The 43926-nt window shown below is 67.4% G+C and carries 43 protein-coding genes and 1 pseudogene; 21 read left to right on the top strand and 23 right to left on the bottom strand.

Translation table 11 applies throughout. The annotated features are described in order from the left end of the window. The coding region (locus AC1DTF_RS19970) for an acyl-CoA synthetase (protein ID WP_477475320.1) at nucleotides 1–1364 on the top strand (1364 nt) is incomplete at its 5' end. Further along, nucleotides 1361–2482 (top strand): NAD(P)H-dependent flavin oxidoreductase, encoded by a 1122-nt coding sequence (locus tag AC1DTF_RS19975; protein WP_057167829.1) that lies wholly within the window; start codon nucleotides 1361–1363, stop codon nucleotides 2480–2482. The genes AC1DTF_RS19970 and AC1DTF_RS19975, both read left to right, overlap by 4 nt. Here the strand turns inward: AC1DTF_RS19975 and AC1DTF_RS19980 are convergent. Both AC1DTF_RS19980 and AC1DTF_RS19985 read right to left on the bottom strand, forming a co-directional pair. Next, the gene (locus tag AC1DTF_RS19980) at nucleotides 2479–2964 is read right to left on the bottom strand and encodes a DinB family protein (RefSeq protein WP_477475345.1); all 486 of its coding nucleotides are present in this window, start codon (nucleotides 2962–2964) and stop codon (nucleotides 2479–2481) included. The genes AC1DTF_RS19975 and AC1DTF_RS19980 overlap by 4 nt on opposite strands. Before the next feature lie 14 nt (nucleotides 2965–2978). Beyond that, on the bottom strand, nucleotides 2979–4577 hold the full coding sequence (locus AC1DTF_RS19985; RefSeq protein ID WP_477475321.1) for a succinic semialdehyde dehydrogenase: 1599 nt from the start codon (nucleotides 4575–4577) through the stop codon (nucleotides 2979–2981). A 49-nt stretch (nucleotides 4578–4626) separates the two neighbouring features. Between AC1DTF_RS19985 and AC1DTF_RS19990 the strand changes: the two genes are divergently transcribed. After that, nucleotides 4627–5181 (top strand): helix-turn-helix domain-containing protein, encoded by a 555-nt coding sequence (locus tag AC1DTF_RS19990; protein ID WP_057167827.1) that lies wholly within the window; start codon nucleotides 4627–4629, stop codon nucleotides 5179–5181. Here the strand turns inward: AC1DTF_RS19990 and AC1DTF_RS19995 are convergent. After that, nucleotides 5167–6141 (bottom strand): NAD-dependent epimerase/dehydratase family protein, encoded by a 975-nt coding sequence (locus AC1DTF_RS19995; protein ID WP_477475322.1) that lies wholly within the window; start codon nucleotides 6139–6141, stop codon nucleotides 5167–5169. The two genes, AC1DTF_RS19990 and AC1DTF_RS19995, sit on opposite strands and share 15 nt — an antisense overlap. A gap of 28 nt (nucleotides 6142–6169) precedes the next feature. Between AC1DTF_RS19995 and AC1DTF_RS20000 the strand changes: the two genes are divergently transcribed. The 3 genes and pseudogenes from AC1DTF_RS20000 (at nucleotide 6170) to AC1DTF_RS20010 (ending at nucleotide 8332) form a co-directional block, all read left to right on the top strand. Further along, a complete protein-coding gene (locus AC1DTF_RS20000) occupies nucleotides 6170–7339 on the top strand; it encodes an NADH:flavin oxidoreductase (RefSeq protein ID WP_477475346.1) in 1170 nt (389 codons plus the stop codon). Nucleotides 7340–7531: 192 nt separating this feature from the next. Continuing rightward, nucleotides 7532–7663, top strand: a pseudogene (locus tag AC1DTF_RS20005) (DUF2510 domain-containing protein); the annotation flags it as partial. Between the two features lie 204 nt (nucleotides 7664–7867). Then, on the top strand, nucleotides 7868–8332 hold the full coding sequence (locus AC1DTF_RS20010) for a hypothetical protein (RefSeq protein WP_477475347.1): 465 nt from the start codon (nucleotides 7868–7870) through the stop codon (nucleotides 8330–8332). A gap of 27 nt (nucleotides 8333–8359) precedes the next feature. Here AC1DTF_RS20010 and lpqN (AC1DTF_RS20015) read toward each other — a convergent pair whose 3' ends face one another. The 6 genes from lpqN (AC1DTF_RS20015) to AC1DTF_RS20040 form a co-directional block, all read right to left on the bottom strand. Beyond that, a complete protein-coding gene (gene lpqN, locus AC1DTF_RS20015) occupies nucleotides 8360–10033 on the bottom strand; it encodes an envelope biogenesis lipoprotein LpqN (protein ID WP_477475323.1) in 1674 nt (557 codons plus the stop codon). A 107-nt stretch (nucleotides 10034–10140) separates the two neighbouring features. Beyond that, nucleotides 10141–10869, bottom strand: coding sequence for an envelope biogenesis lipoprotein LpqN (lpqN, locus tag AC1DTF_RS20020; protein WP_477475324.1), 729 nt, complete (start codon nucleotides 10867–10869; stop codon nucleotides 10141–10143). Nucleotides 10870–11021: 152 nt separating this feature from the next. Then, entirely contained in the window at nucleotides 11022–11837 is an 816-nt protein-coding gene (locus tag AC1DTF_RS20025; RefSeq protein ID WP_477475325.1) for an SDR family NAD(P)-dependent oxidoreductase, read from the bottom strand. Beyond that, entirely contained in the window at nucleotides 11837–13348 is a 1512-nt protein-coding gene (gene fadD17 / locus AC1DTF_RS20030) for a long-chain-fatty-acid--CoA ligase FadD17 (protein ID WP_477475326.1), read from the bottom strand. The genes AC1DTF_RS20025 and fadD17 overlap by 1 nt, the downstream gene beginning before the upstream one ends. Nucleotides 13349–13351: 3 nt before the next feature. Then, a complete protein-coding gene (locus tag AC1DTF_RS20035; protein ID WP_477475327.1) occupies nucleotides 13352–14449 on the bottom strand; it encodes an acyl-CoA dehydrogenase family protein in 1098 nt (365 codons plus the stop codon). A gap of 9 nt (nucleotides 14450–14458) precedes the next feature. Next, nucleotides 14459–15643 (bottom strand): acyl-CoA dehydrogenase, encoded by a 1185-nt coding sequence (locus tag AC1DTF_RS20040; protein WP_477475328.1) that lies wholly within the window; start codon nucleotides 15641–15643, stop codon nucleotides 14459–14461. A 165-nt stretch (nucleotides 15644–15808) separates the two neighbouring features. Here AC1DTF_RS20040 and AC1DTF_RS20045 point away from each other — a divergent pair, with 165 nt between their 5' ends. The 12 genes from AC1DTF_RS20045 (at nucleotide 15809) to AC1DTF_RS20100 (ending at nucleotide 27722) form a co-directional block, all read left to right on the top strand. After that, complete coding sequence (locus tag AC1DTF_RS20045) at nucleotides 15809–16000, top strand: ferredoxin (RefSeq protein ID WP_057167820.1); 192 nt, start codon at nucleotides 15809–15811, stop codon at nucleotides 15998–16000. A gap of 22 nt (nucleotides 16001–16022) precedes the next feature. Beyond that, nucleotides 16023–16952, top strand: coding sequence for a 3-oxoacyl-ACP reductase (locus AC1DTF_RS20050; protein WP_235571205.1), 930 nt, complete (start codon nucleotides 16023–16025; stop codon nucleotides 16950–16952). A 273-nt stretch (nucleotides 16953–17225) separates the two neighbouring features. After that, a complete protein-coding gene (locus AC1DTF_RS20055; RefSeq protein ID WP_057167859.1) occupies nucleotides 17226–17990 on the top strand; it encodes an MlaE family ABC transporter permease in 765 nt (254 codons plus the stop codon). 7 nt (nucleotides 17991–17997) lie between these two features. Then, nucleotides 17998–18840 carry an MlaE family ABC transporter permease gene (locus tag AC1DTF_RS20060; RefSeq protein ID WP_057167818.1) on the top strand — a complete coding sequence of 281 codons (843 nt, stop codon included), beginning with the start codon at nucleotides 17998–18000 and terminating at the stop codon, nucleotides 18838–18840. Nucleotides 18841–18847: 7 nt separating this feature from the next. Then, nucleotides 18848–20050, top strand: a complete 1203-nt coding sequence (locus tag AC1DTF_RS20065) for an MCE family protein (RefSeq protein ID WP_477475329.1) — start codon at nucleotides 18848–18850, stop codon at nucleotides 20048–20050. 67 nt (nucleotides 20051–20117) lie between these two features. Then, a complete protein-coding gene (locus AC1DTF_RS20070) occupies nucleotides 20118–21152 on the top strand; it encodes an MCE family protein (RefSeq protein WP_057167816.1) in 1035 nt (344 codons plus the stop codon). Continuing rightward, nucleotides 21145–22203, top strand: a complete 1059-nt coding sequence (locus tag AC1DTF_RS20075; protein WP_057167815.1) for an MCE family protein — start codon at nucleotides 21145–21147, stop codon at nucleotides 22201–22203. Before AC1DTF_RS20070 ends, AC1DTF_RS20075 begins: the two co-directional genes overlap by 8 nt. After that, nucleotides 22200–23591, top strand: coding sequence for an MCE family protein (locus tag AC1DTF_RS20080; RefSeq protein ID WP_057167814.1), 1392 nt, complete (start codon nucleotides 22200–22202; stop codon nucleotides 23589–23591). The genes AC1DTF_RS20075 and AC1DTF_RS20080 overlap by 4 nt, the downstream gene beginning before the upstream one ends. 5 nt (nucleotides 23592–23596) lie before the next feature. After that, nucleotides 23597–24763, top strand: a complete 1167-nt coding sequence (locus tag AC1DTF_RS20085) for an MCE family protein (protein ID WP_162264231.1) — start codon at nucleotides 23597–23599, stop codon at nucleotides 24761–24763. Beyond that, nucleotides 24763–26544 carry an MCE family protein gene (locus AC1DTF_RS20090; RefSeq protein WP_057167812.1) on the top strand — a complete coding sequence of 594 codons (1782 nt, stop codon included), beginning with the start codon at nucleotides 24763–24765 and terminating at the stop codon, nucleotides 26542–26544. The genes AC1DTF_RS20085 and AC1DTF_RS20090 overlap by 1 nt, the downstream gene beginning before the upstream one ends. Continuing rightward, complete coding sequence (locus tag AC1DTF_RS20095) at nucleotides 26545–27237, top strand: mammalian cell entry protein (protein WP_477475330.1); 693 nt, start codon at nucleotides 26545–26547, stop codon at nucleotides 27235–27237. After that, nucleotides 27237–27722, top strand: coding sequence for a mammalian cell entry protein (locus tag AC1DTF_RS20100; RefSeq protein WP_057167810.1), 486 nt, complete (start codon nucleotides 27237–27239; stop codon nucleotides 27720–27722). Before AC1DTF_RS20095 ends, AC1DTF_RS20100 begins: the two co-directional genes overlap by 1 nt. Here the strand turns inward: AC1DTF_RS20100 and AC1DTF_RS20105 are convergent. Both AC1DTF_RS20105 and AC1DTF_RS20110 read right to left on the bottom strand, forming a co-directional pair. After that, on the bottom strand, nucleotides 27709–29178 hold the full coding sequence (locus AC1DTF_RS20105; protein ID WP_057167858.1) for an alpha,alpha-trehalose-phosphate synthase (UDP-forming): 1470 nt from the start codon (nucleotides 29176–29178) through the stop codon (nucleotides 27709–27711). The two genes, AC1DTF_RS20100 and AC1DTF_RS20105, sit on opposite strands and share 14 nt — an antisense overlap. Before the next feature lie 6 nt (nucleotides 29179–29184). Then, complete coding sequence (locus tag AC1DTF_RS20110; RefSeq protein ID WP_105361631.1) at nucleotides 29185–29349, bottom strand: hypothetical protein; 165 nt, start codon at nucleotides 29347–29349, stop codon at nucleotides 29185–29187. Nucleotides 29350–29408: 59 nt separating this feature from the next. On the opposite strand from AC1DTF_RS20110, the gene AC1DTF_RS20115 reads away from it, so the two are divergent. Continuing rightward, nucleotides 29409–30245, top strand: coding sequence for an SDR family oxidoreductase (locus AC1DTF_RS20115; protein WP_057167809.1), 837 nt, complete (start codon nucleotides 29409–29411; stop codon nucleotides 30243–30245). Here AC1DTF_RS20115 and AC1DTF_RS20120 read toward each other — a convergent pair. From AC1DTF_RS20120 to AC1DTF_RS20145, 6 genes are all read right to left on the bottom strand, one after another. Continuing rightward, a complete protein-coding gene (locus tag AC1DTF_RS20120; RefSeq protein ID WP_477475331.1) occupies nucleotides 30242–30580 on the bottom strand; it encodes a DUF732 domain-containing protein in 339 nt (112 codons plus the stop codon). The genes AC1DTF_RS20115 and AC1DTF_RS20120 overlap by 4 nt on opposite strands. 109 nt (nucleotides 30581–30689) lie before the next feature. After that, nucleotides 30690–31163 carry a (2Fe-2S)-binding protein gene (locus AC1DTF_RS20125; RefSeq protein WP_477475332.1) on the bottom strand — a complete coding sequence of 158 codons (474 nt, stop codon included), beginning with the start codon at nucleotides 31161–31163 and terminating at the stop codon, nucleotides 30690–30692. Continuing rightward, nucleotides 31156–32031, bottom strand: coding sequence for an FAD binding domain-containing protein (locus AC1DTF_RS20130; RefSeq protein WP_477475333.1), 876 nt, complete (start codon nucleotides 32029–32031; stop codon nucleotides 31156–31158). Before AC1DTF_RS20130 ends, AC1DTF_RS20125 begins: the two co-directional genes overlap by 8 nt. Next, complete coding sequence (locus AC1DTF_RS20135; protein ID WP_477475334.1) at nucleotides 32028–32714, bottom strand: SRPBCC family protein; 687 nt, start codon at nucleotides 32712–32714, stop codon at nucleotides 32028–32030. Before AC1DTF_RS20135 ends, AC1DTF_RS20130 begins: the two co-directional genes overlap by 4 nt. 3 nt (nucleotides 32715–32717) lie before the next feature. Further along, on the bottom strand, nucleotides 32718–35051 hold the full coding sequence (locus tag AC1DTF_RS20140) for a xanthine dehydrogenase family protein molybdopterin-binding subunit (RefSeq protein WP_477475335.1): 2334 nt from the start codon (nucleotides 35049–35051) through the stop codon (nucleotides 32718–32720). A gap of 111 nt (nucleotides 35052–35162) precedes the next feature. Continuing rightward, nucleotides 35163–36320: an XdhC family protein gene (locus tag AC1DTF_RS20145; RefSeq protein ID WP_477475336.1), complete on the bottom strand. Its 1158-nt coding sequence runs from the start codon at nucleotides 36318–36320 to the stop codon at nucleotides 35163–35165. Nucleotides 36321–36414: 94 nt separating this feature from the next. Here AC1DTF_RS20145 and AC1DTF_RS20150 point away from each other — a divergent pair, with 94 nt between their 5' ends. Both AC1DTF_RS20150 and AC1DTF_RS20155 read left to right on the top strand, forming a co-directional pair. Continuing rightward, entirely contained in the window at nucleotides 36415–36708 is a 294-nt protein-coding gene (locus AC1DTF_RS20150; RefSeq protein ID WP_477475337.1) for a hypothetical protein, read from the top strand. A 38-nt stretch (nucleotides 36709–36746) separates the two neighbouring features. Then, complete coding sequence (locus AC1DTF_RS20155) at nucleotides 36747–37613, top strand: DKNYY domain-containing protein (RefSeq protein ID WP_477475338.1); 867 nt, start codon at nucleotides 36747–36749, stop codon at nucleotides 37611–37613. On the opposite strand, the gene AC1DTF_RS20160 is transcribed toward AC1DTF_RS20155, so the two are convergent. The 6 genes from AC1DTF_RS20160 to phnC form a co-directional block, all read right to left on the bottom strand. Next, nucleotides 37610–38074 (bottom strand): hypothetical protein, encoded by a 465-nt coding sequence (locus AC1DTF_RS20160; RefSeq protein WP_477475339.1) that lies wholly within the window; start codon nucleotides 38072–38074, stop codon nucleotides 37610–37612. The two genes, AC1DTF_RS20155 and AC1DTF_RS20160, sit on opposite strands and share 4 nt — an antisense overlap. Nucleotides 38075–38076: 2 nt before the next feature. Further along, nucleotides 38077–40059, bottom strand: a complete 1983-nt coding sequence (locus tag AC1DTF_RS20165; protein ID WP_477475340.1) for a DUF4185 domain-containing protein — start codon at nucleotides 40057–40059, stop codon at nucleotides 38077–38079. A 122-nt stretch (nucleotides 40060–40181) separates the two neighbouring features. Beyond that, complete coding sequence (locus AC1DTF_RS20170) at nucleotides 40182–40547, bottom strand: hypothetical protein (protein ID WP_477475341.1); 366 nt, start codon at nucleotides 40545–40547, stop codon at nucleotides 40182–40184. Between the two features lie 21 nt (nucleotides 40548–40568). Further along, nucleotides 40569–41585: a zinc-binding dehydrogenase gene (locus AC1DTF_RS20175; protein WP_477475342.1), complete on the bottom strand. Its 1017-nt coding sequence runs from the start codon at nucleotides 41583–41585 to the stop codon at nucleotides 40569–40571. Then, nucleotides 41561–43147 (bottom strand): phosphonate ABC transporter, permease protein PhnE, encoded by a 1587-nt coding sequence (phnE, locus tag AC1DTF_RS20180; RefSeq protein ID WP_477475343.1) that lies wholly within the window; start codon nucleotides 43145–43147, stop codon nucleotides 41561–41563. Before phnE ends, AC1DTF_RS20175 begins: the two co-directional genes overlap by 25 nt. Further along, nucleotides 43144–43926: phosphonate ABC transporter ATP-binding protein (gene phnC / locus AC1DTF_RS20185; RefSeq protein WP_477475344.1), on the bottom strand; the 783-nt coding region annotated here is incomplete at its 5' end. The genes phnE and phnC, both read right to left, overlap by 4 nt.

Below are 43926 nucleotides of genomic sequence, written 5' to 3' on the forward strand. Positions count from 1 at the left end.
TGGTCGCGCTGATCCACGAGCGCCGCTACGCCGACCGGGTCGCCAACGTGCTGCCCGAGACGCCGAACGTGAAGACCGTCCTGGTCGTCGAGGACGGATCCGACGACGACTACCAGCGGTACGGCGGCGTCGAGTTCGAGGCCGCCCTCGCCCAGGGCTCGCCGGAGCGCGATTTCGGCCCGCGCAGCGAGGACGACATCTACCTGCTCTACACCGGCGGCACCACCGGTTTCCCCAAGGGTGTGATGTGGCGCCACGAGGACATCTACCGGGTGTTGTTCGGCGGCACCGACTTCGCCACCGGGGAGCCCATCGCCGACGAATACGACCTGTCCAAGCAGGCCGCTGCCAACGCGCCGATGATCCGGCTGCCCATCCCCCCGATGATCCACGGCGCCACCCAGTCGGCCACCTGGATGGCCCTTTTCTCCGGTCAGACCGTGGTGCTGACACCGGAATTCGACGCCGATCAGGTGTGGCGTCTGATCCACGACCACAAGGTCAATCTGCTCTTCTTCACCGGCGACGCGATGGCGCGCCCGCTGCTCGACGCCCTGCTGGCACACCAGGACGAGGGCGCCCCAGGATCAGAACCTTATGACCTGTCATCGCTCTTCCTGTTGGCCAGCACCGCGGCGCTGTTCTCCACCAGCCTCAAGGAGAAGTTCCTCGAGCTGCTGCCCAACCGGGTCATCACCGACTCGATCGGTTCCTCGGAAACCGGATTCGGCGGCACCAGCATCGTGGCCAAGGGGCAGTCGCACACCGGCGGTCCGCGGGTCACCATCGACAAGAACACCAAGGTTCTCGACGAGGACGGTAACGAGGTCGTACCCGGTTCGGGTGTGCGCGGCATCATCGCCAAATGCGGTCACATCCCGGTCGGCTACTTCAAGGACGAGAAGAAGACCGCCGAGACGTTCCGGACGTACAACGGTGTGCGGTATGCGATTCCGGGTGATTACGCAGAGGTCGAAGCCGACGGCAGCGTGACGATGCTGGGCCGCGGCTCGGTGTCGATCAACAGCGGCGGCGAGAAGATCTACCCCGAAGAGGTCGAGGCGGCGCTCAAGGGACATCCCGATGTGTTCGACGCACTCGTCGTCGGCGTGCCCGACGAACGCTTCGGCCAGCACGTCGCCGCCGTGGTGCAGCCTCGCGAGGGCACCCGTCCGACGCTGTCCGATCTGGACGCTCACGTCCGTACCGAGATCGCGGGATACAAGGTGCCGCGCAGCCTTTGGCTGGTCGACGAGGTGAAGCGCTCGCCCGCGGGCAAGCCGGATTACCGGTGGGCCAAGGACACCACCGAGGAACGACCCGCCGACGATATTCACGCCAAGCACGCAGGAGCCGCATCATGAGAACTGAACTGTGTGAACGGTTCGGGATCGAATACCCGATCTTCGTCTTCACCCCGTCGGAGAAGGTGGCCGCCGCGGTCAGCAAGGCCGGCGGGCTCGGCGTGCTGGGCTGCGTGCGGTTCAACGATGCCGACGACCTGGAGAACGTCCTGCAGTGGATGGACGCCAACACCGACGGCAAGCCCTACGGCGTCGACATCGTGATGCCCGCCAAGATCCCCACCGAGGGCACCAGCGTCGACATCAACAAGCTGATCCCGGAGACGCACCGCGATTTCGTGGCCAAGACGCTCGCCGATCTCGGGGTGCCGCCGCTGCCCGAGGACGAGGAGAAGTCCGAGGGTGTGCTGGGCTGGCTGCACTCGGTGGCGCGCAGCCACGTCGATGTGGCACTCAAGCATCCGATCAAACTGATCGCCAATGCACTCGGCTCGCCGCCCAAGGATGTCATCGACCAGGCCCACGCCGCGGGTGTGCCGGTGGCCGCGCTGGCCGGCAGCGCCAAACACGCGCTGCGCCATGCCGAGAACGGTGTCGACATCGTCGTCGCCCAGGGCCATGAGGCCGGTGGGCACACCGGTGAGATCGGATCGGTGGTCCTGTGGCCCGAGATCGTCGACGCACTCGACGGTAAGGCCCCGGTGCTCGCAGCCGGCGGTATCGGGACTGGACGCCAGGTCGCCGCGGCGCTGGCCCTCGGTGCGCAAGGCGTCTGGATGGGCTCGGCCTTCCTGACCTCTGCCGAGTACGACCTCGGTGTGCGGCAGGCCTCCGGGGTGTCGACCATCCAGCAGGCCATGCTCGACGCCACCTCCAGTGACACCGTGCGCCGCAAGATCTACACCGGCAAGCCGGCCCGGCTGCTCAAGAGTCGCTGGACCGACGCGTGGGATGCCGAGAACGCACCCGACCCGCTGCCCATGCCGCTGCAGAACATCCTCGTCAGCGAGGCCCATCAGCGGATGAACGAGTCCTCGGATCCGACCGCCGTCGCGATGCCGGTCGGTCAGATCGTGGGCCGGATGAACGAGATCCGCCCCGTCGCCGACATCATCGGCGAACTGGTCAGCGGTTTCGAGGAAGCCACCAAGCGTCTCGACGGCATCGCCGGAAGTTAGACGCCGGTGGCCCCGTCCAGGGCCTCCCGGATCAGGTCGGCGTGCCCGCAGTGGCGGGCGTACTCACCGATCATGTGCGTGTAGATCCAGCGCAGCGTGACCGCACCACCCATGAACGGGCTGGTGTCGTCGAGCGGCCGGTCGGCGCAGGCGGTTCGCGACCGGTCGACCTCGTCCTGCCATGTGCGGTAGACACTTTCGAAGGACACGTCGGCCGGTGCGAACCCGCCGTCGTGACCCTCGACCGATCGGGGCCCGTACAGGGTGGGCACATCCTCGCCGAGCAGCACCCGGCGGAACCAGTTCCGCTCGACCTCGGTCTCGTGCTGCAACAGACCCTGCAGCGTGAGCGTCGACGGCGGCACCGGCGCGGTGCGCAGTTGCGCGTCGGTCAGGCCGGCGCACTTGCCCGCGAGGGTGGCCCGGTAGAAATCCAGCCAGCTCGCAAGGTTTGTGCGTTCGTCCCCGTCGAGCGGCGGCATCGGCCGCTCGGTGCTCACCGCCCGGGCAGCTTCTGCACCAGCTGGATCATCGGGGTCAGTGCCTTCTGCCACAGCGTCTGCGGGATCCCCAGCGGCGCATCGAGATTGATCACCCGCGCGGTGGACACCGTCTGCGATTCGGTGTACTTCAGGATGCCGTCCGCGCCGTGCCTGCGGCCGATACCGGAGGCCTTCATGCCGCCCATCGGGGCTGCGGTGCTGCCGAACGCCAGGGCGTAACCCTCGTCGACGTTGACGGTGCCGGCCTGCAGCCGCGCGGCGATCGCCTCGCCCTCGGCCTTGCTGGCCGCCCACACGCTGGCGTTGAGTCCGTACTCGGTGTCGTTGGCCCGCTCGATGGCCTCCTCGACGTCGGCCACCGGGTAGATCGACACCAGCGGACCGAAGGTCTCGTTGCGCCCGCACTCCATCTCATCGGTGACATCGGTGAGCACCGTCGGCTCGTAGAACAGCGGTCCGAGGTCGGGCCGGGCGTTGCCACCGGCAATTACCTTGGCGCCCTTGACCTTCGCATCGTCGACATGATTGGTCATGGTCTTGACCTGGTCCTCGGACATCAGGCTGCCCATGTCGGCGGTGAAGTCGTAGGCAGTGGAGAGCCGCATGTTGCGCACCCGCTCACCGAACTTGGCGGTGAATTCGTCGGCGATCTCGCGCTCGACGTAGATGCGTTCGATGGAGATGCACAGCTGCCCGGCGTTGGAGAAGCAGGCCCGGGTGGCGGCCTTGGCGGCCACATCGAGATTGGCGCCCTTGGTGACGATCATCGGGTTCTTGCCGCCCAGTTCGGCGGAGAACCCGATCAGCCGGCGCCCGCACTGCTCGGCCAGGGCGCGGCCGGTGGCCGTGGATCCGGTGAACATCAGGTAGTCGCAGTGCTCCACGATGGCGGTGCCGACGACCGATCCCGGCCCGGGGACCACGGCGAACACTTCGGGTGGAACGCCTGCGGCATAGAGCAATTCGGCGTTGGCCAGGGTGCAGTAGGGGGTCTGGCTGTCGGGTTTGACGACCACCGCGTTGCCGGCAAGCAGTGCCGGGATGGAATCCGAGATGGACAGCGCCATCGGGTAGTTCCACGGTGCGATGACACCGATGACGCCCTTGGGCCAGTGATTGACCACGGTCTTGACCAGGCCGGGCAACAGGCCCTGAACCCGCTTCGGGGACAACAGCCGGTTCGCCTCACGCGCGTAGTACCGCGCGTTGAGCATCATGTCGAGGATCTCTTCTTGCGCGGCCGCCCGTGCCTTACCGGTCTCGGCCTGCGCCACATCCATCAGGAAGTCGCGGTGCTCGATCACCAGGCTGCGGAATCGTTCGATGATGGCGGCGCGCTCGCGGGCCGGGCGGGCGGCCCAGGCGACCTGTGCCGCGCGGGCCTTCGCGAAGGCGGCAGCGACATCCTCGGTGGTGCCGACCGGGATGGTGGTCAATTCCCTGCCGGTGAACACCTCATAGATCTGGCGGGACGGTCGGGTGTCGATGTCCTCGATGGCGCACAACGCCCGGAGGCGGGCGAAGTCGGCGGCGGACGGAGCGGGCATGGCAACTCTCCTACTGGTGAGTAACTTGCTGGTGTCGCCCAACATACCTGGTACCGGCGGTTCCGACCAAGGCCGATGCGGTTGAATCTGGGGCATGACCGGACGGCCACGGGACGCCTCGATCGACGAGCGCGTGCTGGCCGTGACACGGGAACTGCTGGTCGAGGTCGGTTGGGACGAACTGAGCGTGCGGTTGGTGGCCACCCGCGCCGGGGTCGGGCGTTCCAGTCTGAACCGGCGCTGGTCCTCCAAGGCAGAACTGGTCCTGCACGCCATCCTCGGCGAGACCCCCGACATGTCCCCGTTCACCGGCACGGACCTCACCGGGTGGATCGACTGGGTGGTGCGCGGCAGTCACCTGTTGTTCGGCCGCCCCGACGTCAAGGAGGCGGTCCCCGGACTCCTGCTGGCGCTGCGGGAGAACGACGAGATGCGCACGGCGCTGTGGGCCGGGTTCAGTGGCCCGGCGATCGAGCTGTTCGCCGCGCAGGGGTACGGCGCCGAAGTGGATGCCCGGGCGGCACTGGCCATGGCGGCGGGCGCAGCGTTGTTCGTCACCACCGTCGCCGCCGACGACGATGCGCCGATGCTGCAGGACCGGCTGGTGCAGCTGCTGTGCACCGCATTGGGCGCATCACCGCCCGAATGACGCGATGATCGCCCGCCGTGGTGACCGCCAGCCGGTCAGCCCCAACTCGGTGAGCGTGCGCGCATCATCGGTCGGGGTCGCCGCCGTCAGCAGCAGCGCCGCCTCGTGGCTGAGGCCGTCCCCGAGCGGCACCACCCGGCCGAACGCATCGGCTACCCATCCGATGCCCCGAAAGATCCTCGGCGACAGCGGTACTCGCCGGATGGGGTGGCCAGATCCCTGCTCCAGCGCGTCGACCATCGCGTCGAACGTCAGCATCAGGCCGCCGCACACGTACCGCCTGGGCCCGCACCCGGCGTGCATCAGCGTGGCGTGCACGTCGGCGACATCGCGGACGTCGACCATCTGCATGCCGCCCGGCATGCGCGGCGCGACACCGGCGCGCACCATCGGGCCCCAGCCGCGTTCGGTCACCCCGGCGGCGGTCCAGAAGGCCGGACCCACGACGCTGGACGGGTAGGTGACGACCACCGGCGCACCCCGCTCCTGCAGCCGCCGCGCGGCCCGGTCGGCGTACGCCTTGGTCTGGGCGTACGGGCTGCGTCCCGGCGCCGGGGGAGTGTCGGCCGTGATCACGCCATCCGGCGCCGGGAAGAGCGCGCTGTAACTGCTCACCGAGACGATCGGATCCAAGCCCGCCTCGGCGGCCCGGGTGAGCACCGCTTCGGTCGCATGGGCGTTGATCTCCCACATCAGTGCCTCGCGGCGGCGGTCGGTGCCGACCACCCCGGCGGCGTGGATGACGGCATCGCAACCGTTCAGCAGACGGGTGACGGTGTCGGCCGAGCGGATGTCGCCGTCGAGGACGTCCACCTCGCCGAGCGCGGCGAGCCGGGGGATCACCGCGTCGCCGGCGCAGCCCGGCGCGACCAGTAGTCGGATCTGGTGCCCGGCCTCCAGCAGTGCGCGCACGGTGTGAGCGCCCAGATAGCCGGTGCCCCCGGTGACCGCGATGCGCATGCGAACCTCCTGCTATATTTCGATGCCAATGGTATCGAAAGCATTCACGCCGGGGACGCTGGGCCCCCTGACGCTGAAAAACAGGTTCATCAAGGCGGCCACGTTCGAGGGCGTGATGGGCGGAGGGCGGGTCGGTGACGCGCTGATCGACTTCCACGCCGAGGTCGCGCGCGGTGGCGCGGCGATGACCACCGTCGCCTATCTGGCGATCTCACCAGGCGGTCGGGTGCACCGCGACACCGTCGTGCTCGGCGCGGATGCCGTGCCCGGACTGCGGCGCCTGACCGAGGTGGTGCACGCCGAAGGTGCCCTGGCATGTGCCCAGATCGGGCACGCCGGACTGGTCGCCAACACGCTGTCCAACCGCACCCCGTCGCTGGCGCCGAGCAGCCGGTTCAGCGCTCCGGCGATGGGCCGGGTCAGGGCGGCCACCACCACTCAGCTCGCCGCCGTGGTGGACCGGTTCGGTGCCGCGGCCCGCCATGCGGTCGAGGCCGGGTTCGATGCCATCGAGATCCACATGGGCCACGGCTATCTCATCAGTTCGTTCTTCAGCCCGAACCTCAATCGCCGCAGTGACGAATTCGGCGGTGACACCACCCGGCGTGCCGAGCTGGCCCGGCGGGTGGCCGAACGGGTTCGCGCCACGGTGGGTGAATCCGTCGCCGTGACAGCCAAATTCAACATGGACGATGGTGTGCCCGGCGGCTTCTGGCTCACCGACAGCCTCGCGACGGCACACCTCCTGCAGTCCGACGGTCACCTTGACGCGCTGCAACTCACCGGGGGCAGTTCACTTCTCAACCCGATGTACTACTTCCGCGGTCCGGTCCCGATGGCGGAGTTCATCGCCTCGCAGCCGACGCCGGTCGGACTGGGGTTGCGCGTCATCGGCAGGAGGCTCTTTCGTGAATACCCCTTCGAGGAGGCGTTCTTCCTGCCGACAGCCCGCCAGTTCCGCGAGACGCTGGACATGCCGCTGATCCTGCTGGGCGGTATCAACGAGCTGGACACCGTGCGCGGCGCACTGGCCGAGGGTTTCGAATTCGTGGCGATGGCCCGTGCGTTGCTGCGGGATCCTGCTCTGGTCAACCGGTTCCGCGACGAGACGGCGACGGCGGGATTGTGCGTGCACTGCATGAAATGCATGCCGACGGTGTACAGCGGCACCCGCTGTGTCATCCGTACACCGGCCTGATGCCCGGACGAGCGATGCCGGCGCCCGCGGTGAAGCTGCGGTGCGCCGGCATCGTGACAACTGCGGATCGAGCCATTCCTGCATATCTAGACGCTCGACCAAGCGCGCTTGGTGGGAGGTCTGGCGGATAGGACAACTGTGTGCGAGATGACGATTCTCCGCGGCACTATACGGTTGGCCGTCGTTGGCGTTATGCTCGCGCCACCGTTCGCAGATTTCGGTGGGGGAGCCTTGTCAGCAGCACAGCCTGGGTGGTACCCGAGTTCAGTCGACCCGTCGCTAGAGCGGTACTGGGATGGGTCGCGATGGACTACGCACGCTAGGCGTCACGGCGTCGGGAGTTCAAGCCCCAGGCCACCGTATCAAGCCCTAAGCCCTCAACCAGCGCGCTCTAGCAGTGAGGTGCCGAAACTTGCGGGCTACGGCCCGGTACCAGTGCCCGGTGGCTATCAGCCACCGACGGCAGCCGGTCATCATGGGGCAAACAGGCCGAACTCGCCGCAGAGGCCGGGTCGGATCCTCGCCGTAGTGCTCGGTCTTCTGGTACTCGCCGTCGTGGTGTTTGGAGTAGTCAGGCTCATTGTTAGCGAATCGCCGGACCCGGCCACTGCCGATAGCGGTTCGGGAAGTGCTTTCGACGACCAAATGGACACGGCTGACGTTGAATCCATTGCCGGGGTGCGGGACGACTGGATCGAATCAGTCTGTAAGACAGGCACATTTGTAGATGGGCACGGCGGACTGCCTGGAAGTTCCGGCGGCGCACTCTGCCAAGCCCGAGTTGGTCGCGGCGATTACATAACGATGAGCCAGTTCGACTCCGACTACAAGATGCGAAATGCACTCGCCATGGCGCAGATTGACTATTACGTCTCTGGTATCGAACCGAGTGGCGAGTTCGTCTGCTTTAGCGTGCTCCCGGGCAGTTCATCAAGACCGCTCGAGCCGCTGATCCAATTCGGCTTTACCATCAATCGAGCCGCTAGCGGATAGTTCGAGTCTGGTGTTTCGTTCCGCTTGCTAGGGGCTGATTCGGGTCTCGGAGTCGATTATGTCGGTCGCAGCAACGACAATGTCCATCTGGGACTCGACGCCGTCGGCGTTGAGTTGCAGCACGTACAGTCCATCGCGACCTGGTATCACCACAGTCTTCTGCGCAACGATCTTCGTTTGCCCATCGCTCACCCATGTACCGCCGAGTTGGTAGGCCGAGAATCCACTCAGCGTGCTCGCCATGCCGTCATTTGATCCCGTATACCCCGGAAGGTTCTTTAGTTCGCCGCCGGCCACCTCGATGATCGTCTGCGGGTCGACGTTGCCAGTCAGCTTTGACACCAGCGCGACGATGCTCGGGGTGTATTCGGYGGATTCCGGACCTGCGTAAATGATTGCGCCGTAGGCCCATTCGGGGGTGTCTGCACCAGCGTCCTTCCAGCCGTCAGGGAAGGGAAGATCGATTGTCGGCGCACCCGGGTCGCCGCGCTTCACCGGCTGCTCCCGGATCCCATTCTCTTGGATATAGCTAGCGATGGTTGGGAATGAACCGGGTGTATGTCGTTGCGAGTTAGAAGGGCTAGGAGCCGGCGTGGTGGTCCGATTTGTCGTCGGTTTCGGCTGAGTTGTCGTGGGGCGTAGGGAAGACGTCGTCGTGGGTGACGAGACTGGAGTGTTGGGCGAAGAGCCATTCGCAACTAGAGCCGCCATGGCGGCCATGATGGCGACGAGCCCTACTGCGCCAGCGACTATCCAGGTTGTTTTAATGGGACGCCGAGGGTGGCTGCCGGACTGAATGGTTGGGTATGCAGGCGCCTGGTGAGTGTTCGAAATCGGTTGATCTTGCGCGAATACAGCATGCTGGGTAGGTGTGGCGGAAATGGCGGCGGCCTGAGTAAGCGCAGCCCGGGCCGAATCTGCGAACTGCAGCGCAGATTGATAGCGGTGACTTGGGTCTTTGGCCATGCCTTTGCTTATGACAGCGTCTAGAGAGCTTGGTATTCCTAGCCCGGCACGCGACGGCAAGGGCGGTGGCGTCATAAGGTGCGCCGCAATCTGTTGCTGCACACTCTCGCCCGGAAATGGACGCGAACCAGTCAAGCATTCATACAGAACGCAAGTAAGGGCGTATATGTCCGCTCGCGCGTCGGCGTGACCGCTCTCGAACCGCTCCGGCGCCATGTAGTGCCAAGTGCCGATTGTGCTTCCGGTACTTGTCAACCCGGCCTGACCGCTGGCATGCGCGATGCCAAAGTCGATCAGGTACGCAAAGTCGAACTTGCCGACGAGAATATTTGACGGCTTGATGTCACGGTGCGTAAGGCCGATGCTGTGCGCCGCCTCCAGAGCCATCGCTATTTGCGCGACAATATTGACTGAGCGACCGGGTTCGATCGGGCCGGATGATATTAGGGACTGCAGATCTTGCCCCTCGATGAGACGCATGTCCACGAATAGCTGGCCGTCGATTTCGCCGTAGTCGTGGATGGGCACAATATGAGGTTCGTTAAGGGATGCTACTGCATGTGCCTCGCGCCGAAAGCGCTTCTGGAATACCTCGTCATGAGCCCAGTGTCCAAGCAAGACCTTGATCGCGACAGTGCGATCAGTTGCGGTGTCACGGGCACGCCAGACTTCGCCCATTCCCCCTCTCCCGAGGAGTTTCTCGAGGCGATATCGCCCGAATTCTGTGCCCTCCACCGCGCCCCTCCTCGCCGGGTCAATTTACCTGGCTGTTAGTAGGTAAACAGACGAATGCCGCCTCGATCAAACTCGAGATCGCGGCGGCATTCTCAAAAATCAAAAACCTAGGGGGCAATCGCAGTTTCGGAGTCGATGACAGTCGTTGCTGCACTCACGATATCGACCTGGTCCTCGGTGCCGTCCGCGTTGAGCTGCAGTACGTAGAGTCCGTCGCTTCCCTGGACCACGACTGTTTTCTGCCCTACCAGCTTTGTCAGGCCCTCTTGCACCCACGTGCCAGCGAGTTGGAACGCCGGATACTCGCCCAGGGTTGTCACCTCGCCCTCACCACCGTCGAATTCGGGCAGGTTCTGCAACTCGCCGCCGGCCAGATCGATGATTCGCTGCGGGTCGACGTTGCCAGTCAGCTTGGACACGATCGCCACGATGCTGGGCGTATACTCCGCGGCCTCGGGCCCTGCGTATATGACTGCGCCATAAGCCCATTCTGGGGTGTCGGCACCAGCATCCTCCCACCCTTCAGGGACAGGAATGTCAAATGTAGGCGCACCTGGGTCGCCGCGGCGGACCGGCGTCTCCTGGATGCCGTTGGCCTCGATGTAGCTGGCGATCGTCTCGTTCGGTCCGGTGGAGTCCGTGAGTTCGTCGCGCGGTGCCACCTTGGGCTTCGTTGTCTTCGGCGCGGATTCGCTCGTCGACGCCTTCGAGGATTCCGCGGAGGCACTGGTCTTGGCGGACCCCTCGGTGGTCTTGGTGTCCGAGCCGCAGCCGGACAGGATCAAGCCCAATGTGGTGGCTATTGCCGCAACACCGGCAATTGCAGATGTCTTCATCATGAACCCCTTGTTGTGAAAGTCTTATTCATGGCAAACACTTGCCATGCTCATTCCGTTCGGAAGCGTAGCCCAGATATCGCTGCTACATGCTAGGTAGAAGTACTCAAAAATTGCGCCCGGATATGTCTCGACCGTGACAGCAAATTCTCTTACGATGTTCTGCCCGGGCCGAGCGTGTAGTCACCGGACTCCGGGTGCCGGTACCAGCCGCCGGCGGCGTGCGTCCCGCCGTCGACATGAATGGTCTGGCCGGTCACGTAACTGGACAGATCTGAGGCCAGGAACACCGCCGCGCCGGCCATTTCGTCGACGTGACCACCGCGGCCCATCGGGACCATCCGCCCAGCGTCCTGTAGGCGTTGCGGGCCCGACATCGCCGCCAGCCCCTCGGTCAGGGTGAAATCCGGTGCCAGACCGTTGACCCGGATGCCGTGCTCGGCGAGTTCGAGTGCGGCGGTCCTGGTGTAGTTGATGACACCGGCCTTCGCCGCGGCATACGCCGCGTAACCGGGTGCGGCGCGGACACCTTCGATCGATGTCACGTTGATGATGCTGCCGCCGTGCGCGGCCTCGACCATCACCCGGGCCACCCGCTGTGTACACAGGAAGACCTGCCGGAGGTTGGCGCGGTACAAGGCATCCCAGCCGTTCTCGGAGGTGTCCAGCAGGGGTGAGCCGAAGGTTCCGCCGGCATTGTTGACCAGAATGTGCGGAGGGCCGAGGTGCTCGACGGTGCGGGCCAGCGCCGCATCCACGGCCGCGGACTCCCGGACATCGGTCACCAGCGCGAGCCCGCCGATCTCGGTCGCCGCCGCGACGCAGGTGGCCTCGTCGCGTTCCCAGATCGCCACGCGGGCGCCGAAAGCGACCAGACCGGCAGCGATGCCACGGCCGATGCCGGCCCCGCCGCCGGTGACGACCGCGACCCGTCCCTGCAGGGATACTGCGGACGGGTCGAGGGCCATCAGCGGACTTTAACCGGGTACACCGGATCGGCGCAGTCTGTTCCCTGCGCGGACAGCACCCGCTTGAGCACCTTGAAGGTCGCGGTGCGGGGCAGCGCGGTGGCGACCCGGACGAACGACGGCCACTGCTTCGGCCCGAGATCCGGTTGCTCGTCCAGGAACGCGCGGAACGACTCCACGTCGAAGGTGGCAGCGTTGCCGAGGACCACCGCGGCCATCACCCGGTCGCCGACGGCCGGGTCCGGGATCGGGTACACGGCCGCCTCGGCGATATCGATATGGCGCAACAGGATCCGCTCGATGGGTGCGGTGCCCAGGTTCTCGCCGTCCACCCGCATCCAATCGCCGAGCCGCCCGGCGAAGTAGATGTAGCCGGCTTCGTCGCGGTAGGCGAGGTCGCCGGTGTGATAGACACCGCCGGCCATCCGGTCGGACTCGGCGTCGGGGGAGTTGTAGTAGCCGCGGAACCAGCCCGCGCCGGTCGGGTTGACCAGCTCGCCGACCACACCTGGTGCGCACGGCTGCCCGGTCTCGACATCGACGATCGCCACCTCGTCGGTCAGCGGTCCCAGCGAGCCGTCCGGGGTGTCGGGGGTGCGGGCGATCGCCACACCGCCTTCGGTGGAGCCGAATCCATCGACCACCCGCACGCCGAAACGGGCGGCGAACCGGGGCAGGTCACGCGGCGCACCCTCGTTGCCGTACAGGAATTTCAGCGGATTGTCGGCGTCGTCGGGACGCTCGGGTGTGGCCAGGATGTAGGACAGCGGTTTGCCGACGTAGTTGGCGTAGGTGGCGCGGTAGCGGCGAGCGTCGGGGATGAACTGTGACGCGGAGAATTTGCGGCGCAGCGCAATCGAGGCGCCTGCGGCGACCCCCACCGACCAGCCGGCCATGATCGCGTTGGAGTGGAACAGCGGCATGGACAGATAGCAGGTGTCCTCGGGACCCAGCCCGAACCGCTCGGCCAACATCGCTCCGGGGAAGGCGACCTTGTCATGGGTCACCCGCACGGCCTTGGGTTCACCGCTGGTGCCGGAGGTGAAGATCAGCATGAACAGGTCATCGCCGGACAGGTCGGCGAACGTCACCGGAGCGCCGGCGTAGGAGGCGAGTTCGGCTTTCCACGAGGCGGATCCGACGTCGATGTGATCGACTCCGGGCGGCACCACGCTCGGGTCGTCGGTGAGGACCAACTGGCAATCGGCCCTGGCGATATCGGAGGCCAGGGCCGCGCCGCGACGGGTCGGGTTCAGCCCCACCGGGACCAGGCCACGCAGCCCGGCCGCCACCAACAGCGTGGAGAAGAACGTGGTGTTGCCGAGCAGCGCGCCGATGTGCGGGGGCCGGGACGGATCCAGCCGCGCGCCGAGAGCCGCGGCCAGCTGCGCGCCGGACGCGATGTGTTCCTGCCAGCTGCTGAACGAATCTCCCTCGTACACACCACGGTCGGTGACATCGACAAGTGGTCTCAGCAGTTCGGTGACGGTGGGTCCGCCGTGTTCTGCCACCGGCTACACGGGTGCGTCGGCCAGCTCACGGCCGATCCGCAGCAACTGGCCGGTCGCCCCACCGATCGCGAACTCGGTCTGCTTGGCGGCCAGGAAGTAGCGGTGGATCGGGTGATCCGTATCGATACCGACACCGCCGTGTACATGCACCGCGGTGTGGGCGACGCGATGTCCGGCGTCGGCCGCCCAGAACGCGGCACTGGCCACGTCGATAGCGGCGGGTAGGTCCTCGGACAGCCGCCACGCGGCTTGGGTGAGCGTCGACCGCAGCGCCTTGACGTCGATATAGCCGTCGGCAAGTCGCGCCGAGACGGCCTGGAAGCTGCCGATCGGCCGATCGAACTGCTCCCGCTCGCGGGCGTACACCGCGGTGAGTTCCAGGGCGCGTTCGAGCACACCGAGCTGGAATGCGGTGCGGCCCAGCGCCGCCTGCACGGTGAGCCACTCCAGCACCTCGGCATCGCCGACGACGCGTTCGGCGCCGACGGTCGTGCCGGAGAGTTCCAGGTGCCCGACGGCACCGTGACCGGTGGTGTCCAGCGTGCTCAGCGTGACGCCGGGGTCATCGGTGCTCACCAGGAAGACCAAGGTGGCGGAGTCGGTCTCGGCGGGCACCAGGAAGGCGTCGGCCACCGGACCGTAGGCCACCTGGGTGCGCGAACCGGTCAGCCGGAACCCTGATCCGTCCGCCTGCGCCTGGACCGGGCCCTGGCCCATCTCGCCGTCCACGGCGACCGTGAGGATCTTGGTGCCGTTGACGGCCGGCACTGCCCAATCCTGCTGCAGCGCCTGCGATCCGAACTTCTCCAGCGCACCGGCGGCGAGCACCGCCGATTCCAGGTAGGGCACCGCGGCCAGCTGCCGGCCCAGGGCGGTCAGCACGGCCGCCTGCTCCAGCACACCGAAACCGCCGCCGCCCAGGGATTCCGGGGCCGCGGTGGACAGGATGTCGGCCTCTATCAGCTTGGCCCACAGGTCGCGGTCGAAACGCTGGTCGAGTCCGTCGAGCACCCGCTGGTGCTCGGGGGTGACCACCGATTCGGTGATGGTGCGCACCAGTCCGCCGAGATCGACGGAGGCTTCGGTAGGGGTGAAGTCCATGTCTGTTCCTTACCGGTTCACTCGGGGCAGGCCGAGTGCGACCATGCCGATGATGTCGCGCTGGATCTCGTTGGTGCCGCCGCCGAAGGTCAGGATCAGGCAGGAGCGGTGCATCCGCTCGACCCGCCCGCGCAGCAGCGCGCCGGGTGATCCGGTCCGCAGCGTCGCCGAGGTGCCGAGCACCTCCATCAGCAGGCGGTAGGCCTCGGTCGCGAGTTCGGTGCCGAACACCTTGGCCGCGGACGCATCGGCCGGAGACGGCGAATTGTCGTCGGAGGCGGACGCGAGCTCCCAGTTGATGAGCTTGAGCACCTCGGCCTTGGCGTGCACCCGGGCGAGGTTGAGCTGGACCCACTCGGAGTCGATCAGCCGCTTGCCGTGCACGTCCTTGGTGTTCTGTGCCCATTCGCGAACGCCGTTGAGGGCGACGAAGATCGGCTGCGCCGAGACCAGCGCGACGCGCTCGTGGTTGAGCTGGTTGGTGACCAGTTTCCAGCCCGCGTTCTCCTCGCCGACCAGGGCGCTGGTCGGCACCCGGACGTCCTGGTAGTAGGTGGCGCTGGTGTCCACACCGGACATGGTGTGCACCGGTGTCCAGGAAAAGCCCTCGGCGGTGGTCGGCACGATCAGCATCGAGATACCGCGGTGCTTCTTGGCTTCCGGGTTGGTGCGCACCGCCAGCCACACGTAGTCGGCGTAGGCGATCAGGCTGGTCCACATCTTCTGACCGTTGATGACGTACTCGTCACCACTGCGGACGGCGGTGGTACGCAGGGATGCGAGGTCGGTGCCGGCGCCGGGCTCGGAGTAGCCGATGGAGAAATGCAGTTTGCCTGCCGCGATCTTGGGCAGGAAGAACTGCTTCTGCTCCTCGGTGCCGAAATGCATGATGGTCGGCGCGACGGAGTTGATGGTCAGGAACGGGACCGGCACATTGGCGATCGAGGCCTCGTCGTTGAAGATCAGGCCGTCCATCGGCGGACGGGCCTGGCCGCCGTACTCCTTGGGCCAGGACAGCGTCAGCCATCCGTCCTTGCCCATCTGCTCGACGGTTTCGCGGTAGACGTTGCCGCGGCCCATCTCGCCATCGCTGGCGCCCAGCGCTTCGGCCCGCTCCGGAGTCATCAGTTTCTGGAAGTAGGACCGCAGTTCGCGGCGCAACTCCTCCTGCTCGGCGGTATAACCGATCCGCATGGGGACGTCCTCACTGTTCGGGGTTCGTTGCCGGTGCACCGGCGGGCACATGGTGGTACCCGTCCATCTGTCTCGTTGTAACACGTTCTAGTCTTGCGGTCCAGGGCGGTATTGTCRGACAGCACAGGGGCAGCCCGCCCTGACCCGGAGTGCGAGGAGGTTGTCATGCACGTAGAAGTCGATCGGGACCGCTGCGAAGGCAATGCGGTGTGTCTCGGTATCGCCCCCGACCTGTTTGATCTCGATGACGATGACTACGCGGTGGTCAAGGCCGACCCGGTACCCGCCGACCAGGAGGACCTGGCCGAGCAGTCCGTCGCAGAGTGCCCACGGGCAGCCCTGATCCGCAAAGACTGAAGAAACTAGAGGTATTCGTACTGTGGCTCCAGACACCGCAACGAGCGATAACGCGATCGATCTGTCCGGGAAGGTCGCCGTCGTCACCGGCGCGGCCGCAGGCCTGGGTCGTGCCGAGGCGATCGGGCTGGCCCGCGCCGGCGCGACCGTCGTGGTCAACGACATGGCCGGGGCACTCGACAAGTCCGATGTGCTCGCCGAGATCGAGGCGGCCGGGTCCAAGGGCGTGGCGGTGGCCGGCGATATCAGCGCCCGCAGCACCGCGGACGAACTCGTCGAGACCGCGGACCGGCTGGGTGGCCTGGGCATCGTGGTCAACAACGCCGGGATCACCCGGGACCGCATGCTGTTCAACATGTCCGACGAGGACTGGGATGCGGTGATCGCCGTGCATCTGCGCGGTCACTTCCTGCTGACCCGCAATGCCGCGACGTACTGGAAGGCCAAGGCCAAGGAATCCGCCGACGGTCAGGTGTACGGCCGGATCATCAACACGTCGTCGGAGGCCGGTATCGCCGGTCCGGTCGGGCAGGCCAACTACGGCGCGGCCAAGGCCGGTATCACCGCACTGACACTCTCGGCGGCCCGTGGCCTGAGCCGGTACGGCGTGCGAGCCAATGCGATCGCGCCGCGCGCACGCACCGCGATGACCGCCGACGTGTTCGGTGACGCGCCCGATCTTGCCGACGGTCAGGTCGACGCGCTGTCACCGGAACACGTCGTGACGCTGGTGAGCTACCTGGCCTCGCCGTCCTCGGACCGCGTCAACGGTCAGCTGTTCATCGTGTACGGCCCGACGGTGACCCTGGTCGCCGCGCCGGTGGCCGCGCAGCGTTTCGATGCCGGCGGGGACGCCTGGGATCCGGCGGCGCTGAGCGCGACGCTGGGCGAGTTCTTTGCTGAGAGGGATCCGGAAATAGGATTCTCCGCTACTGCGCTAATGGGTTCTTGAGTCCGGAGAACCGTATATTCGCCCGTTCTGGGGTCGATAGAACACGTTCTAGAATGACCTCGATCACACCGTCTGTGACCAGCAGAAACGGGAGTTTTCCACGAAGATTGCGGTTCTTTGACACTGTGAACGTGTTCTAGTTACTATGAGCCCGCTCACTAAGCGCACCGTGCACATCAGGGGTGGAAAGACCGCCAGAGCGAACAAATTCCGGCTATTGTCGGGTACTTCGCCAGTGTGGGATTCCAACCCCGTTCGAGAATGGAGTCGAGGTTGATCGAACAGCTTGCGGCTCCGGCGCGGGCCGTGGGTGGGTTCGTCGAAATGACCATCGACACCTTCGTCAAGATGTGGCGCCGGCCGTTCCAGTTCCGCGAATTTCTCGACCAGACGTGGATGATCGCGCGGGTGTCGTTGGTGCCGACGCTCCTGGTGTCCATCCCGTTCACGGTCCTGGTTGCCTTCACCCTCAACATCCTTCTGCGCGAGATCGGCGCCGCCGATCTGTCCGGAGCAGGCACTGCCTTCGGCACCATCACCCAGCTGGGTCCGGTGGTGACCGTGCTGGTGGTCGCCGGCGCCGGCGCCACCGCGATCTGCGCGGATCTCGGCGCCCGCACCATCCGCGAAGAGATCGACGCCATGCGGGTGCTGGGCATCGATCCGATCCAGCGACTCGTGGTGCCCCGCGTGCTCGCCTCGACCGTCGTGGCGGTGCTGCTCAACGGCCTGGTGTGCGCCATCGGCCTGTCCGGCGGCTACGTGTTCTCGGTCTTCCTGCAGGGCGTGAACCCCGGCGCGTTCATCAACGGGCTGACCATCCTCACCGGCCTCGGCGAGCTGGTGCTCGCCATGTTCAAGGCCCTGCTGTTCGGCCTGCTGGCCGGCCTGGTCGGCTGCTACCGCGGGCTGACCGTGCAGGGCGGGCCCAAGGGTGTGGGCATCGCGGTGAACGAGACCGTGGTCTACGCCTTCATCTGCCTGTTCGTGGTCAACGTCATCCTGACCGCCGTCGGCGTCCGAGTGCTGGAGCGGTGAGGCGCTCATGAGCTACGACGCGACGGTGCGGCTGCGCCGGTTCTTCCGGGGCGTCCCGCGAGCCGTGGACAACATCGGTGAGCAGGCGCTGTTCTACGGCGAGTCGATGCGCTACATCCCCAACGCGCTCACCCGCTACCGCAAGGAAACCATCCGGCTGGTCGCCGAGATGACCATGGGCGCAGGCGCACTGGTCATGATCGGCGGAACGGTCGGTGTCGCGGCGTTCCTCACGCTGGCCTCCGGCGGTGTCATCGCGGTGCAGGGCTACTCCTCGCTGGGCAACATCGGCATCGAGGCGCTGACCGGCTTCCTCTCGGCCTTCCTCAACGTGCGCATCGTGGCCCCGGTGATCGCCGGGATCGCGCTGGCGGCCACCATCGGCGCCGGTACGACAGCACAGCTGGGCGCCATGCGGGTGGCCGAAGAGATCGATGCCGTGGAAGCCATGGCGGTGCACGCGGTTTCGTATCTGGTGTCGACGCGGATCATCGCCGGACTGATCGCCATCGTCCCGCTGTACTCGCTGTCGGTGCTCGCGGCCTTCTTCGCGGCCCGCTTCACCACCGTCTTCATCAACGGCCAGAGCGCAGGTCTGTACGACCATTACTTCAACACCTTCCTGATACCGAGCGACCTGCTGTGGTCCTTCCTGCAGGCCATCGTCATGTCGATCGCGGTCATGCTGGTGCACACCTACTACGGCTACAACGCCTCCGGCGGACCCGTCGGCGTGGGCATCGCGGTCGGCCAGGCCGTGCGCACCTCGCTGATCGTCGTCGTCACCATCACCCTGTTCATCTCACTCGCCGTGTACGGCGCGTCCGGCAACTTCAATCTCTCCGGGTAGGCCACGGATGTCCGACGGAACCGCCAAACGCAGCCATGTCCGGATCGCCGCCGCGATCCTGGCCGCGCTGATCGCCCTCGCCGTGCTGTTCACCTACCTGTTCTTCACCGCGGCATTCACCCCGACCGACACCGTCACGGTGACCTCGGAGCGGGCCGGCCTGGTGATGGAGCGGGACGCCAAGGTCAAATACCGGGGTATCCAGATCGGCAAGGTCAGCGAGATCGCCTACGCCGGGAATCAGGCGAAGCTGACGCTGTCCATCGACCGCAGCCAGATGCGCTTCATCCCGTCCAACGCCGTCGTGAAGATCGCCGGCACCACGGTTTTCGGTGCGAAGTCGGTGGAGTTCCTGCCACCGGAGGATCCCCGCGACACCCCCTTGCGGCCGGGCACCAGCATCGCGGCCGCCGATGTGCAGCTCGAGGTCAACACGCTGTTCCAGACCCTCACCGATGTGCTGCACAAGGTGGACCCAATCAACCTGAACGCCACGGTGACCGCGTTGGGCGAGGGCCTGCGTGGCAACGGAGACGATGCGGGTGCCGCGATGGCCGGGCTGAACAGCTATCTGGCCCAGCTCAATCCGAAGCTGCCCACAGTGGCCGAGGACTTCCGTAAGACCGCCGTGGTGGCCGATATCTACGGTGACGCCGGACCGGACCTGGCGACCATCCTGGACAACGCGCCCCGGCTGGCCCAGACCATCGTCGACGAACAGGACAACCTCAACGCCGCGCTGCTCGCGGCCACCGGTTTCGCCGAGAACGGCACCGCCACACTGGAACCGGCCGCCGACGACTACATCGCCGCGATCCAGCGGATGCGCGCGGTCCTCAAGGTGGCCGGCGACTACTCGCCGGTGATCGGTTGCACGCTGCAGGGCACGTCAAAGGCGCTGGACACCTTCGCCCCCGTCATCGGCGGCATCCGGCCCGGCCTGTTCGTCGCATCCAACTTCCTGCCCGGCGCGCCGTCCTACACCTACCCCGAGAGCCTGCCCGTGGTGAATGCCTCGGGCGGACCGAACTGCCGCGGACTTCCCGACGTCCCGGGTAAGCAGCTCGGCGGATCCTGGTATCACACACCGTTCCTGGTGACCGACAACGCCTACGTGCCCTACCAACCGAACACCGAACTGCAGTTCAATGCGCCCTCGACACTGCAGTTCCTGTTCAACGGCGCGTTCGCGGAACGGGACGATTTCTGATGATCAGGTTGCGCCGCGATGAGCGCCTACGCGAAGAGCCTCGTGTCACAAAGAACAGTGAAATCTGATGAACCAACGTAGGACCCTGATCAACGTCATCGTGTTCACGCTCGCGATGGTGCTGGTGGCCGCCGGTCTGGTCGTGGTGTTCGGGCAGTTCCGATTCGCCTCGAGCAACCAGTTCTCGGCCACCTTCTCCGAAGCCTCCCGGCTGAAGTCCGGTCAGGACGTCCGCATCGCGGGCGTGCCGGTCGGTTCGGTCGGCTCGGTCACGCTGAACCCCGACAACACCGTCAACGTCGCATTCGACGTGGACAAGCGCTATCAGCTCTACACCTCCACCCGGTTGGTGGTGCGCTACGAGAACCTGGTCGGCGACCGCTACATGGAGATCACCTCCGGCCCGGGAGAGCTGAAGAAGCTGCCGGCCGGCGCCACCATCTCGAAGGACAACACCCAGCCCGCACTGGATCTCGACGCGCTGCTGGGTGGGTTGAAGCCGGTGCTCAAGGGTCTGGACGGGGCCAAGGTCAACGAGATCAGCAACGCGGTCATCGAACTGCTGCAGGGCCAGGGCGGCGCGATCCAGAGCCTGCTGTCCAACACCAGCTCGTTCAGCCAGCGTCTCGCCGACCGGGATCAGCTGATCGGCGACGTCATCACCAACCTGAACACCGTGCTGGGCACCGTCGATGAGAAGGGCGCCCAGTTCAACGCCAGCGTCGACGAACTGCAGAAGCTCATCACCGGGCTGGCCGAGAACCGTGACCCCATCGCCGGGGCCATCGCGCCGCTGGCATCGGCGGAAAACGATCTGACCGAGATGCTGGAGGCCTCACGCCGCCCCCTGCAGGGCGTCATCGAGAACGCGCGCCCGCTGCTGCAGCGGATGGACGAGCGCAAGGCCGATATCAACAAGGTGATCGAGCCGCTGGCGGAGAACTACATGCGGCTGAACTCGCTGGGTGCCTACGGCGCGTTCTTCAACATCTACTACTGCTCCATCCGGCTGAAGATCAACGGCCCGGCCGGTAGCGACATCCTGATCCCGTTCGGTGGCCCGCCGGACCCGTCGAAGGGGAGGTGCTCGGAGAATGGCTAGCCCAGACCGCAGCAACCCGCTGCGCACCGGGATTCTCGGCATCTTCGTGGTGGCGTGCCTGGTGCTGGTGTCCTTCGGGTACACCGGCCTGCCGTGGTACCCGCAGGGCCGCGGATATGAGGCCTATTTCTCCGACGCCGGTGGCATCTCACCGGGTAACGACGTCGCGGTGTCCGGTATCAAGGTCGGCAAGGTGACCTCTGTGTCGCTGGCTCGCGATCAGGCCAAGGTGGGCTTCACCGTCGACCGGAACATCAAGGTGGGCAACCAGACTCTGGTGGCCATCAAGACCGACACCGTGCTGGGCCAGAAGTCGCTCTCGGTGACACCAGGAGGCAGCGGCGACTCGACCGTCATCCCGGTCGGCCGCACCACCACCCCGTACACCCTGAACACCGCACTGCAGGACCTCGGCGGCAACGTCAGCGCGCTCGACAAGCCGAAGTTCGAGCAGGCGCTGCAGACCCTGACCGACACGCTGCGCGACGCGACCCCGCAGCTGCGCGGCGCGCTCGACGGCGTCGCGAACCTGAGCCGCAGCCTGAACAAGCGCGATCAGGCGCTCGAAGAATTGCTGCTGCACGCCAAGAACGTCTCCGACACCCTGGCCCAGCGGGCCGGTCAGGTGAACCAGCTCATCACCGATGGCAACCAGTTGTTCGCCGCCCTCGACGAGCGCAGGCAGGCACTGAGCACGCTGATCGCCGGTATCGACGATGTCTCGCACCAGCTTTCCGGTTTCGTCGCCGACAACAAGCGTGAGTTCCTGCCCGTGCTGCAGCGGCTGGATGCGGTGATGGCCAACCTGCTCGAGCGCAAGGAGCACATCGGCGAGGCGCTGAAGCGACTGCCGCCGTACGCCACCGCGCTCGCCGAGGTGGTCGGTAACGGACCCGGCTTCAACATCAACCTGTACGGCCTGCCCCCGGCGACCATCGCCGAAGTCCTGCTGGACGGCTACTTCCAGCCGGGCAAGCTTCCGGACAGCCTCGCCGACTACCTGCGCGGCATGATCTCCGAGCGCATGCTGGTGAGGCCCAAGACGCCATGACAGAAATCAGATCCGGAAAGAGCAAGTGGCTGCGCGGAACTCTCGCGGTGGCGCTTGCGGTCCTGCTGGCCGTCGGTGTCTACCTGGTGTGGCCGAGCCGCGGCGGACAGAAGGTCGTGGCCTACTTCCCGACCGCGGTCGGGCTGTACCCCGGCGACGATGTCCGCATCGTCGGTGTGCCCATCGGGCGGATCGATTCGATCCAGCCGCGCGCCCAGGACGTCAAGATCAACATGACGCTGGACGACGGTGTGCGGGTGCCTGCGAATGCGCAGGCCATCATCATCGCGCCGAACCTGGTGTCCGCCAGGTTCATCCAGCTGACGCCCGCCTACACCGAAGGTGACGTGCTGGCCGACGGCGCGGAGATCGGGCTGGACCGTACCGGTGTCCCGGTCGAGTGGGACGAGGTCAAGGAGCAGCTCACCGCGCTGAGCACCCAGCTCGGCCCGCAGGAGGGCGGCCTGCAGGGACCGCTCACCCAGGTCGTCAACCAGGCCGCCGACGCGTTCGACAACAACGGCGACTCGTTCCGCCAAGCTCTGCGCGAACTCTCGCAGACCGCGGGCCGCCTCGGGGATTCGCGGACCGACCTGTTCGGCACCATCCGCAATTTGCAGGTGCTCGTGAACGCGCTGGCCAACAGCAACGAGCAGATCGTGCAGTTCACCAACCACGTCGCGTCGGTGTCGCAGGTGCTCGCGGCCAGCACCCAGGATCTGGACGCCACCCTGGGCGCGCTCAATCAGGCGCTCGGCGATGTCCGCGGTCTGCTCAGCGAGTCCAACGCCTCGCTGATCCAGTCGGTGGGCAAGCTCAGTGAGTTCACCCAGATCCTCACCGACCACAGCGATGACATCGAACAGATCCTGCACGTGACGCCCAACGGTCTGGCCAACTTCTACAACATCTACAACCCGGCGCAGGGCACCGTCGGCGGCCTGCTGTCGCTGCCGAACTTCGCCAACCCGGTGCAGTTCATCTGCGGTGGCACCTTCGATGTCGGCGCCTCGCCGGACAACTACAAGCGCGCCGAGATCTGCCGCCAGCGCATGGCGCCGGTGCTCAAGCGGATCACCATGAACTACCCGCCGATCCTGCTGCACCCCATCGACAGCATCACCGCGTACAAGGGGCAGATCATCTACGACACCCCGGAGACCCAGGCGAAGGCCGAGACACCGGTGCCCTACCTGCAGTGGCAGCCCGCACCCGGGGTCACCCCGCCCATCGCACCTCCGGGCGGCAACCTCAGCCAACTGATCCTGCCGCCACCCGCGGTGCCCGGACAGATCTCACCGGCAGGCCCGGTACAGCCGGCCCCGCCGATGGGCGCGGGACCCCTGCCGGGGCCTGCCCCGGCGCCGGCCGGAGGGGCGGGCGGATGACCTCGATGAAATCGATCCTGTTGCGTGGCACCGCGCTCGGCGGCGGCACGCTCATGCTGGCCGGTTGCCAGTTCGGCGGGCTGAACTCGCTGAACATGCCGGGCACCGCCGGTCACGGCTCCGGCTCGTACACGATCACCGTGGAACTGCCCGACGTCGCGACGCTGCCGCAGAACTCGCCGGTGATGGTCGACGACGTCACCGTCGGCAGCGTCTCGGGTATCGAGGCGGTGCAGCGCCAGGACGGGACGTTCTACGCCGCGGTGCAGCTGTCGCTGGACAGCGATGTCGACCTGCCGCAGAACTCGACGGCCACCGTTGCGCAGACCTCGCTGCTGGGTTCCCAGCACGTGCAGCTGACCCCGCCGATCGACGATGCCGTCGGGAAGCTGAAGCAGGGCTCGAACATCCCGCTCGGGGCCATCGGTCGCTACCCGACCACCGAAGAGGTGCTCTCCGCGCTCGGTGTGGTGGTCAACAAGGGCAATCTCGGTGCGCTGCAGGACATCACCGACGAGGCATACGCCGCGGTCGCCGGGCGGACCGGCAGCTTCGCCGAGTTGCTGCCCCGGCTGGCCGAACTGACCGCTTCACTGGACCGGCAGACCGAGGACATCCTCACCGCCGCCGACGGGCTCAACCGGTTCGCCTCGATCCTTGCGCAGAGCAAGGACAACCTGGGCCGCACGCTGGACAGCCTGCCCAATGCGCTGCTCGTGCTCAACAACAACCGCGACAACATCGTCAGTGCCTTCACGGCCCTTAAGAGTTTCGCCGAGGTGGGTTCGCGCGTGCTGTCGGAGACGAAGACCGATTTCACGGCCGACCTCAAGGACCTGTTCCCGGTCATCAAGGCGCTCAACGACAATGCCGATGACTTCATCAAGGACCTGGAGCTGCTGCCGACGTTCCCGTTCCACTACAAGTATCTGCGCAACGCCGTCCGCGGTGACTACATGAACGTCTTCGTGACGTTCGACCTCACGGTGCGGCGGTTCGGTGAGTCGGTGTTCACCACATCGTTCTTCGATCCGAACATGAAGCATCTCAGCGAGGTGATCAACCCGCCGGACTTCCTGACCGGTGCGATGGCCAACCTCTCCGGTCAGGCGGCCGATCCGTTCAAGATCCCGCCCGGCACCGCGACACAGCACGATGGGGGGACGCCGTAATGCTGACCCGTCTGACACGTTTGCAGCTGTCCATCTTCGCCGTCGTCACGGTGCTGACCGTCACCGCCATCTCGGCGTTCTACCTGCACGTCCCGGCGACGCTGGGGATCGGCACCTACAACGTCACCGCGGACTTCAAGGCCGGTGGCGGGCTGTACCAGAACGCCAACGTCACCTACCGCGGCGTGACCATCGGGCGCGTCGAGGCGGTCGGACTGACCGATGACGGTGTGGAGGCGCACATGCGGCTCAACACCGACACCGACGTGCCGGAGAATGTCACGGCCACGGTCAAGAGTGTCTCCGCGGTGGGCGAGCAGTACATCGACCTGGTGCCGCCGAGCGATGACGACGGTGGCGCCGCCCCCGGCCTGCTGCGCAACGGTTCCAACATCGGGGTCGAGCACACCGCGATCGGCCAGGACATCGCCGGCATGCTCAAGCAGGCCGACGATCTGGTGGCCAGCGTCGGCGACGCGCGGATCCAGGATCTGCTGAAGGAAACGTTCAAGGCATTCAACGGATCCGGGCCGGAGCTGGCGCGGCTGATCCAGTCCGGGCGTGACCTCATCGACGAGGCCAACGCCAGCTACGGGCAGACCAGCCAGCTGATCGATCAGGCCGGCCCGTTCCTGGACGCCCAGATCACCGCCGGCGACGACATCCGTTCCTCCGCCGACGGACTGGCCCGGCTTACCACCGAGGTTGCCAACGCCGACCCGCAGTTCCGTTCGACGCTGCAGACCGTGCCCGGCGCGGTGGCGGAGGCCAACACCACGTTCGAAGGCATCCGGCCGACGTTCCCGGTGCTGGCCGCCAACCTGGCCAACTTCGGTCGCATCGGCGTCATCTATCACAAGTCGATCGAACAGGCCCTGGTCATCTTCCCGGCCCTGATGGCCGCGCTGATCACGGTCGGCACCGGCCTGCCCGCCGACGAGGGCGGCAAGCTGGACTTCAAGATCAACCTGGGTGACTCGCCGCCGTGTTCGACCGGCTTCATCCCGCCCTCGGACATCCGCTCGCCGGCCGACACCACCCTGCGTGAGCTGCCGACCGACATGTACTGCAAGACCGCGCAGAACGATCCCGCGGTGGTGCGTGGTGCGCGTAACTACCCGTGCCAGGAGTTCCCCGGTAAGCGGGCGCCCACGGTCCAGCTGTGCCGCGACCCGGTCGGTTATGTGCCGATCGGCAGCAACCCGTGGCGCGGCCCGCCGGTGCCGTACGACACCCCGATCACCGATCCGCGGAACATCACGCCGCCGAACAAGTTCCCGAACATCCCGCCGGCCCACGATTACGATCCGGGCGCACCCGCGGTGCAGCTGCCTCCGGGCGTGCAACCGGGCCCCGGTCCGGCCCCGAACGCGCCGTTCCCGAACCCGGTGCCGCCGAACAACAATGCGCCGGCACCGCCGTGGCCGTACTACGCGCCGCCGGATCAGGTGCTGCCGCCCTACGGCCGCCAGGAGCCGATGCCGCCGTTGCCGCCCGGTACGCCGATCTACCGGCCCCCGGGCTCGGAGGCGCCGGGTCTGGCGCCGCCACCGGAGGCGCTGCTGCCCCCGCCGCCCGCCCCGGGCCCGCCGCCGGCACCGGGTCCGTTGCCCGCGGAACAACCCCTTGCCAGCGCTTCCCTGACGAGCACCTACGATCCGAAGACAGGTGTGTTCGCCGACCCGGCGAGCGGCGAGACCGGGGTGTTCGCCCCCGGTAGCGACGACTTCACACCCGCGGAGAACTGGGTCGATCTGATGATGGCGCCGAGGAAGATGTAAATGGTTGAGCAGGAACGGGCTTCCGGGGACGCACCCGCCAAGCCCACCCGTCGGCGTGCCTCGCGCGCGGCGGGCCCGGCGGCCGCCCCGGAGGGTGAGTCCGCCGCCAAGGTGGTCACCAGCGCACCGGTGACCCGCACGACGCCGGCCACGCCCACCGCGCTGCCGGCGCGCCAACCCCACCGCGCGCTGGTCGCCCTGGTGTCCGGGGTGGCCGCGCTGGTCGCCGCGGTCGCACTGGTGGTGGTGGTGGCCGTGCTGATGGTGCAGCACCGGCACGCCGAGGACGTCCAGGCCCGTGATCAGCGGTTCGTCGACACCGCCGAACAGACCGTGATGAACATGTTCAGCTACGACCAGAACACCATCGACGAGAGCGTGAACCGGTTCGTCGACGGCACCAGCGGTCCGTTGCGGGACATGCTGAGCCAGGACAACAACGTCGACAACCTCAAGGCCATCTTCCGCGACACCAATGCCACCTCCGAGGCGGTCATCAGTGGTGCCGCACTGGAGAAGGTCGACGACATCGGTGGCAACGCCGCGGTGCTGGTTTCGGTGCGGGTCACCGTGACCGACCTGGAAGGCGTCAACAAGCCCTCACAGCCCTATCGGATGCGGGTGATCGTGCACGAGGACGACAACGGTCACATGACCGGCTACGACCTGAAGTACCCCGAGGGTGGCAACTGATGCGCGCCAGACTGATCCAGCTGGCCGTCGCGGTCTTCGCGCTCGGTCTGATCGCCCTGTCCGCAGCGGCGGGCGGGTTGTACTGGGACCGGGTGCAGACCCGCGCGGCCGAGCAGGCCGAGGCGGTGCTGCCGGGCATGGCCATCGAGCAGATCCCACGGGTGTTCGGCTACGACTTCCAGACCGTCGAGCGCAGCCTCACCGATGCCGCGACACTGCTGACGCCGGAGTACCGCCGCGAATTCCAGGAACGCGCCACCCAGGACATCATCCCGCAGGCGCGCGAGCGCCAGGTGATCAGCCAGGCACACGCGGTCGGCGCGGGTCTGATGAGCGCGCAACGGGATTCGGCGTCGGTGCTGGTGTTCATGAATCGCACCGTCACCGACAAGGCCAAGCAGCCCGTCTATGACGGCAGCCGCCTGCGCGTCGATTACCAGAAGATCGACGGCAAGTGGTTGATCAGCTACATCACTCCGATTTAGCGGTGGCCAGGGCGTCCAGGAACGACCTCGCCCAGCGGTCGACGTCATGGGCGAGCACCTGGCGGCGCAGCGCACGCATCCGGCGCTTGCCGTCCTCGACGGTCTGATTCAGCGCCTGCTCGATGGCATCGCGGACACCGTCGGTGTGATGCGGGTTGCACAGGTAGGCCTGGCGCAGTTCGGCCGCGGCGCCGGTGAATTCGGAAAGCACCAGCGCGCCGCCGAGATCGCTGCGGCAGGCCACGTACTCCTTGGCGACCAGGTTCATACCGTCGCGCAGCGGGGTCACCAGCATCACGTCGGCCGCCACGAAGAACGCGATCAGCTCATCGCGGGGTAGCGGCCGGTGGATGTAGTGCACCACCGCATGCCCGACCTCGCCGTATTCGCCGTTGATATGGCCGACCTGTCGCTCGATGTCCTCGCGCATCTCGATATAGCTCTCGACCCGTTCCCGGCTGGGTGTGGCCAGCTGGATCAGCACGGTGTCGCTGCGGTCGGCGCGGTCCTGCTCGAGCAGCTCGGAGAACGCCCTGAGCCGGACGTCGATGCCCTTGGTGTAGTCCAGCCTGTCGACTCCGAGCAGGATCTTGCGCGGGTTACCCAGTTCGGCGCGGATCTGGCGGGCCCGCTGCCGGACCGATTTGTCGCGCGCTTTGCGGTCGAGATCGGCGGAGTCGATGGAGATGGGGAACGCGCCGACCTTGACGGTGCGGAACCCGACCTGGACCTCGCCGAAGCGGGAGCGCACGCCGATGGAGGCGCGCGAGGTGTGGGCACCGATCAGCCTGCGGGCCAGGATCAGGAAGTTCTGGGCGCCGCCGGCCAGGTGGAAGCCCACCAGATCGGCGCCGAGCAGGCCCTCGATGATCTCGGTGCGCCACGGCATCTGCATGAACAGCTCGACCGGCGGGAACGGGATGTGCAGGAAGAACCCGATGGTGAGGTCGGGGCGCAGCATGCGCAGCATCTTGGGCACCAGCTGCAGCTGGTAGTCCTGGATCCACACGGTGGCGCCGGGTGCGGCAGCCCGCGAGGTGGCTTCGGCGAACCGCCGGTTCACCTCGACGTAGCGCTCCCACCACTCGCGGTGGTAGATCGGTTTGACGATGACGTCGTGGTACAGCGGCCACAGCGTGGCGTTGGAGAAACCCTCGTAGTACAGCGCCACGTCGTCGGCGGACAGCCGCACCGGGTAGAGCTGAAGGTCATCCTGGACGATGGGTTCCTCGTCGCCGTCGACGACGCGGTCGTCGGCGACACCGGGCCAGCCGATCCAGGCGCCGCGCTGTTTGCGCAGGATCGGCTCCAGCGCGGTGACCAGGCCACCGGGGCTGCGTTTCCAGGTGGTGGAGCCGTCGGGCAGCACGACCTGGTCGACCGGTAGCCGATTGGCCACGACGACGAACTCGGCTTGGCCCCCGTCTGGGGCGGAGTCGGCGGAATCGACTCCCATCGACACCTAGGCCTCGAGCTTTGCCGGTCCGATACCGAGCATGGCCAGGAAGGTGCGACATTCGTCGGCGTCGGTGGCGTAGGCGGCCACCACACGGCGAGCCATGCTGGCGGTGTCGTCGGCCACGGGCTCGACGTCGCCGATCTCGGCGCTATCAGTTTTGGCGGGCATCTCGTAATTCTATGCGAAGTCCGGGCCACCGCCGTCGGCACCCGTGTAAATGTGTAGCTGTGCAAATTACTTTGGCAGGACAGACGGTCCTGGTGACCGGCGGCGGAAGCGGAATCGGCAAGGGTGTGGCCGCAGCCGTGGTGGCCAGCGGCGGCAACGCGATGCTGGTCGGGCGCAACGCCGACAAGCTGTCGGCGGCGGTGGACGAGATCACCGCGGGATCCGGAGACGGCGAGGTCCGCTTCGAACCCGCCGACGTCACCAATGAGGACGAGGTGGCCCGCGCCGTCGACGCCGCAACCGCCTGGACGGGCCGGCTGAACGGGGTGGTGCACTGCGCCGGCGGCACCGAGACCATCGGCCCGCTCACCCAGGTCGACTCCGACGGGTGGCGCCGCGCCGTCGATCTGAACGTCAACGGCAGCATGTACGTGCTCAAGCATTCGGCGCGTGAGTTGGTGCGCGGCGGCGGCGGCTCGTTCATCGGGATCTCGTCGATCGCCGCAGGTAGTACCCACCGCTGGTTCGGTGCCTACGGTGTCACCAAGGCCGCGCTGGATCACCTGATGATGCTGGCCGCCGACGAGCTCGGCCCGTCCTGGGTGCGGGTCAACTCGATCCGTCCGGGGTTGATCGCCACCGATATGGTCGCCCCGATCCTGTCCATGCCAGAGCTCAAGGGCGACTACGCGGCCAACACGCCGCTACCGCGCCACGGCGAGGTCGAAGACATCGCCAACGCCGCGGTGTTCCTGCTCAGCGATGCCTCGGGGTGGATCACCGGCCAGGTCATCAACATCGACGGCGGACACGGTCTGCGCCGCGGGCCCGACCTGTCGGCGATGCTGGAGCCGGTCTTCGGCGCGGACGGCCTGCGCGGGGTCGTCGAGAGTTAGCCGGACTGCTTCTGCAGCTTGTCGGCGCAGTACGCCTGCGCCGCCACTCCGGCGAACGTGGTGATCTCGTCGTCGGCCAGGTTGGTGTGGTCCTTGATGTAGTACAGCGCGGTCTCGATGCCCTTCTTGCTGCCGTTGCCCAGCTTGCGGCACATCGACTGGGCCATGTCGATCGCCTTGGAGTCGCTGCCCACGGATACGCCGCGCTCGGAGAGCGCCGTGAGGAACTGCTGGTCGAGCTGTTCGTCGGCCATGGCCGGTGCGGCCAGCGCGATCGCGGTGCCGGCGGCGAGCACGGCCGCGGCGAAGGCGCCCTTGATCGTCGTGGTCCTCATGGTTCTCCTGTCCCGTCACCCCGAGGGAAGCGTCGTGGTGACTATCGGCGGCCAGATACCCGACGTTACCCAACCCGTCGATCACGGCAGCGGCCCAGGAGGCGCTCGGTTAATTCATGACCTCGGCGGCGCGTTTCACCGCATTGACGATGCCCTGATAGCCCGTGCACCGGCAGAAGTTGCCGGACAGTCCTTCGCGGATCTCCGCGTCGGTGGGGTCGGGGTTCTCGGCCAGCAGTGCGGTGATGGAGGTGACGAAACCCGGTGTGCAGAAGCCGCACTGCAGGCCGTGGCATTCCCGCAGGGCGGCCTGCACCGGGGACAGCTCGCCGTCCGGGGATGCGATGCCCTCCACGGTGGTCACCTCCCGGCCGTCGGCCTGTACGGCCAGCACCAGGCAGGACCGCACGGCCTGACCGTCCAGCAGGACCGTGCAGGCACCGCAGGCGCCGTGCTCGCAGCCCAGGTGGGTGCCGGTCAGACCGCAGTTCTCGCGCAGGTGATCGGCCAGCGTCACGCGTGGTTCGACGGTGTCGCGGTACTCGCGTCCGTTCACCGACACCGCGATGTGAAGTTCATGCATCGAGGGCCTCCGTGGTGGCGTCGGTCCAGGCGCGGGCGACCATCGCCGCTCCCACCCGGATGCGGTAGGACGCCGAACCCTGGAGGTCGGCGGGGACGTCGTTCAGTTCGGAGAGCGCGAGTCGGCCGAATTCCTCTGCGGTGATGTCGGAGACGGGTCTGCCGGTGATCGCCCGCTCGGCCGGCGTGCCCCGCTCGGGGGTGGAACCCAGCCCGAGCAGCCCCACCGCGCAGCGCTTGACGCGATCCTCGGTGTCGAGTTCGACGGCCACTGTCGCGCCGGCGATCGCGAAATCACCGTGTCTGCGCGCGAACTCGTGCACGGCGAAGCCGGTTCGCCCGGACCAGACCGGGAAGCGCACCGCACGCAGCAGCTCATCGGCGGCCAGCGAGTTCTCCCACAGGCCGGTGAAGAAATCGGAGGCCGCGATCTGGCGGTCACCCCGCGACGACGCGGCGTCGATGGTGGCATCCAGTGTCAGTGCCACCGCGGCGAATTCGGCCGCCGGGTCGGCGTGGGCGATCGCGCCGCCGAGGGTGCCCCGGTTGCGGATCTGGAAATGCCCGATGTGCGGGGTGGCCAGGGACAGCAGCGGCACCGAATCGGCGACCTCGTCGTCCATGCCCACCAGCGCGTGCGCGGTGCCGGCGCCGATGACCACTTCGTCGTCGATCAGGTCGATGCCCTGCAGTTCGGGTACCCGGGAGATGTCCACCAGGTTCTCGAAATGGGTCAGCCGCATCGCCAGCAGCGGGATCAGGCTCTGCCCGCCCGCGAGCACCTTGGCCTCGTCACCGAATTCGGCCAGCACATCCGCGGCTTCCTTCACCGACTCGGCCCGGTGATAGGCGAACGGGGCGGCCTTCACGCGAGCAACCGGGTCAGCAGGGCCTGCAGTTCGGCGGACACCGTGGGCGGGGCGGCGGCGGTGCGCCTGCGCCGGCCGACCAGGAATCCGGCGGCGCCGGCGGCCGCGGCCGCGGCGACGGCGGGTCCGTAGCGCTTGGCCACCGGCACTGCGACCACCTTGAGCAGGTCGACGGAGTCGGAGGGTTGCGCGGCGGCGGTGGCCGTCTCGGTGGACGGTGCGGAGGTGGCAGACGGTGCGCCACCGAGTAGTTCGGCCTCCAGGCTGCGGGCGAACTGTGCGATCAGGTTGCCCGAGACATCGGCGAGCACGCCGCGGCCGAACTGGGCGGCCTTGCCGGAGATGGCGAGATCGGTGGTGATCAACACCGTGGTGGCGTCACCCTCGTCCTTGAGCTGGGCGGTCACGGTGGCTGCGGCGGTGCCGTTGCCGCGGGTCTCCTTGCCCTCGGCCTTGAGCACGATCCGCTGGGCTGCGCTGTCCTTCTCCTGGTAGGTCGCCACGCCCTTGTAGGACACCGTGATCGGTCCGACCTTGACCTTCACCGCCCCGGTGAAGTCATCGCCGTCGACGCTGAGCAGGGTGGCTCCCGGCAGGCACGGGGTCACCCGTTCGACATCGGTGAACACCTCCCAGACGGTGGCGGTGGGCACCGCGACCCGGAATTCGTTGTTCAGCTCCACGTTTCAGCGGTCCTTTCTGGCGTTCTCGATCAGGTCGACGATCTTGGCCGGGGTGGCGGGCATCTGGGTGACCGTCACACCCAAGGGGGCCAGCGCGTCGTTGATGGCGTTGATGACGGCGGGCGGCGACCCGATGGCACCGCCCTCGCCGGCACCCTTGTAGCCGCCGACGCCGGGTCCCGGGATCTCGATGTGACCGAACTCGATGGTCGGTACCTCGGTGGCGGTGGGCAGCAGATAGTCCACGAACGTCGAGGCGATCGGATTGCCGGCGTCGTCGTAGGCCAGCTGTTCCAGCAGTGCGCCGCCGATGCCCTGCACGGTGCCGCCGGCCACCTGGCCCTCGACCACGTTCGGGTTGATCATCGGGCCGACGTCCTCGCTGACGATGTAGCGGGTCAGCGTCACCTGGCCGGTGACGACGTCGACCTCGCAGGTGCAGGCGTGGGTTGCATTGGCCCAGTGGATCATCGCCTGTGAGTTGAACCGCGCGGTGGCCTCCAGGGTGGGGGAGACCCCGCCCAGCTGAGCGGGGTCATAGTAGGACCGGTAGGCGATGTCGGCGAAGCCGACGCTCTTCTCGCGATCGCTGATGAGGATGGCCCGTGAATCGGCCAGCTCGATGTCGTCGGCCTCGGCGCCGAGCATCTGGGCCGCGATCGCGACGATCTGGCGGCGCAGGATGGTGCCCGCCTCGTTGACTGCGCCCGCGGTCATGGGCGCGCTGCGACTGCCCTGGGTGCCCGCGCCGTACGGTGTCACCGCGGTGTCGCCCTGGATGGTGGCCACGTCGTTGATGTTGGCGCCCAACACATCTGCGGTGAGCTGGACGACTGTGGTCTCGATGCTGTTGCCGCTGGAACCGCCGTTGACGTAGACGTTGATCTTGCCCGTGGATTCCATCCGGATGGTGGCGCCCTCGGTGGCGAGGTTCCCGGTCGCCGCACCGGTGGGTTCGATATAGGCCGAGAACCCGAGCCCGACGTAGCGGCCCTGGGTCAGCGCTTCGGCCTGTTCCTTGCGGAAACCCTCGAGGTCGAGGATCTTGACGGCCTGCTCGAAGGTGTCGGCGGGTGCGCAGTTGTCATAGGGCATGCCGTTGGGATTGAAGTAGGGCATCTCGTCCCCGCGCAGGATGTTGATGCGCCGAAGCTCCGCGGGATCCATCCCGATCTTGCGCGCGGCGATGTCGAGAAGCATTTCCCGGGTGAGGGTTTCGTACTGCCACGGGCCGCGGTAGGCGTGCAGGCCGGGGGTGTTGGAGAACACCGTCTTGTAGTTGAAGCTGGCCTTGGGCACCCGGTAGGGGCCGGGGAAGAACATGCCGATCGCGGCGGTGGTGAGCACCGGGTAGGGCGTCGGGTAGGAGCCGACGTCCTGGACGAAGTCGATATCGGCGGCCAGGATCTTCCCTTCGGCGTCGAAGGCCATCCGGACGGTGCCGTCGACGTGCCGGGACTGCCCGGCCGACATCAGGTTCTCGCGGCGGTCCTCGATCCACTTCAGCGGCGCCGGCACCCGGCGTGCGGCCAGCATGATGCTCATGTCCTCGCGCATCGGGACGACCTTCTGGCCGAATCCGCCGCCGGTGTCGCGGACGATGACCCGCACCCCCTGCGCGGGGATGCCGAGCAGCCGGGCGGCGAACGCACGCAGTTCGTGCGGTGTCTGGGTAGAGCCCCAGATGGTGAGCTCGGAGGTGCCTGCCGTCCACTCGACGACGATGCCGCGGGTCTCCATCGGCACCGGCACGTACATCTGTTGGTAGATACGTTCTTCGACCACATGGGCCGCCGAGGCGAACAGCTCCTCGTCCGGCGGCATCCCGCCCATCCCGCCGGCGACGTTGTCGGGGTAGGCCTCGTGCACGACGGGAATGTCTGCGGCGGCACCGCCGATTGCTTTGCGGAAGTCGGCGACGGCGGGCAGCTGGGTGTAGTCGACGTCGACGAGGTCGACGGCGTCCTCGGCCAGGCGCCGGCTCTCGGCGATGACGATGGCGACCGGGTCGCCGACGAACTTCACCTCGCCCTCGGCCAGCGGCGGGCGCGGGGTGTCGGGGACATCCTTGCCGGCCACCGCGTGCCAGGCCTCGTGCACGCCGGGGTTGATATCGGCGGCGGTGAACACCGCCTGCACGCCGGGCAGCGCGAGCGCGGCCGCGGTGTCGATGCGGTTGATGGTGGCGTGCGCGAAAGGGCTGCGCACGAAGCAGGCATGCAGCATGCCGGGCCGCTGCACATCATCGACGAAGGTGCCCTTGCCGGTGAGCAGGCGGGCATCTTCGATTCGTGGCACCCGGGTGCCTGCGTAGCGGGCGGCGACGGTTCCCGTCACAGGGGCTCCTGTTCCTCGAATGCTTGCGCGTGTAAGTGGGCTGTGTCACACGTTGATGCGAGCGGCGTTAGCCTACCCCGAGAAGCAGCGTTCCAAAAGAAGAGAGTGGCGTTACCGCACGTTGATGCTGGTGTCGGCCCGCTCGTGGTGGATCCGACCGTCCACCGCGGCCAGCGGGCGACCCCCGCCGCCCCACCGGCGGGCGATGATCTCGGCCACGATCGAGACAGCGGTCTCCTCGGGGGTGCGCGCCCCGAGGTCCAGTCCGATCGGGCTCGACAGCCCCGCCAGATCGGCATCGGTGATCCCCGCCTCGCGTAACCGGGCGAGGCGGTCGAGATGGGTGCGCCGCGAACCCATGGCCCCGATATAGCCGATCTGCGGCAGTCGCAGTGCCACCTCCAGGGCGGGCACGTCGAACTTGGGGTCGTGGGTCAGCACGCAGATCGCGGTGCGGGCGTCGATGGCGCCGGCGTCCTGCTGAGCGCGCAGATAGCGGTCGGGCCAGTCCACGACCACGTCGTCGGCCGCCGGGAAGCGTGCTTCGGTGGCGAAGACCGGCCGGGCATCGCACACCGTCACCCGGTAGCCGAGGAAGGTCCCCTGCTGGGCCAGGGCGGCCGCGAAATCGATGGCGCCGAAGATCAGCATGCGCGGGCGCGGGGCGTAGCTGGCGACGAAGACAGCCATGCCGGTCTCGGCCGTCTCATCCACCCGCTCACCGTCCGGGCCGTAGGACAGCACCGCGGTGCGGCCGGCCAGCAGCAGGCCGCGGGCGTCGTCGGCGACCGCGGCATCGGCACGTGCCGACCCGAGCGAACCCGTCGCGGCATCGGGTTCCACGATGAGCCTGCGGCCCACCCAGGCGTCCTCCGGATGGGCGATGATCGTGGCCACCGCAATCGGCCGGTGTGCGTCGATGGCCGCAGCGACCTCGGCGAGCTGTGGAAACGTCTGCTGCGACACCGGTTCCACGAACACGTCCAGGATGCCGCCACAGGTCAGGCCGACGGCGAAGGCGTCATCGTCGCTGAAGCCGTAGCGCTGCAACGCGGGTGCCCCGGTGTCGACCACCTCGGTGGCCAGCTCGTAGACCGCCCCCTCGACGCAGCCACCGGATACCGAACCGGCCACGGTACCGTCGGGGGCGACGACCAATGCCGCCCCGGCGGGCCGGGGTGCAGACTTGATGGTCCGCACCACGGTGGCGAGGCCGGCGGTGCCGCCGGCCCGCCAGGTGGTCATCAGGTCGTCGAGAACCTCGCGCACCGTTGAAGTCTATGCAGTGCGGCCGCCCGGTCCGCGCGGATGCGACCGGAGCGAGCGCAGGCGCCCATTTTGTTAGCTGTGCTAAGTTATAGGCATGATCGACATGAAACAGCTTGCGCGAAGGGCGGGAATCGTTGGCGCGATCGGTGCCGGATCACTCGCAATGGTGCTGGGAGTCAGTGCCGGTGCTGCGAACGCCGCGCCGCCGTCGCCCGGCGGTAGCGGTATGCAATTCGCCCAGGGTCCCCCGTGGGTCAACGATCGGCACGACGACCGTGGCTGGCGCGGTCACGACAACGGCTGGCGTGACGACGGGCGCCGCTCCGGCCTGCACATCAATCTCCCGTGCGTGACCGGACCCTACGGCGTCGTGACGTGGTGCCCGTAGACGGTGGAGTCGTGAGGCGGCTGCCGTCATGATGAGTCATGCGCACAGTGACCGCGGCCGTGGCGGTGTTCCYGGCGGTGGTGCTGTCCGGGTGCGGCCCCGGCGAGCCCAATTCGTTGTTCGACGCCGCCGGCTACCACCTGCGTGACGGACACGTCTACTACCTGAACGCCTTTCCCGGCAAGGCATTCGCCATCGACGGCGCCGATGCCGGCAGCTTCGAGGTGCTGGACCGTTCCTACGCCAGGGACCGCGACGCGGTGTATCTGGACGGTCACCGGCTCGACGGGGCCGACCCGGCGACCTTCGAACTGCTGGACCGGCCCGGCTACGCCAAGGACGGCCATCAGGTGTATGTCCGTGGCCAGGTGATCAGCACCGATCCCGGGCATTTCGAACTGCTCGACGGTGAGCTGTCCAGGGACAGCACCGCGGTGTACTGGCCCGACGGCAGCGTGCTGTCCGATGATCCGGGGCATTTCGCGGTCATCTCCAATGCCGACCACTATCTGTTCACTAGGGACGACGACAGCGTGCACGTCAACGGCAACGAGGTCGACGGGGCCGACCCGCGCAGCTTCACGGTGCTCGGCGGGGCGTATGCCACCGATGCGACGCGCGCCTACTACTTCGACGATCCGATCGCCGGTGCCGACACCGCCTCACTGCGTCACCTGGACGGCGCCTACGCCGCGGACGCACGCGGTGCGTACTGGATGGGGCTGGGAATCGCCGGTGCCGACCCGGTCAGTTTCCGGGTGCTGAGCGCGGCCTTCGAATGCTCCGCCGATGACCGCCGGGCGTACTACCGGCGCGACGTGATCGCCGGCGCCCAACCGCGCACCTTCCCGGCCGGTCGCGCGGTCACCGGTTGTTCGACATCCCGGATCACGTTCTCCGGCTAGCCTTTGCGCTCCCAGAGGCAGTGCCCGGTCATCGAGATGTCGAACAGGCTGGGCAGGACCTCCAGTGAGAGCGGCTGCCCGGGAGCGCCTTCGTTTTTGACCGGGGTTCCGAGGACACCCGCGCTGACAACCGTCTGCTGAGTCGCCGCGCACCGGGTGTCCGGGTCCAGCGGGGTCGCGATCCAAGGGCCCGGCAACAGGTTCGGGTTGCGCAGRCCGCCGCCGTGCAGCGCCATCACCGGACCGAAGCTGACCCACCGATCGCTGGGATCGGTGGGAGCGGTGGCCGCCTGCCATCGTTGGTCTTGGCAGATCAGCGGCAGTGACCGCCCGAACGGCAGGGTGGCGGTACCGGTCAGGTCGGACGGGCATGTGGTGTCCGGTTGCGGCACAGCGGGTTCGGCATACGCCGGCGCGGCCGTCACGAGTGCGGCGAACAGCGGTACTGCCAGTTTGAGCATGGCTACAGCTTGGTGAGGTCGGTCTTCATGAGCATGACGTTGTACTCGCTCCAGATCGACAGGTTCCAGTACAGATCGGTGCCGGTGCCCAGGGTGGACGGCGACCACGGGTGCATCATCGGCGCGTAGATGCCGCCGTTCTGCTGGCCCATCACGACGGTCGGGCCCGACCACGCGCCCTCCGGAGTATCGGAGGTGCGCAGGATGATGTTGTTGTACTGGTCACCGTGCATCGCCACGTACTTGCCGAGGGTCTTGTTGTACTGCACCGACATCTCGCTCACCTGGTTGCCGGCCTTGCCGACACCGCACGCGCCGCTCTCCTTGCCGAAGATCGGGGAGGCCTTCGACGGATCGTTGCGGTACCACCCGGCCTTGTAGGCACCGATCCCGAAGATCCCGCCCTTACTGCCCTTGCTGTAGTACTCGTACTTGGTGACGTTGAGGATGTCGGCCTCGGCGACCCGGGAGATGTAGGCCTGGCCCTGGCGGCCGTTGGGCGTGCCGTAGGAGTAGACGAATCCGTCGCCGGGGCGCACCAGGGCTGCCTGCTGAAAGTTCTTGTTACCGCCCACCGGCGAGTTGGTCCGCACGCTCTGCGGGGCGACATACCAGTTCTCGCCGTTGTCCTCGGAGTAGGCGATGGCCGAGTAATTCGTCGACCACTGGCCGGCGGCACCCCACTGCTTGACCGACATGAAACTGACGTATTGCGTGGCACCGAACCGGGTTCCGGGCGTGGGTACCGAGATGCCGGCAGTCGGGATGAGGGTCACTCCGGTGGGCAGGCCGCGGGGGAGGCGCTCGGGCAGGATGATCTGGCGGGCGTAGGTCTCCTCCCACAGCGGTGAGCCGCCGAACATGTTGCCGTTGAACCACTCTCCGCTGGGCACGGTCATCCCGTTCGACAGATCCCGGTCCGGGCTGCGGAACAGGGTGTTCAGCCGCCAGGTCCCGGTCATGTTCGGTCCGCCGAAGGTGTCGCCGAAAGCGATCAGCACCTGGTTCTCGTTGATGGGCGTGCTCGGGTCATCGGGAATCCCGTTGTCCCACATGGTGCCGATATCGGTGCCCCAGATGCCGTACCGGTTGAACGTGTCGTTGGGCGGGAAATTGCCGGTTACCCAGTCGACGAATTTGGTGGAACCGCTGAGCTGCGCGCCCGGCCACGGGAAGCCGGGGCGTGCTCTGGCGGCGGCCAGGGCCAGCGAGATGTTGTCGGCGGCAACGCCTCCGGTGGCGGCGGCACCGGCCGGGGCGAGCCGTGTCAGCAGGTTGTCGACCTCGCGGCGGGCGAAGGCCAGCAGGGTCCAGGCCAGCGTCGGGCTCGACGGTGAGCCGGGGATCACCCCGGCCGCCCAGTCCAGCACCTTGGAGACCACCTTGACGACCGCGGTCACCGGGTTCGGCGGGGCTGCCGTGATGGGTGCGACCCGTCGTTCGACCTGCACCGCGTCCGAGGACGCCAGCGTGCGGGCGGAGGCGAAGACCGCCACCCTGTCCGCGGTCTGGAGGGTGTCGGTGGGGTCGGCGGCTTGGGCCGGCTCGGCCGCGATGGGCGTCGTCGTCACCGGCGCGGGGGTGGCCGGCGCGGTGGCCGTCTGCTCGGTCACCTCGGCGGCCGCCGGTCTGCCGGCCCGCTTCGGTGAGAGTGCGGTCTTGCCGGCGGTGCGCAGGCTGGGTCGCGGCTTCTTGGTGGTCGGTTTGTCCGGCGTCTCCGGATCCTTGATGGTCTCGGTCTCCGGGTCGGCGTCCGGCTTCGCCGGTTTCTCATCCGTCTCGGTGCCCGCGGCTTCGGTCTTGTCGCCGGAACCGGAGGTCGACTCGGGTCCGGCCGAACTGGCGGTGGAGTCCTTGGCTGGGGAGCCGGACGACGAATCGTCGGGAGCGGCCGCGGCGATACCGTGCCCGGTGGCGATCGCGGTGCCGACGCCGAGTGCGACGGCCAGGCCACCCACCCTGCCGATATATGTCGCTGAGCCCATGAAGGAGCCTCCGTGCTGTCCGCCCCCGGCCCAACAAGTAGTCCCCATCAAACCTCAGCGGCGCCGATAGTGGAAGAGGCAAATGCCCCACCGGCCACAGCGGTCGCAGTCGAGCTGGTCTTTCAGTCGATCAGACCGGCCTCGCGCAGGGCGTCGGTGTACAGGTCGGTGGCCTCGTCGAGGCCGTCGTTGACCCAGGCGTCCACGATGCCGACCCGGTCGGCGACGATCTGCACCTGATTGACCCATCGTTCGAAATCGGCGTCGCGCCGCAGCTGATCGATCTGCTGCGTGCTGCCCTGCACCAGGAAGAAGCCGCCGAGTTCGCTGGTCTGCGGACGCAGGATCACCGCGTCATAGCGTTCGATGCGGCCGCTGCCGGCCAGCTCGGCCAGGAAGGCGCGCGACTTCTTCAGCGCATCCAGGGCCTGCGGTTCGCGGCCCTGGGTCGGCAGACCCCACGCGATCCAGAAACCGGCGTCGGACATGGTGATGAAGGTACACAAGCTTCAGGGGGCCACCGCGGTGCGCAACGTCCGTGTCGGCGGCGGGCGCAGCGCAGCCGACAGGTCGGCCAGCGGAACCGGGTCGGTGACCAGTCGGTGCCACGGATGCCGGTGCAGGGTGCGGTCCAGGAAGCGCACCGCCTGATGCAGGTGCCGGGGCTCATAGTTGTGCACCCCGGTGATGGTCAGCCAGCGCCGGACCACCGTCTCAGGGTCCACGGCCAGTGCGGGGCCGGGCGTGACCGATCCGGCCAGTACGAGCACGCCGCCGGTATCGAGCCGGGACAGTGCCGCGCCCACCGCATCGGTGGAGCCGGTGTAGTCGATGGCCACATCGACCGGTGCGCCGTCGCTGGGCAGTGCCCCGAACCCGGTGGCCAGCGCGAGCCGGTCGGCGTGGTTGTCGATCACCTGGACCTGCGCTCCGGCATCCAGGCAGGCGGCGACGGCGGTCAGCCCGAGCATCCCGGCCCCGCCGATCAGCACCCGTCTGCCGGTCAGCCGACCCGCCGCTTCCAGCGTCGCCATCACGGTGGCGGTCGCGCAGGCCGCCGGTGCGGCGACGGCGTCGGGCATCCGGCCGGGCACCACGCTGACGGTGGTGCCGCGTGGCAGCACGATGTGCTCGGCGTAGGAACCCGACAGCGGCCAGTCCCCGTCGAAGGGTTCGTGGCCGGTCTTGCGCACCGACGTGCACTTGGCCGTCCGTCCGGCCGCGCACCGGGAGCATTCGCCACAGCTGACCGTCACCGACCACACGATGCGTTGTCCCGGTTCGGCACTCGCACCGGGTCCGACGGCGACGACATCGCCGACCGCCTCATGCCCGAGCACCGACGGACACGGGGCGGGCCGGCGCCCGGTCACGGTGTGCAGATCGCTGCCGCAGATGGTGGCCAGCCGCACCCGCACCAGGGTCTCGCCGTCGCGCAGGCGCGGAATGTCGACCTTCTCCAGCGAGATCGCCGATCCGCCCGTCCACACCGCGGCGGTGGTCACACCAGGCGCGAACGTATCCATCCGGACAGCCTTTCGATCGAGTACACGATGACGAAGATGACGATCACGATCGCGCCGGCCACATCGAAGTTCAGCGTCCGGATCGACTCGAAGAGCAGGAACCCCACTCCGCCGGCGCCCACGATGCCCAGCACCGTGGAGGTGCGCACGTTGACGTCGAACAGATACAGGCTCGATCCGACCAGCGCGGGCATCGACTGCGGAATGACCGCGGAGAACAACGTCTTCCACCATCCGCCGCCCACCGAGCGCACCGCCTCCATCGGTCCGGGATCGATCTCCTCGACCGCGTCGGCGACGAGTTTGGCCAGGAAGCCGACCGACCCGATGGCCAGCGCGCAGGTTCCCGCGATCGGGCCCAGGCCCAGCGCGGCGACGAACACCACGGCCAGGATGAGTTCGGGTACCGCGCGTACCGCCAGGATCCAGCCGCGCGCCAGCCAGTACACCGTCGATCCCGGGGTAACGTTGCGGGCGGCCAGGATTCCCACCGGGATGGACAACACCACGCCGATCGCGGTGGACACCACGCCGATCGCCACGGTCTGCGCGGCGGCGTCGAACAGGTCCCAGCCCAGCGCATCGAAGTTGGGCGGCACCATCCGGGTGAACACCTCGGCCGACGGGACGACCCAGGTGAACAAGGACAGTGGATTGATCCGCAGCACCGCGAAGGCCGCGACGATGGTGCCGAGCAGCAGACCGGAGAACGCGAAGCGCATCGCCCGGTCACGGCGAGGATCGGACTGCCCCGGCGCCAACAACATTCGTCGGATCACGATGGACAGCAGTTCCATCGCGACGATGATCACCAGGATGACGCAGACGATGCCGAGGGCGCGGGGATAGATCAGCCCGCGCAGGGCGTCCTGCAGGGCGAAACCGATACCGCCGGCGCCGACGAAGCCGAGCACCACCGACATCCGCAGATTGATGTCGATGCGGTAGACGAAGGTGCCGATCCAGGACGGGATGACCTGGGGGATGACGGCGTTCAGCATCTCGCGGAAGTAGCCGACGCCGGTGCTGCGGACCGCTTCGCGCGGGCCCGGATCGGTCTGCTCGATGGCGTCCGCGAACAGCTTGGCCAGCATGCCGATGGAGTGCAGCGCCAGCGCGAGGATGCCGGGGAGCACGCCGATGCCGAGCGCGCGCACGAACAGCACCGCGAACAGCAGATCGGGCATGGCCCGGCAGAACGTGATGATCGCCCTGGCCGCGGCGTAGACGGCCGGATGCGGGGTGGTGTTGCGGGCCGCCATGAACGCCAACGGAATCGAGACGATTGCCGCGAGGACGGTGCCCAGCACCGCCATCAGAAGGGTCTCGACGGCCAGGACGCCGATGCGGCCCGGGTCGTCGAGGCGCGGTGGCAGCATGCGTTCCAGCAGGCGCAGGACCTCGTCGAATCCGTCGATGAGCTCGGACGGGAAGAAGTCGATGGACCAGGCCGACACCATGGTGGCGACCAGTGCCGCCACGGTCACGAGGTGCAGCAGGCCTGGCAGCGCGCGCTTCTCGCGTGGCGGCGCGGAGGGGCGTTCCGCGACGGGTGCGCTCATGAGCGTTGCTTCGCGGCGGTCTCGCTGGTCGGGTCGACGCGTTGGTAGATCGCCATGACCTCGTCGCGGATCATGCCGACCGCCGGCCGGTCGAGGACCTTCTCGCCGTTGCGCAGACCCACCAGCCGGTGCGCCCAGCCCAGCGCGAGATCGACCTGATGCAAGGTGCAGACCACGGTGAGCTTTTCCTCGACGCAGATCTGGAACAGCAGATCCATGACGACACCGGCATTTTCGGGGTCGAGTGAGGCAACCGGCTCGTCGGCCAGCAGCAGCGCCGGGCGCTGCATGAGCGTGCGTGCGATGGCGATGCGCTGCTGCTGCCCGCCGGACAGGGTGTCGGCGCGGCGTTCGGCGAAGTCCGCGAGGCCGACCCGGTCGAGGTGCGACATGGCGGCCGCCCGCATGTGCTTCGGGTAGGTCAGGGCACCGTAGCGGGGGAACGTGAGTTGTCCGAGACCACCGATCAGGACGTTTTCCAGGCAGCTGAGCCGGCCGACCAGGTTGAAATGCTGGAACACGAAGCCGACCCGGGTGCGCAGCGCGCGCAGCTGGGCCGCCGAGGCCTGTTCGACGCGGGTACCGCCGACGTCGATCCGGCCGGAGTCGACCGGGTGCAGCCCGTTGAAGCAGCGCAACAGTGTCGATTTACCGGAGCCGGAAAGCCCGAGCAGCACCAGCAATTCGCTGCGTCGCACGTCCAGTGAGACATTGTTGAGCGCCAGGGTGTCACCGAACTTCTTGGTGACGTCGCGGGCGACGACGACCAGGTCGTCGCC

The organism is Mycobacterium sp. P4_H6 (assembly GCF_056400845.1).

Excerpts from the sequence above, each read along its gene's own strand:
- AC1DTF_RS19975 (WP_057167829.1), top strand. The coding sequence starts at position 1,361 with ATGAGAACTGAACTGTGTGAACGGTTCGGGATCGAATACCCGATCTTC.
- AC1DTF_RS19980 (WP_477475345.1), bottom strand. The coding sequence starts at position 2,964 with ATGCCGCCGCTCGACGGGGACGAACGCACAAACCTTGCGAGCTGGCTG.
- AC1DTF_RS19985 (WP_477475321.1), bottom strand. The coding sequence starts at position 4,577 with ATGTTGGGCGACACCAGCAAGTTACTCACCAGTAGGAGAGTTGCCATG.
- AC1DTF_RS19990 (WP_057167827.1), top strand. The coding sequence starts at position 4,627 with ATGACCGGACGGCCACGGGACGCCTCGATCGACGAGCGCGTGCTGGCC.
- AC1DTF_RS19995 (WP_477475322.1), bottom strand. The coding sequence starts at position 6,141 with ATGCGCATCGCGGTCACCGGGGGCACCGGCTATCTGGGCGCTCACACC.
- AC1DTF_RS20000 (WP_477475346.1), top strand. The coding sequence starts at position 6,170 with ATGGTATCGAAAGCATTCACGCCGGGGACGCTGGGCCCCCTGACGCTG.
- lpqN (WP_477475324.1), bottom strand. The coding sequence starts at position 10,869 with ATGAAGACATCTGCAATTGCCGGTGTTGCGGCAATAGCCACCACATTG.
- AC1DTF_RS20025 (WP_477475325.1), bottom strand. The coding sequence starts at position 11,837 with ATGGCCCTCGACCCGTCCGCAGTATCCCTGCAGGGACGGGTCGCGGTC.
- AC1DTF_RS20035 (WP_477475327.1), bottom strand. The coding sequence starts at position 14,449 with ATGGACTTCACCCCTACCGAAGCCTCCGTCGATCTCGGCGGACTGGTG.
- AC1DTF_RS20040 (WP_477475328.1), bottom strand. The coding sequence starts at position 15,643 with ATGCGGATCGGTTATACCGCCGAGCAGGAGGAGTTGCGCCGCGAACTG.
- AC1DTF_RS20045 (WP_057167820.1), top strand. The coding sequence starts at position 15,809 with ATGCACGTAGAAGTCGATCGGGACCGCTGCGAAGGCAATGCGGTGTGT.
- AC1DTF_RS20060 (WP_057167818.1), top strand. The coding sequence starts at position 17,998 with ATGAGCTACGACGCGACGGTGCGGCTGCGCCGGTTCTTCCGGGGCGTC.
- AC1DTF_RS20065 (WP_477475329.1), top strand. The coding sequence starts at position 18,848 with ATGTCCGACGGAACCGCCAAACGCAGCCATGTCCGGATCGCCGCCGCG.
- AC1DTF_RS20070 (WP_057167816.1), top strand. The coding sequence starts at position 20,118 with ATGAACCAACGTAGGACCCTGATCAACGTCATCGTGTTCACGCTCGCG.
- AC1DTF_RS20075 (WP_057167815.1), top strand. The coding sequence starts at position 21,145 with ATGGCTAGCCCAGACCGCAGCAACCCGCTGCGCACCGGGATTCTCGGC.
- AC1DTF_RS20080 (WP_057167814.1), top strand. The coding sequence starts at position 22,200 with ATGACAGAAATCAGATCCGGAAAGAGCAAGTGGCTGCGCGGAACTCTC.
- AC1DTF_RS20085 (WP_162264231.1), top strand. The coding sequence starts at position 23,597 with ATGAAATCGATCCTGTTGCGTGGCACCGCGCTCGGCGGCGGCACGCTC.
- AC1DTF_RS20090 (WP_057167812.1), top strand. The coding sequence starts at position 24,763 with ATGCTGACCCGTCTGACACGTTTGCAGCTGTCCATCTTCGCCGTCGTC.
- AC1DTF_RS20095 (WP_477475330.1), top strand. The coding sequence starts at position 26,545 with ATGGTTGAGCAGGAACGGGCTTCCGGGGACGCACCCGCCAAGCCCACC.
- AC1DTF_RS20100 (WP_057167810.1), top strand. The coding sequence starts at position 27,237 with ATGCGCGCCAGACTGATCCAGCTGGCCGTCGCGGTCTTCGCGCTCGGT.
- AC1DTF_RS20105 (WP_057167858.1), bottom strand. The coding sequence starts at position 29,178 with ATGGGAGTCGATTCCGCCGACTCCGCCCCAGACGGGGGCCAAGCCGAG.
- AC1DTF_RS20110 (WP_105361631.1), bottom strand. The coding sequence starts at position 29,349 with ATGCCCGCCAAAACTGATAGCGCCGAGATCGGCGACGTCGAGCCCGTG.
- AC1DTF_RS20120 (WP_477475331.1), bottom strand. The coding sequence starts at position 30,580 with ATGAGGACCACGACGATCAAGGGCGCCTTCGCCGCGGCCGTGCTCGCC.
- AC1DTF_RS20125 (WP_477475332.1), bottom strand. The coding sequence starts at position 31,163 with ATGCATGAACTTCACATCGCGGTGTCGGTGAACGGACGCGAGTACCGC.
- AC1DTF_RS20150 (WP_477475337.1), top strand. The coding sequence starts at position 36,415 with ATGATCGACATGAAACAGCTTGCGCGAAGGGCGGGAATCGTTGGCGCG.
- AC1DTF_RS20165 (WP_477475340.1), bottom strand. The coding sequence starts at position 40,059 with ATGGGCTCAGCGACATATATCGGCAGGGTGGGTGGCCTGGCCGTCGCA.
- AC1DTF_RS20170 (WP_477475341.1), bottom strand. The coding sequence starts at position 40,547 with ATGTCCGACGCCGGTTTCTGGATCGCGTGGGGTCTGCCGACCCAGGGC.
- AC1DTF_RS20175 (WP_477475342.1), bottom strand. The coding sequence starts at position 41,585 with ATGGATACGTTCGCGCCTGGTGTGACCACCGCCGCGGTGTGGACGGGC.
- phnE (WP_477475343.1), bottom strand. The coding sequence starts at position 43,147 with ATGAGCGCACCCGTCGCGGAACGCCCCTCCGCGCCGCCACGCGAGAAG.